33 protein-coding genes and 2 tRNA genes are annotated in these 40,792 nt (G+C 42.8%); 25 read left to right on the top strand and 10 right to left on the bottom strand.

Annotated features, from left to right (window positions below):
* The 18 genes from tssM to IQP38_RS15250 form a co-directional block, all read left to right on the top strand.
* The coding region (gene tssM, locus IQP38_RS26465) for a type VI secretion system membrane subunit TssM (RefSeq protein WP_193844223.1) at positions 1-1,321 on the top strand (1,321 nt) is incomplete at its 5' end.
* A complete protein-coding gene (tagF, locus tag IQP38_RS15330; protein WP_005375944.1) occupies positions 1,303-1,998 on the top strand; it encodes a type VI secretion system-associated protein TagF in 696 nt (231 codons plus the stop codon). The genes tssM and tagF, both read left to right, overlap by 19 nt.
* 9 nt (positions 1,999-2,007) lie before the next feature.
* On the top strand, positions 2,008-2,802 hold the full coding sequence (locus tag IQP38_RS15325; RefSeq protein WP_193837719.1) for a PP2C family protein-serine/threonine phosphatase: 795 nt from the start codon (positions 2,008-2,010) through the stop codon (positions 2,800-2,802).
* Positions 2,795-3,910 carry a type VI secretion system protein TssA gene (gene tssA / locus IQP38_RS15320; RefSeq protein ID WP_193837718.1) on the top strand — a complete coding sequence of 372 codons (1,116 nt, stop codon included), beginning with the start codon at positions 2,795-2,797 and terminating at the stop codon, positions 3,908-3,910. The genes IQP38_RS15325 and tssA overlap by 8 nt, the downstream gene beginning before the upstream one ends.
* A gap of 15 nt (positions 3,911-3,925) precedes the next feature.
* On the top strand, positions 3,926-4,456 hold the full coding sequence (gene tssB, locus IQP38_RS15315) for a type VI secretion system contractile sheath small subunit (protein ID WP_005375949.1): 531 nt from the start codon (positions 3,926-3,928) through the stop codon (positions 4,454-4,456).
* The gene (tssC, locus tag IQP38_RS15310; protein WP_085569005.1) at positions 4,456-5,949 is read left to right on the top strand and encodes a type VI secretion system contractile sheath large subunit; all 1,494 of its coding nucleotides are present in this window, start codon (positions 4,456-4,458) and stop codon (positions 5,947-5,949) included. Before tssB ends, tssC (IQP38_RS15310) begins: the two co-directional genes overlap by 1 nt.
* Positions 5,950-6,001: 52 nt before the next feature.
* Entirely contained in the window at positions 6,002-7,513 is a 1,512-nt protein-coding gene (gene tssC / locus IQP38_RS15305) for a type VI secretion system contractile sheath large subunit (protein WP_053303680.1), read from the top strand.
* Positions 7,514-7,523: 10 nt separating this feature from the next.
* Positions 7,524-8,318 carry a type VI secretion system accessory protein TagJ gene (locus IQP38_RS15300; protein WP_005375952.1) on the top strand — a complete coding sequence of 265 codons (795 nt, stop codon included), beginning with the start codon at positions 7,524-7,526 and terminating at the stop codon, positions 8,316-8,318.
* Between the two features lie 7 nt (positions 8,319-8,325).
* Entirely contained in the window at positions 8,326-8,790 is a 465-nt protein-coding gene (gene tssE / locus IQP38_RS15295) for a type VI secretion system baseplate subunit TssE (protein ID WP_017635621.1), read from the top strand.
* The gene (gene tssF / locus IQP38_RS15290; protein ID WP_193837717.1) at positions 8,787-10,610 is read left to right on the top strand and encodes a type VI secretion system baseplate subunit TssF; all 1,824 of its coding nucleotides are present in this window, start codon (positions 8,787-8,789) and stop codon (positions 10,608-10,610) included. Before tssE ends, tssF begins: the two co-directional genes overlap by 4 nt.
* The gene (tssG, locus tag IQP38_RS15285) at positions 10,607-11,572 is read left to right on the top strand and encodes a type VI secretion system baseplate subunit TssG (RefSeq protein WP_193837716.1); all 966 of its coding nucleotides are present in this window, start codon (positions 10,607-10,609) and stop codon (positions 11,570-11,572) included. The genes tssF and tssG overlap by 4 nt, the downstream gene beginning before the upstream one ends.
* Positions 11,573-11,582: 10 nt before the next feature.
* The gene (gene tssH / locus IQP38_RS15280) at positions 11,583-14,150 is read left to right on the top strand and encodes a type VI secretion system ATPase TssH (RefSeq protein ID WP_193837715.1); all 2,568 of its coding nucleotides are present in this window, start codon (positions 11,583-11,585) and stop codon (positions 14,148-14,150) included.
* A 208-nt stretch (positions 14,151-14,358) separates the two neighbouring features.
* Complete coding sequence (locus IQP38_RS15275; RefSeq protein ID WP_005375967.1) at positions 14,359-14,838, top strand: Hcp family type VI secretion system effector; 480 nt, start codon at positions 14,359-14,361, stop codon at positions 14,836-14,838.
* A 49-nt stretch (positions 14,839-14,887) separates the two neighbouring features.
* Entirely contained in the window at positions 14,888-16,723 is a 1,836-nt protein-coding gene (gene tssI, locus IQP38_RS15270) for a type VI secretion system tip protein TssI/VgrG (protein ID WP_053303677.1), read from the top strand.
* An 11-nt stretch (positions 16,724-16,734) separates the two neighbouring features.
* Positions 16,735-17,025, top strand: coding sequence for a PAAR domain-containing protein (locus IQP38_RS15265; RefSeq protein WP_017633637.1), 291 nt, complete (start codon positions 16,735-16,737; stop codon positions 17,023-17,025).
* The gene (locus IQP38_RS15260) at positions 17,026-17,865 is read left to right on the top strand and encodes an NAD/NADP transhydrogenase subunit beta (RefSeq protein ID WP_193837714.1); all 840 of its coding nucleotides are present in this window, start codon (positions 17,026-17,028) and stop codon (positions 17,863-17,865) included.
* A gap of 361 nt (positions 17,866-18,226) precedes the next feature.
* Entirely contained in the window at positions 18,227-19,360 is a 1,134-nt protein-coding gene (locus IQP38_RS15255; RefSeq protein WP_193837713.1) for an exonuclease SbcCD subunit D, read from the top strand.
* 9 nt (positions 19,361-19,369) lie between these two features.
* Complete coding sequence (locus tag IQP38_RS15250; RefSeq protein WP_193837712.1) at positions 19,370-22,426, top strand: AAA family ATPase; 3,057 nt, start codon at positions 19,370-19,372, stop codon at positions 22,424-22,426.
* A gap of 58 nt (positions 22,427-22,484) precedes the next feature.
* Here the strand turns inward: IQP38_RS15250 and IQP38_RS15245 are convergent, their stop codons facing one another.
* Complete coding sequence (locus tag IQP38_RS15245; protein WP_193837711.1) at positions 22,485-22,865, bottom strand: cystatin domain-containing protein; 381 nt, start codon at positions 22,863-22,865, stop codon at positions 22,485-22,487.
* A gap of 307 nt (positions 22,866-23,172) precedes the next feature.
* On the opposite strand from IQP38_RS15245, the gene IQP38_RS15240 reads away from it, so the two are divergent.
* Entirely contained in the window at positions 23,173-23,706 is a 534-nt protein-coding gene (locus IQP38_RS15240; RefSeq protein ID WP_193837710.1) for a lipocalin family protein, read from the top strand.
* 207 nt (positions 23,707-23,913) lie between these two features.
* Here IQP38_RS15240 and IQP38_RS15235 read toward each other — a convergent pair whose 3' ends face one another.
* From IQP38_RS15235 to IQP38_RS15215, 5 genes are all read right to left on the bottom strand, one after another.
* Entirely contained in the window at positions 23,914-24,909 is a 996-nt protein-coding gene (locus tag IQP38_RS15235) for a succinylglutamate desuccinylase/aspartoacylase family protein (protein ID WP_053307725.1), read from the bottom strand.
* Positions 24,910-25,019: 110 nt separating this feature from the next.
* Positions 25,020-26,552 (bottom strand): putative basic amino acid antiporter YfcC, encoded by a 1,533-nt coding sequence (yfcC, locus tag IQP38_RS15230; RefSeq protein WP_193837709.1) that lies wholly within the window; start codon positions 26,550-26,552, stop codon positions 25,020-25,022.
* A 212-nt stretch (positions 26,553-26,764) separates the two neighbouring features.
* The gene (locus IQP38_RS15225; protein WP_193837708.1) at positions 26,765-27,085 is read right to left on the bottom strand and encodes a c-type cytochrome; all 321 of its coding nucleotides are present in this window, start codon (positions 27,083-27,085) and stop codon (positions 26,765-26,767) included.
* 78 nt (positions 27,086-27,163) lie between these two features.
* A complete protein-coding gene (gene ltaE / locus IQP38_RS15220; protein WP_042520986.1) occupies positions 27,164-28,168 on the bottom strand; it encodes a low-specificity L-threonine aldolase in 1,005 nt (334 codons plus the stop codon).
* Between the two features lie 22 nt (positions 28,169-28,190).
* The gene (locus tag IQP38_RS15215) at positions 28,191-28,706 is read right to left on the bottom strand and encodes an NUDIX hydrolase (RefSeq protein WP_017820203.1); all 516 of its coding nucleotides are present in this window, start codon (positions 28,704-28,706) and stop codon (positions 28,191-28,193) included.
* 269 nt (positions 28,707-28,975) lie between these two features.
* Here IQP38_RS15215 and IQP38_RS15210 point away from each other — a divergent pair, with 269 nt between their 5' ends.
* The 6 genes from IQP38_RS15210 (at position 28,976) to dld (ending at position 35,724) form a co-directional block, all read left to right on the top strand.
* A complete protein-coding gene (locus IQP38_RS15210) occupies positions 28,976-30,637 on the top strand; it encodes an ATPase RavA domain-containing protein (protein ID WP_065275339.1) in 1,662 nt (553 codons plus the stop codon).
* Positions 30,638-30,646: 9 nt separating this feature from the next.
* Positions 30,647-32,101 (top strand): ATPase RavA stimulator ViaA, encoded by a 1,455-nt coding sequence (gene viaA / locus IQP38_RS15205; RefSeq protein ID WP_017820201.1) that lies wholly within the window; start codon positions 30,647-30,649, stop codon positions 32,099-32,101.
* Positions 32,102-32,307: 206 nt separating this feature from the next.
* Positions 32,308-32,381, top strand: a tRNA-Cys gene (locus IQP38_RS15200).
* Between the two features lie 36 nt (positions 32,382-32,417).
* Positions 32,418-32,493 (top strand) — tRNA-Gly (locus IQP38_RS15195).
* A 239-nt stretch (positions 32,494-32,732) separates the two neighbouring features.
* Positions 32,733-33,635 (top strand): LysR family transcriptional regulator, encoded by a 903-nt coding sequence (locus tag IQP38_RS15190; protein WP_017633645.1) that lies wholly within the window; start codon positions 32,733-32,735, stop codon positions 33,633-33,635.
* A 382-nt stretch (positions 33,636-34,017) separates the two neighbouring features.
* Complete coding sequence (gene dld / locus IQP38_RS15185) at positions 34,018-35,724, top strand: D-lactate dehydrogenase (RefSeq protein ID WP_005375984.1); 1,707 nt, start codon at positions 34,018-34,020, stop codon at positions 35,722-35,724.
* A 140-nt stretch (positions 35,725-35,864) separates the two neighbouring features.
* Here the strand turns inward: dld and IQP38_RS15180 are convergent, their stop codons facing one another.
* From IQP38_RS15180 to IQP38_RS15165, 4 genes are all read right to left on the bottom strand, one after another.
* On the bottom strand, positions 35,865-36,173 hold the full coding sequence (locus IQP38_RS15180) for an AzlD family protein (RefSeq protein ID WP_017633646.1): 309 nt from the start codon (positions 36,171-36,173) through the stop codon (positions 35,865-35,867).
* Complete coding sequence (locus IQP38_RS15175) at positions 36,170-36,901, bottom strand: AzlC family ABC transporter permease (protein ID WP_005375986.1); 732 nt, start codon at positions 36,899-36,901, stop codon at positions 36,170-36,172. The genes IQP38_RS15180 and IQP38_RS15175 overlap by 4 nt, the downstream gene beginning before the upstream one ends.
* A 311-nt stretch (positions 36,902-37,212) precedes the next feature.
* Complete coding sequence (alr, locus tag IQP38_RS15170; RefSeq protein WP_017633647.1) at positions 37,213-38,442, bottom strand: alanine racemase; 1,230 nt, start codon at positions 38,440-38,442, stop codon at positions 37,213-37,215.
* Positions 38,443-38,643: 201 nt separating this feature from the next.
* Complete coding sequence (locus IQP38_RS15165) at positions 38,644-40,275, bottom strand: methyl-accepting chemotaxis protein (RefSeq protein WP_017633648.1); 1,632 nt, start codon at positions 40,273-40,275, stop codon at positions 38,644-38,646.
* Between the last annotated feature and the right edge of the window lie 517 nt (positions 40,276-40,792).

Raw genomic sequence — 40,792 nt, 5'->3', positions numbered from 1 at the left:
TCTTAAGGCTCATGAAATTGATCAAGATAGTGCCATCCAAGGCGTTCAGTCTCGATACTATCAAGATTATGTTAATGAATGGAAAACGTTGATCGAAGATATTCAATTGAAGCAGGCTCCGAGCCTAGAACTTGCGACAGAGCAAGCGAGGGTTTTATCTGGAGTTGAAAGACCAATCGAATCTTTGTTGAGAGCAATCCAAAAAGAGGTTGCTCTATCAAAAGTATCATTGTCAGAAAATCAAAAAGCCGCTTCTGAAGTTGCTGGTAAAGTTGCCAAAGTTAAGTTTTCAAATACGGCAGATAGACTAGACATGTATTTACCTGAAGAAAACGGCTTCAATGTTGCTCTGCCAGGTAAAGAAGTCGAATCGCATTTTTCAGAGATCTTACGCCTTGGTGAGCAAGACTTTGATGATATTCAACAAGCAATGGTTAACTTGCGTTCGTATTTAAGTGACTTATCAAGCTCTGGTAACAATCAGAAAATTGCCTACAAAAGTATTTTAGATGGAACCGTTACACAAGATGTCGCAGCTTCCTTCGCTCGTGCTAAAGAACTTTTGCCGAGACCATTTAATCAATGGCTAGGTGAGCTTTCTCAAGAGTCGGTTAAGTTTGCGGAGAGCGGTTCGAAGGATCATCTAAATCAACTTTGGGTAACACAGGTGGTCCGCCCTTATCAGCGGACTATTGCTGGCAGATATCCATTCGAGCCCAACGCGAGCAGAGAAGTTAGATTGAAAGACTTTAAGCGATTCTTTGGTTATGGAGGTACGCTTGACGCATTCTTCCAAGAATACCTCGAACCGTTTGTGGATACTTCGAAAAGTCGTTGGCGATTAGAAAAGGAAATTGGAGTTCGTCCAGAAACACTAATGGTCTTTCAAAGAGCGCAACGTATCAGGCAGTCTTTCTTTGAATCTGATAATTCATTACGCGTAGAGTTTGGGATGAAGCCTGTTTATCTAGACCAGCACATTACTCGATTTGTCTTAGAGTTGGGTGGACAAGATTTGGTTTATAAGCATGGACCAGCAAGAGCTAAATCGTTGAGTTGGCCTGCCGGTCAAGATCAGACTCGAATTGTGTTCACACCACCTGAATCTAAACGCGAAATTGCGCATACCTATGAAGGTGAGTGGGGCATATTCAAGCTTTTGGATCAATCACTTAAAGCAAGGCCAGAATCGCGTAAAGACAATATAGTTATGATTGATTTAAAGGGAAATAAGGTGCAGCTAGAGCTTATTCCTTCTAGTGCCATTAATCCGTTTTGGTCAAATGAAATGGAGAGGTTCAGATGTCCACGAACCTTATAACATCAGGCTGGGGCTATATCGGTAAAATGCCTGCAAAAGGGGACTTTGTGAAAGATGGTTTATCACAAGATTTCTCGGAGCGTTGGCATGATTGGCAACAGGCGGTTATTGCAGTCAGCAGGGAACAACTGGGTGAAAGCTGGAATGAGCACTTTTTAACGGCTCCTGTGTGGCACTTTGCTTTGGATATTAGCTATTTAGAAGACTCAACCTACATTGGTAGCATGATTCCTAGTGTTGATGCATGCGGTAGATACTTTTTCTTTACTATAGCTCGTGCCGTAAAAGGTGAAGCTGCGCAATATTGGGGTGACAGAGCTTGGACCGAGGACAGTGCCGCTCTTGCTCTTTCAGTACTTGAGGACGACTTTGTCTTTGATGTTTGGCATAAGAGTACTCAAGAAAAAAATGACCTCGTTGCGAATGTAACAAGTGAAGTGAAGCCTCTAGAGTTTCTTTATCAAAGCCAAATATCTACAGTTTTTCATGATCACGGCAATACTGATCAAAACACGCTTTTGAATTACCTCATTAAAGAAAAATTGAGTAAACCATGTTTTTGGTGGACTGAAGGTTCAACGAAGGTTGAACCATGCATGTTCATTACTAGTGGATTTCCTTCAATTGGTCAGTTTTCAGCCATGCTTGATGGCGGCTGGAAAAAGTGGAATTGGTAGGATAGAAGAATGAATTGGAACTATTTTACCTTTGCTAAATCGCACGCAGGAAAAGTACGCCCTTATAACGAGGATGCTCTGTTGGATATGACAGAACAGCATATTTGGGTGGTTGCCGATGGAATGGGTGGACACAGTGCTGGCGATATAGCAAGCCAGATGCTAGTGGATAGAGTCGCGCGCCACATGCAGGATGTCTCCAATACTAATATCGATGATATCCGAAGAGTGGTTCAAGAAGCGAACTTAGAAATTTACCAATACGCACAAAATCACTTAGACGGTAAAACGATGGGAACAACACTTGTTTTGTTGTTTATTCAGGATGGGTATTACCACTGTCTTTGGGTGGGTGATAGCCGAATTTACCAGCTTAGAAATGGTAATTTTGTCCAAAAAACACGTGATCATAGTCAAGTCATGGACTTAGTGGATCAGGGCTTATTGGCATTTGAAGATGCCGAATCGCACCCTCTTGCAAATGTTATTACCAGAGCTGTTGGGGTCGACGAAAGTGTCACTATTGATCAAGTTTCAGGGCAGTTGGCTGACGGCGATCAGTTTCTACTCTGTAGCGATGGACTCTCTAAGGAACTTACGAGTGATGAAATTCATCGGACATTGTATGCAGACTCAGTCAACCAAGCTGGATTAGCGCTCATGCATTCGGCTTTGGTTCGGGGCGCAAGTGATAACGTAACTTGTGCTTTGATCAAAGTTCGCCAAGCGCAAACGGAGTGCGAAACAGTAACTAGAGAAGACGCGACGATACCTGTCTTTCTAAGAGGGAGAGCTTATGAGTAATGAAATGTTTGATTGGTATGAACAAGCGTTGGCTCCTATATCTCAAGAAAATCCTACAGGTATTGATCCTAGAGAGGATGTATCACCACAGTCTGCTTACTATCGGTTGAAAGATCAGCGTATGGCCGCCCGCAACGCTGAACGTAATGCTCTTATAGAAGAAGAAAGTATCTATACCCACAGTAATTTATGGCGAGTATTTATTGAAGATGTCCCAGAAATACTCACGAATCAGTCTAAAGATTTGGAATTTGTTGCCTGGCTTATAGAAGCCCTAACTCGATTGTATGGTTTTCGTGGTATGGGCGTTGGCTACAAACTCGCAACCAGTTTAATTGAGAACTTTTGGGATGATCTGTACCCAATGCCTGATGAAGATGGTATTGAGACAAGAATATCGGCGATTATTGGCCTCAATGGTATCGATAGTGAAGGAACACTTATTTTTCCAATTGCTTGTATACCATTGACTGACTTAGGCGTGGAGCAAGCTTATGCCTATTGGGAATATCAGCAAGCTATCGAGCTTGAGCGTTTAGACGAAGATAAGCGCCGAAATCGAGTCGAGCTTGGGGCTGTTGAGCTATCTGAAATTGCAACTACGGTTAAGTCGACTTCTGATACGTTTTATCGAGAATTAATCACGGATTTGGAGTTCGCTACGGAATCATTTAATGAATTCAGTCAGCGATTAGATGAAGCGGTCGGTGATGTGACTCCTAGCTCTTATATATCAAAAAGACTTGAATCAATACACTCGGCATTAAAGCACCTTCTTGGAGATCGTTTTAATCAACCACAAGCAGTGATTGAAGAGCTAGAGGATCTTGATAAATCTTCTTCTGAACAACCGTTAAGTGCACAAAGTTGTGATGCATTATTAGCGACAAACATGAAATCACGAGAGCAGGCAATTAGACAATTGCAGCAAGTAGCTGATTTCTTCCGAGAGAGTGAACCTCACTCACCAGTTTCTTACTCCATCGAACAGATCATTCGTTGGTGTGGGATGCCTCTGCCGGAGTTACTGGCGGAACTTATCTCCGACGGGGATGCAAAGAAAAGCTACTTCCGTTTGGTTGGCATAGCAGAACAAAATGAAAATTAATAAAGGGAGAATGGTATGACGAGTATCCACTCGAAACTATCACGAGTACGGAAGCCTCGTGTCCACATTACCTATGATGTTGAAACTGAAGGTACAACTCTTAAGAAAGAACTGCCTTTTGTTGTAGGTGTAATGGGTGACTTCGCTGGTCAAAACACAGAAGCGTTGAAGCCATTAAAAGACCGCCGTTTTATTCAGATCGATCGAGATAACTTTGACGATGTACTCAAAAAAATGAATCCATCGGTGAAGTTTAAAGTTGCGAATAAGCTTGCGAATGACGATTCACAGTTTGAGGTCGATTTAAACTTTAAATCAATGCAAGACTTTGAGCCTGCTGCGATCGTAAATCAAGTTGATCCACTACGCCAATTGATGGAAACGCGTAATAAACTGCGTGATTTGATGACAAAAGTTGACCGCTCAGAAGAGCTTGAAAATATCCTAGAGGATGTTTTGAACAATACAGACAATCTGGCAAGACTTGCAGGCGAGTTAGATCTTGGCAAGAAAGCGAAGTCAGACAGTACTGAAGGAGCGGAATAATGACGACTGAAGCTGAAAAACAGTTGGATCTAACTGTTAATGAACAGACAACTTCATTCTTAGATCAAGCTATTGGTGCGACTAAGCAGACCGAAGCTTCTCGTGCTGAGGAGCTGATTAAAACGCTCGCTGAAGAAGCAATGAAAGGGACAGTTACTTGGAACAAAAACCTAACAGTAACTTTTCGTGAAGCGATTAATTTGCTCGATAGGCAGATTTCTGATCAGTTGTCTGAAGTAATGCATCACCCAGAATTACAGAAACTCGAAGGTTCTTGGCGCGGCTTAAATTATCTAGTGATGAATTCAGAGACCAGCTCTACTCTGAAAGTTCGCATGATGAGCATGACCAAGAAAGAGCTACATAAAGACTTGAGCAAAGCTGTTGAGTTTGATCAAAGCCAGATCTTTAAAAAGGTTTACGAGTCTGAGTTTGGTAGTGCTGGTGGTGAACCGTATGGTGCATTGATTGGAGACTATGAGTTTACCAACCACCCAGAAGATATTGAGTCGTTACGCCTAATGTCAAATGTAGCGGCTTCTGGCTTCTCTCCATTCTTGTCCGCAGCTTCACCAGCACTATTCGGCTTTGATGAGTGGACTGAGTTGTCAAAACCACGCGACCTAGATAAGGTATTTGAATCACTAGAATACGCCCAATGGCGTTCGTTCCGCGAGAGTGCCGATTCGCGCTTCGTTAGTCTGACGATGCCAAAAGTCCTTGCTCGTTTGCCATACGGACAAGCTACCGCTCCAGTCGAAGAGTTTGGGTTTGAAGAGTTCGAAGTAGATCCTGTTTCAGGTATTGCTGTTAACGCTGAACATAACGACTACTGTTGGATGAACTCTTCGTATGTTCTTGGTGTTAAGTTAACCGACGCATTTTCAAAATATGGATTTTGTACTGCCATCCGTGGTGCAGAAGGCGGCGGTCGAGTGGATAACTTGCCAACGCATTTCTTCATGAGTGATGATGGCGACCCTGATATGAAGTGCCCAACAGAGATTGGTATTACCGACAGACGTGAGGCGGAGCTTGGTAAGCTTGGTTTCTTACCGCTTTGTCACTACAAAAACACCAACTATGCAGTGTTCTTTGGTGCGCAAACCTGTCAAAAACCAGCGAACCATGAATCCCCTGAAGCAACGGCCAATGCGGCCATTTCTGCCCGCCTACCTTATATGATGGCAACATCTCGTTTTGCGCATTATTTGAAAGTAATGGCTCGAGATAAAATTGGTAGCTTTATGGAAGCAGAAGACGTTGAGTCTTGGCTGAACCGCTGGATCCTAGGTTACGTCAATGCTTCTGAAGGCGGTGGTCAAGAGATCAGAGCGAAATACCCTCTAGCAGACGCTCGTGTTCAGGTTAAGGAAATTCCTGGCGCACCTGGTTCTTACAATGCCGTAGCATGGCTGAAGCCTTGGTTACAAATGGAAGAACTGACCACATCTTTGCGACTTGTGGCAAAGATCCCTCAGTCAGGTGGATAAGAAATGAATTGGCTGGTCGAAAGGCCAGCCATGACCAATCTTTATGTTCTAGATGGAATTAGCAGTGTCACTTAACTTTCGCGACCCTAGCAAGCTAAAACATGAGTTCAGTACCGGAGGCTATGCTGAACTTGATAGCCCGTGGTTGACTCGATTCAATGAATCTTCTGATCTTGTAGCGTCAGCGCGAATTTGGCTAGAAGGTACACGTTCAAGAGATTTGGACAGCTTTCGTCATAGTGTGATGAACACAATTAACCGCATTGATGAGCTATTAGAATCTCAACTAAATGAAATATTACATCATCCTGAGTTTCAACAGCTCGAAAGGGGGTGGGTTGGAGTTAGGTATTTATGTGAACAGGTTGATTCTCGTTCATCGGACTCTGTAAAAGTTAAGGTTTTAACGGCGACATGGAATGAAATCAGTAAAGATGCTTTAAAAGCCATCGAGTTTGACCAATCAGCACTATTTAAGTTGCTCTATCAAAATGAATATGGCATGGCAGGGGGAGAACCCTTTGGTGTGGTGGTTGGAGATTATCAGCTTCGCTGTGATCCTAGTAAAAATTATTTTGATAGAGATCTGTCTGTGTTGAGTAAGATCTCTCAGTCTGCAGCTGCAGCATTCAGCCCATTTATCATGTCTGCATCGCCAGAGATGTTTGGTGTTGATAGTTTCGCTCAACTCTCTGCGATAAGAGATATAGCAGCCCAATTTGAACAGGAAGATTATGCAAAGTGGCGTAGTTTGAGAGATAACGATGACGCTAAATTTATTGGTTTGACTGCACCTAACGTCTTGTTCCGTCAGCCATACAAAAGTGATGGCTCGCGGAATGATAAATTCAATTTTCAAGAACACATCTACGACTCCAACCGAGATTTGCTATGGGGGAGTAGTGCGTACTGTTTTGCTGCTGTATCAATTAGAGCATTTCAGGAACATGGTTGGTTCACGCATATGCGAGGGATTAAACAAGGCGATTACAGTCAGGGTATTATCGTCGCTCCTACAAGGAGCACGATGCGTGTTAATGGCAAGAATGATCGTGAAAGATGTCCGTTAAACTTGAAAATCACTGAGAGAAAAGAACAAGAATTGTCTGAGTGCGGTTTTATTTCTATTTCTCCAATACCTGAGACTGATATGGTAGGGATGACCTCGAATGTATCTCTCTACAAGCCCAAACAATACGCAGAAAAGCATATTTCAACGAATGCAAAACTGACATCGATGTTGCAATACACATTGTGTGTATCGCGAGTCGCACATTATCTCAAGGTTATGGGGCGTGACAAAATTGGTGGGTATCAAGACGCAGAAAGCCTAGAGCGTGACTTTCAACGCTGGTTACACCAGTACACTACCGCATCAGATGAAGCGTCTGATGAGCTTCGAGCTAAATACCCCCTAAATGAAGCGAAAATTACAGTTCGAGAGAAAAGAGAAACTCCTGGACATTATTACTCAGTTATCCATTTGCGACCGCATTTTCAACTCGATCAAATGGTATCTAGCATTAAATTAATTACCGAATTATCACCAGAGCACATGGTGTAAGGAAATAACAATGACTCAATGGAAAAATGCTTTGTCCCAAGGCCTATTGCAACACGCTCTAGAGCAATTAACTGATGAAATTAAAGCAACACCTAAAGATGCGAGCTTGAGAAGTTCCTTCATTGAGCTTCTTTGCATTGATGGGGACTTCGAGCGTGCGGACGCTCAGCTCATGCAATCGATTAAATTGTTTCCTGAGTATCTGCCTGGTGCAAGTCAGCTACGACATTTAGTGAAAGCAGCTCAAGCTAGAAAGGATTTTATCAATGGTGCGGCTAGTGCCAAAGTAATAGGTGATGAGGAATTAACTAAAGAGCTTGTTCGATTTAATCTTGCTCTCGGAAATCAAGAGTACGAAGAAGCGTCACGTCTATCGCATCGCATTGAAGAGCATCGTACTATTAAAGGGTTTAACGTAAACGGCACAAACTACGAAGATGCTAGAGATATTGATGATCGTTTAGGTGGTTACATTGAACTGTTTTCTACAGCAGGTAACTATTTTCTTGTACCCATATCGAGCATCCATACGCTAGAAGTTAAAGCACCTACTTCTTTGTTAGAGAGTATTTGGCGACCTGTCGAGTTTGATATCGATGGACTTGGTGAAGGCGAAGGCCATATGCCGTTGACATATGTTGACTCAGAGACCGATGCGCAAAAGTTAGGTCGAGAAACGGATTGGAAGCAGATTGGTGAGCAAGAATCTTTTGTTGGCTTGGGTCAAAAATGTTGGTTAGTCGGTGATTCGGCGCTTCCAATCTGTGATTTGACTACATTATTAGAACAGAAACAAATAGCGTAGAAATATCATGTCGTTAACCGTTTCTCTGCTCGACAAATTGATAGATAGTGATCCTCTCACTCGAGATGAGAAAGACTTCCCTGCAAGCCAGCAACAGATGTTGAGCAGCTTACTTAGAGATCTAGAGTCGATGCTGAATAGTCGTATTGGATGGAAAAACATTCCTGATGATCTTTTAGAGGTTCGTTATTCAATATTGAATTATGGGCTGCCAGATTTTTCCTCAATGCCCTATAGCAGCCAAGAAGGGCAGAATCAGCTTTGCGACATCGTTCATGATGCAATTAAAGAGTTTGAGCCGAGGTTAAGGAACCCTCATGTCCAGATTTCAGACGAGAAAAACGCTATTGATAGGGTATTGAGGTTACAGATAAATGCCACTTGCTTAATTGATAACAGTATTCATGAAGTGCGATTCAATTCTGAAGTAGAGCCGGTAAATTTAGGTATGAAACTGAGTAGAGCAAAATGAGTGAAGAGTTTCTCAAGTACTATAATCGCGAGTTAGCTTATTTGCGTCACAAAGGGCAAGAATTTGGGGAGCAGTATCCTAAGATTGCTGCGAGACTTCGTATTAGTGAGGAACAGGTTGACGATCCGCACGTAGAAAGATTGTTAGAAGGCTGCGCATTTCTAACAGCAAGGATTAGACAAAGCTTAGACAATAGTTACCCTCAATTTACAGAGTCTTTGATGGGACAGTTATATCCTGATTTTCACGCCCCAATCCCGTCAATGTCAGTCATTAAAATGAGCTGTTCTAACTCCACTTCCTCTCATTTTGATGTAGAAGAAGGCGAGCGAGTTGTTATCGGTGCTCCTGGATATCATGAGTGCGAGTTTAGAACTTGTTATCCGGTCAGAATGTATCCTGTTGATGTGACCTCTGGCGTTTTTAAAAATGCGCCTTTCAAGCCAGTTGGCTCACGATGGGAAAGCAATGCTCATTCAGTTTTGAAAGTACAGCTCACGGCTCAAGATGAAGAGACTCCTCTTGGTGAAATGGGGGCAGAACGGCTGCGCTTCTATTTAAACGGTCAATCTCAATTGACTTTTAAGCTCTACCAAATGCTGTTTCAAAACCTAATTGGTTTATCTGTTGTTGTGGATGGCAAAGAAGTTCGTCCTTTAACCAAAAGGCATCTTTCTGAAGTGGGATTTTCAGAAGATGAGAAAGTTGTGCCATACAGTAAAAGAAGCTTTTCAGGAGCAAGATTACTTGTTGAGTATTTGCACTTTCCTGAGAAGTTTATGTTCTTTGATATCATCGAACTTGGATTATCAGAGCTAGATCTTAGAGAGCAAGTCGAACTGTATTTTTACTTTGATACCAACGATGACTGGCTTCCAAAGCAAGTGGACGAAGAAAGCTTAATGGTAGGCTGTGTGCCTGTGATCAACTTATTTAAAAGTATTATGGAGCCTAAGCGTATTCTACCAACTGAATACGATTACCACTTGTCTCCACAATACCAAGAAGCTGAAAGTAATGAGGTTGTCTCAATTTCTGACGTAACGTTGAGAAACTGGAACAAAACGTACCACAATTTGCCATGTTATCACTCTGGTGAGCACACGCATTATACGAACACTAGTGAGATTTATTGGTTGATGAGACGTGAGGATAAGAACTGGGCTGGTGGGTATGATGAGCCAGGTAGAGAAACTTACATTTCTTTTGTTGATAAAAAACATCAATTGTTCAGCCCGGATAGCCGGGAAAACTGGTTAATGTACGTGGAAGCTGAGTGCTGTAACCGCAACTTAGCGCAGAAACTTCCATTTGGAGGTGGGCTGCCGCAAGTATCTTTACCGGAGGTAAATGACAATTTCGAATCTGTTCGTTGTTTAGTTTCTTTATCAGAAACTATTCGGCCAGAAATGGATGAAAGCACACGATGGCAGTTAACTAAGCTTTTAACTTTAAACCATTTTACCGAGGAAGATGGTTTAGCAACTTTGAAGCAGACCCTTAATCTCTATGCATTTTCTGGGACAGCAGAAACGAAAGCGGTAATCGATGCTTTAACTAAGTTAGAGTTTGAGCCGACTACAGGAAGAATTAGTCAGAAAGGCAAAGTTGGATTTGCGCACGGTATAAAAATTATTTTGACGGTTTCTGATCAAATTTTACCTAAAGAGCAGATCTTTCTCTTAGGTAGTGTTTTATCTGTTTACTTCTCGCAATATGCTGAAATTAACATTTTTACGCAGTTAGAAATAAGACTTAAGTCCACGGGAAAGTCTTTCCACCTATGGCCCGCATTAACTGGCGATAAGGTGTTGCTATGAGCGCGGAACAATTTTATCGAGAATTAAAGCAACATCCATTGTTTGAAGCGATTCATCTTATTGAACACGAAGTTCTGCAAGCAGAGGCGCAAATAGGAACAGATGCGTTACCGAAGCATGAAAAGCTAAACTTAAAGGTTAATCCATCATTAGGTTTTGAAAATGCTCAGCTTTGTGAACTGAAAAATATAGATGACAGCAAGTTAGAGATTGAGACCAATTTAATAGGCCTAACGGGTGAGCAAGGTGTGCTTCCCCAGCACTATAGTGAATTAGCTTTACATCGCCAAAAAGAAGGCGATACGGCTATGGTGGACTTCTACGATATTTTCAATCATCGCTTATTATCTCTTTATTATCGATGTTGGCAACTGAGTCAGCTGACAGTTCAATCTCGTGCGCATGCGCAGGGCGCGCGTTCGCCGTTAGAAAGCTGTAAATCGGCATTAACTGGGGAAGGGAGTTCACTGTCCCTGCACTATGGTGGTGTGTTTGCTTCACCAGTGAGAAGTAAAGGTGGACTAAAAAGTATTCTTGAATGTTTATCTGGATGCCAAGTAAAAGTTCATGAATTTCAAGGACAATGGTTACACCTTACGAAAGAAGAGCAAACACGCCTTGCATCCCGAACTATGCCTGAAGGGCAGTTTGCTCAACTTGGTTTAGGAGCGTCTTTGGGTTCGAAAGCATGGAACATCAACGCGGGGACAACAATAGAATTTCTGCCAAAAGATAAACAGCTAGTTAGTAAATTGCTTCCTAACCAACCCAATATAGCAATCATTAAGAACGCTGCTTATGAGTTGATTGGAAAACATAAACAACTGAAGTGGCAGCTCACCACCAAACATAGTTTGCTACCACAAGCTTGTTTATCGAAACAGCAGGGGCAGTTAGGTATTGGTTCTGTGCTTAAAAAACACGAACGTACAAAAGATCGAACTATAACAATTACTATTTAAAGGAAATGTAATGGCTTCACTCTCACTTTCAGCGTTGGTCGAAAGATTGTCTCCTCAGGCTAAGGAAACACTTGAACAGGCAGCTGCGATGGCAAGCTCCCGAACTCATCACAGTATTGAAATGTCTCACTGGTTAATGATGATTATCCGCCATCCTGACGATATTTACTCTGAAGTTTTTGACGAATTTGATGTCGATAAAATCAAGGTTGAAACCGATATTCAAAAGGCATTAGAAAAATACAAAACAGGATGCCAGTCGGTGCCTGGGCTATCAGCTCATACGGTGACTGTTATGCAAAATGCCTTGTTGTCTGCAACCATTGAATTCAATCAAGAACAGTTGGGGTGCATCCATCTTTTATTTGCCTACTTGTCTGATGATACGTTAGTCAACATGGCTGGTTCGATTAGTCCTGAACTAAACAAGATAGAACCATCTTGCTTATTGAACTTTAAAGAAAGTAATGCGCCTCAATCAAGATCGAATGACTTAGCGCAGTCAAACGCGAATTCCGCCTTGAATCAATTTACAACAGACCTTACTGAGCAAGCTAGGGAAGGTAAAATAGATCCGGTGATTGGTAGAGATAATGAAATTCGTCTAATGATCGATATTTTATTAAGACGCCGACAAAACAACCCGATTCTTACCGGAGAAGCTGGTGTTGGAAAAACAGCCGTTGTTGAAGGTTTGGCGCAAAAGATCATTGATGGCGATGTACCTCCCGCTCTGCAAAATGTGGCGATTAAGTCTCTGGATTTGGCATTACTGCAAGCCGGCGCAGGCATGAAAGGTGAGTTTGAAAACAGGCTTAAGAACCTTGTGAAGGAAGTAAACGACGCTCCACAGCCTATTATATTGTTCATTGATGAAGCTCATGGCCTAATTGGCGGTGGTGGGCAAGCGGGCCAAGGTGATGCGGCGAATATTCTGAAGCCAGCATTAGCGAGAGGCGAACTCAGAACGATCGCAGCAACTACGTGGGCAGAGTATAAAAAGTATTTTGAAAAAGATGCAGCTTTAACTAGGCGTTTTCAAGTCGTAAAGGTTGATGAGCCAGCCCCTGAGCTCGCGATCGAAATGTTACGAGGCTTACTTGATGTAATGGCACAACACCACGATGTTCATATCACTAACCAAGCTCTCAATGCAGCGGTCCAACTCTCAGCTCGATACATTAATGGTCGTCAACTGCCAGATAAGGCGGTTTCTGTTTTGGATACGGCCTGTTCTCGAGTTGCGTTAAGTCAGTCATCTACACCGGGAGGTCTAGATGCGAAAAGAAACAAACTTAAAGCAAAGCAAGCTGAGTATGAGCATCTTAGCCAAGAGAATCGATTAGGAGCATCTCTTGATGTGCAGCTCCAAGGTGTCCGAAAAGAGATTGATGCGCTATCTAATGACATTATTGAATTAGAGGTACTTTGGGAAAAAGAAAAAGAATGGGTAAGTGAAGCTAAGTCACTTAGAACCCAAATAATCCAGGAGGGTTCTGAAACTGCGAGAGACAAGTTACAAGAGCTTGAAAATAACCTTTCCGCTAACTCACAGCCCTTAGTTTTTTCGCATGTAAATGAAGCGCTAATCGCAGAAGTTATTTCGGATTGGACCGGTATACCGTTGGGTAAACTTCAGGATGATGAAATCCAAGCAGTATTGGGTTTGAAAGAAAGTTTGTGTAAGCGAGTTGTCGGGCAGGATCACGCTTTAGAGCTCATGTCTGAAGTGATAAAAACTGCGAGTGCGCAGCTCACGGATGAGACACGACCAAATGGTGTATTTCTCCTAACCGGACCAAGCGGAGTGGGTAAAACCGAATCGGCTTTGGCGATTGCAGAGAAAGTCTATGGTAGTGAAGAAAATGTCACGACTATCAATATGTCGGAATTTAAGGAAGAGCATAAAGTCTCATTGCTATTAGGTTCTCCTCCTGGTTATGTCGGTTATGGAGAAGGAGGTGTACTGACTGAAGCTGTTAGACGTAAACCTTATAGTGTAATTCTCCTCGATGAAATGGAAAAAGCGCACCCTGGTGTTCAAGATATTTTTTATCAGGTGTTTGATAAAGGCTCAATTAAAGACGGTGAAGGTCGAGATATAGACTTTAAAAACACTATTATTATTATGACCGCGAACACAGGGACCGAAACGACGATGTCTTTGTATTCTGATCCTGATTTATCTCCTGAGCCGTCAGCACTAAAAGATGCTTTACGCGATGATTTGTTGGTCGACTTTAAACCTGCATTTTTAGGGCGTGTGAACGTATTACCTTATTTGCCTCTATCAAGAAAAGTATTGATAGAAATAACAAAATTAAAGTTGGATAAAATTACGACTCGTATTCGTAAGCACTATAACGCTGACCTGTTTTTTGATGAGGAACTAATTAATGATATTGTAGACAATAGCAATGAGTCTGGCAGTGGTGCGCGTGTGGTACAAACAACCATAGAAAATACATTGCTTCCGAAGATTTCTCATGAAATATTGCATGCAATTCTTAATGATAAGACGTTTGATGAAATTATTGTTAAAGGTACAACTAGTGGACTTGATGTCTCAATAGTTTAACATCCTTTACACTCTCAATAATAATTGGGAGTTGGTTCATATTAACTATTATTTTTTATAAAAAACGCTTAAATTAAATCTTATTTAAAGATATAACAGGGCGTATTTAAAATGAAGTTTTTGATACATTAATCACTAATTATCACCAAACGTCAGATAATTAAATTACTACGATATATGTCAATTAATAATGCTATAGGAGATTAGCATGCAGTCTAATACGTATCTTAAATACGCAGATATTAAGGGTGAGGCAACAGCCGAGCAATACAAAGATTTGATTACACTACTATCTGTAGATTGGAGTGTAGGTCGTGAGATCTCATCATACACTGGTACAGCGATGGACCGTGAAGCGAGCGCTACTCGTCTATATGATTTGACTATCACTAAACTTCAAGACCGTTCTTCTCCTGACTTATTTAAAGAAGCGACGATTGGTAAAGGTAAACCAGCGGTTTTCCATATTACTAAGCAGGGTGAGAAGGTTGAAGAGATCATGAAGATCGAACTGACTGATGCGATGATTTCTAACTACTCAGTTTCTATCCAAGACGATCGTCCAGTTGAAACTATCACAATTTCTTACACAGAAATGATGATGACAGTGACTCCTACTGACGATAAGAACAACACTTCTGCTCCATTGGTATACGGCTACAGCGGTGTTAAAGGTCAACAAATGTAATTTTCATGCGGGGGAGTATTCCTCCGCATTTTTTTGAAAGAAGTATTTAATGAAAAGAGCAACTCAAGATAACAATTTCATCCGAATTTCTTCGCCATTCGGTAAAGATGCCATCATACTAAACTCGTTTGAGTATAGAGAAGAGATCTCAGAACTTTTTTCATTGCGTGCTAAAGCTTACTTTAATGATCAACGAAGTGAGTTAAACGAAATTATTGGTAAGGAAGTTACCATTACCCTTGAAAATAATGAGGATGTTTCTTCAAATCCTCGTTATATGCATGGTTATGTTTCTGCTGCAAGATTAGAAGGGAAAAGGGTTTCTAATACACATAAAGGCGAAAATTATAAAAACATAGAATTATTAATAGAGCCTAAATTACGTTTCGCTGAATATCGAAAAAATTGCAGAATATTTCAGCATAAAGATATAAAGGAAATTATCTCTGAAGTACTATCGGAGCATAGTGTTGCCTTTAGTTTTGAGTTAACCAAGTCCTATCCTAAATACACATACAAAGTACAATATGAAGAATCAGATCTTGAATTTGTTCGACGTCTGTTATCGGAGGAGGGGCTATCATTTTGTTTTACACATACTAAGTCTGCCCATACGCTCAGTATTTTTGATGACATCAGTTTTTATAAGCCGGGTACTGAGTTTTTAGTCGATTTTGATACAGGTACGGCGAAATCTAGCCACATTTCTTCTTGGCATGAAACGCAAATTCTGACTACTAAAGCGAGTCAAAAGTCAGGCTATAACATGCTCAAGCCTTCTTCGAATCCTAAAAATACTGCAAAGGGTGAAAGTGATTTTTTTACAGTACCTGGAAGCGAGTATTTTGAATACATGGGTGAAATGGAGAGCAATGATCAATACGCACTAAGAAACACGCATGCAATAGAAGCACTACAGCAAAATGCATATTTGTGTCGTGGCGAGGCTACGTGCAGAACATTCAGTGTGGGCAAGTGCTTCAAGTTTAAAAAGCATGAAGATAAATCTCGAGTCGGCAAAGAATATGTACTGTCTTCTGTTTTTTTGTCTGCTGCTGTTTATAACCAGACTGGTCAAGGTGGGACCGGTGCGCAAGGTGTCAAAGTCTCGTTTAGTTGTGTTGACTCAAAGACAATCCTGCGTCCTTCAGTTAACTACCCGAAACCTCAGATGAAAGGTTTGCAAACCGCAGTAGTTACGGGGAACAAAGATGGTGAAATTTACATAGACAAACATGGCCGTATCAAAGTTCAGTTTCACTGGGACCGTGTTGGTAAATACGATGTAAATAGTTCATGTTGGATTCGTGTTGCGCAAAATATTGCAGGTAACGGATGGGGGTCGGTGTTTCACCCTAGAGTCGGACAAGAGGTCATCGTCGAGTTTGTTAACGGAGACCCTGATCAACCAATCGTTACGGGGTCACTATATAACGGTAGTCAACTCCCTCCTTACGCTTTACCAGAGCAAAGTTCTCAGAGTGGTTATAAATCACGCTCTGTACAAAAAGGTACATCCAGTTTTAATGAGTTGCGCTTCGATGATAAGCCTGGTGAAGAGCACATTTATCTTCATGCTGAAAAACTGTTCCAAATGCTAGTTGAAGACTGTGTTGATATCGCCGTTGAAAACAGTAAAACCGAAAAAGTGACCAATGATGTTAATCAAGAGGTTGGTCAGAACGCGAGCTTGAAAGTAGGTAAAAACTTTTCGAATGAAACGGGTGAAGTACTGTCTTTTAATGCAGGAAAGAGCGTCGAGATCAAAGTAGGTGGTGCTTCTATTCAGATGTCTAGCTCTGGAGAAATCAATATCAAAGGTAATAAAATATCCATTAACGGCTCAGCTATTGCTCTTAAAGCTGGGCAAATTTCATTGAACTAAGGTGATTTAAAGTGGGTAAACCAGCCGCAATTTTGGGCAGCTTTCATCTTTGCCCTAAAAAAACAGGAAAGATACCGCATGTCGGTGGTCCCGTCGTTGTTGGTTCAGCAAACGTAACGATTGGCGGGATACCTGCGGCAAGACAAGGCGACAAGCTTATTTGTATCGGTCCTCCGGATAGTATCTCAGCAGGTTCTTCTAGCGTAACAATCAACGGTAAACCAGCCGCGAGAGTCGGCGATTCAACGTCTCATGGTGGCAAAATTCTATCTGGTATGCCTACGGTTTTAATCGGAGGCTAGATGCCACTCGCATTTCAAACGCATCTTCTATCCTTTAATGGCCGTTCACACACCGTTCGCGAGATAGCTGATGATTCTTTTAGATTGTCCGAGGAAATCCGACCCCCTGACTTTGCTCAATCAATAGATGAGCATATATTAAGCCTCGTGCGCTCTGAGCGCGAGAGTCTTGAGCAAGCTGATATCAAGGAGAATCTCTGTGTTCTTTTACCATCTTCGGTGGACAAAAGTTTGCTTAAAGCATTGATAAGCGAGCTTTCTATTTTCGTTGACCAAACTGTCAATACTGAAATTTACTTTTATCCTTATGGCCAAGCTGCATTTTTGATGGCACTAAATCGGATAAATCGTGAAGTTAATGAAACGCAAGCGACTTGGATACTGGCTATAGAGGTTACGAGTGATGTAGAAGGGCATGTCAAACCTCAAAGCTCTATCATTTTAACCAAGTGTTTTTTTCGACATTCAGGTCTTGTGCCTGATGTTGTTCGAATTGATTTAGATGCCAAACAACAACGCATCGCCGTGGACAAGGTGTTTAAGCAATTAGGAGTAAGTTGTGAACATCCACTCAGTCAATTGTATTTATCCGTTAATAAGGAAGAACCGCAATGGTTAAACTCAATGCAATTCTTGTCTCCGTGGGTGACCGATCAAACTCAGTATCAATTTGTTGATATCAAACTTGGCGGATTGGGTGCATGTGGCGGCGTTTTAAAAGCGTTAGTGATTGATGAGCTTCAAAGAAGCAGCCCCTGCCCAGACTTTCACGTGTTGCAAGCGGACATCGAGTCAGATGGCTATGCGGTAGGAGTAATATACAATTGGCGTAGTGAATAGGTCTGGCTATTGCTTTTCCTTCTAGTAGTAGCTGAGGTTTTAGTGATGCAAATGTTATGGGGGATTGACTCGAAACTGGCCCTTTAATGATGTTTGGACAATGACTAGGCGCAGCTTGCTTTTCAAAATAGCTTTGCTCACCGCGTTTTTACAGTGTTCTTCTCGCTTTCTGATTAAATAGCCAGCCATAGAACACAAACCACATGAAAAGCTGTTCGACTCAAGATATCCTTACCGAAATAAAATAACTTGAGTTTTGGCTTGTTCGAGATCCCACCCGTGACGCATTCCTTTTTATAAACGGTACATGGACTCTGACAGAAGCAAGCCTACTCATAGAATTGGCGGAAAGTGAATTCGAATGAAGTTTATCCACACCTCAGATTGGCATCTTGGTCGACAATTCCACAACGTATCACTACTCGAAGATCAACAAGCAGTACTCGAACAACTGATTAACTATATTGAACGCAACCCCGTCGATGCAGTTGTAGTGGCGGGAGATATCTATGACCGTTCGGTGCCACCAACGGTTGCAATAGAACTGTTAAATCGAGTCGTGAAACGCATTTGTACCGAGTTAGAAACACCAATGATATTGATATCTGGCAACCATGATGGTGCAGAAAGGTTAGGTTTCGGCTCAGAGCAAATGAAAAATGCAGGTCTCCATATTGTTAGCAACTTTGAAGAGATGCTCACTCCCATCATCATAAAAACGGACTCTGCGGACGAGGTCGCGTTTTATGGTATGCCTTATAACGACCCTGAACAGGTCAGGTTTGCCTACAAAGCCTCGGTATCCACTCATGATGAGGCTCATCAATTGCTTGTTGAGCAAATTAAAGAGCGCTTTATCTCTAAGCAAAAGCGCGTGCTCGTGAGTCACTGTTTTGTTGATGGGGCTATCGAGTCAGACTCTGAACGACCATTATCTATTGGTGGTTCTGATCGCGTGAGTCATGAACACTTCTTAGATTTTGACTACGTCGCACTTGGTCATTTGCATCAGCCTCAAAAGAAAGGCGCAGAGAATATCCGTTACTCTGGCTCTCTCATGAAGTATAGCTTTGGTGAACAGAACCAGAGAAAAGGTTTCACGTTAGTTGAACTGGACAAGAAAGGATTTGTTTCTGCAGAGCATATTGATCTTACGGCTCCTCATGAAATGCGCATTGTAGAGGGCGAGCTGGATAAAGTTATTGAGCAAGGCAAAACAGACCCTAAGAATGAAGATTATTTGTTAGTTCGCTTGATGGATAAACATGCGATTTTAAACCCAATGGAAAAACTTCGTTCAGTCTATCCAAACGTTTTACACCTTGAGAAACCTGGCATGTTAATTGGGGTAGAGCAGGAAATGGCGCAAGCAAAGTTGGCGCGAAGCGAAATTGATATGTTCCGAGATTTTTTTATTGAGGCGCAAGATAGCCAGTTGTCTAAAGAGCAAGAGCAAGCTGTTACTGACATTATTAAGCAATTATCACAGCAATAGGGACCAAAGATGAAACCAATTAAACTAACCATGCAAGCCTTTGGTCCGTTTGCAAAAACTGAAATCATTGATTTTGAGAAGCTTGGCAGTAACCCTCTATTTTTGATTAATGGTCCTACAGGTTCCGGTAAAACGTCGATCTTAGATGCCATTTGCTTCGCCCTTTATGGTGAAACCACAGGTAATGAGCGACAAGGTATTCAGATGCGGTGTGACTTATCCGCGCAAGATTTACCAACCGAAGTAGTTCTCGAATTTTCGTTACACGGCAAACAATACCGAGTTGTTCGATCCCCTGAGCAGGAAGCGCCCAAGGCCCGTGGTGAAGGGATGACGATTAAAAAGCACACTGCGGCTCTTTATGAACTCGGTGAGACTGAAACGCTTATCACCAGCAAGACGACTCAGGTTAAAACTGAAGTTAGCAATATTATTGGCTTGAATGAAACTCAATTTCGTCAAGTTATGGTGTTGCCTCAAGGAAAATTCCGAGAACTGTTGCTTGCTAGCTCTAAAGAGCGTGAAGAAATTTTTGGCCAGCTCTTTCAAACTGACATATATAAAAAAATTGAGTACGCGCTCAAAGATAAAGCGAGTGCAATTAGTAAAGCGAAAGGCGAATTTGATAATCAAATTCGAGGTGCTTTACAAGTTGCAGAAGCGAGTTCTGAACAAGAGCTATTACAACAACTGGAACAAGTAACTAAGCAATTAGAGTCTAATAAAAAGAATGAGCAAGCAGCGTTAGATAAGCTCAATACTGCTAAATCTGAATTGCAAAAAGCGGAAACCTTGAATGGAGAGTTTTCGAAACGAGAGCAAGCAGAAAGCGCACTCAAGCTGCATCTAGAACACTCAGATTCGATAAAAGCTCGTCAACAGCAATTAGAAAACGCTAAAAATGCCAATAAGATAGAGTTGCCCTACATCTCATTACAAAATGCAAAAGCTCAAACGCAAGAGCTTAGGCAAAAAATCGTAGCTTTGAAAGAGAGTCTCGAAAAAGCTCATGTCGTTGCGAGAGAACAAGAAAACTTGCAGCAAAGTGCAAAAGAGGCCGCGGCAAAGGTCCCGCAGTTAACGCAACTGCAGTATCAGCTTGAAAGTATGAAAAACAAGTTGGTCGAGAAAGACAATTTGGAAAGTAAAATAACGGCGGGTTATCAACAAAAACAACAATTTGAAGCAACGTTAAAACAGTACATAGAACTAAAAGATAAGTTAACGTTACAGGCCCAGCAGGGACAGAAGGAGCTAGAGAAAGCACGAGTTGATGTTGCGCTTATTGGCAGCATCGATGCGGAAATAAAACAAAAACAACGGCTGCTACAGGATCTACAAAAGCTGCATGATCTTACTTTAGAGCTCTCTAAACTCAATGCGCTAACTGTAGGTAAGCAGCAGTCACTAAACGAAGCCAGTCAGCGCTATATGCAGTATCAACAAGACGCTGATACGATAGAGCTTAAGTGGCACAACGCTCAAGCAGCAGTATTAGCGCAGCGACTAAAAGCAGGTGAAGCATGCCCGGTGTGTGGTAGCGAAACGCATCCTAACCCCACAACGTTTGTTGAAGAAGCCGTTACAAAAGAGCAAGTTCAGGCGGCTAGAGCGAAAGAGCGAGAAGCTCAAACCTTGTTGAACCAACTAAGCAATCAGCTAGAACAACATAACGTTGTCATTAGTCAGTATCAGAATCAGTATAACCAGTTGAAAGAGGAGTTGGGTGAGTATGCTACATCTGAGATCTCGACGGTTCAAAATGATTTGCAAGCGCTTAATGCTCAACTCCTACGTCTACAAGCTATTGATATTGAAAAACTAGAAAGGAACGTTGAACAGCTTAATCAACGCTGCGTCGTGGGTGAAAATAAAATTCATGAGCTGCAGAATAAAATGGCGGCAAATGAATCAACCGTTAAAGCGAACCAAGAACAATTGGCTCAATTACAAGCTTCTATTGACCCAAAATACAGTTCCGCTGACTTGCTTGAACGTGAAATTTTGCTGACAAACGAGCAAATTCTGAGTTTGAACACAGGCTTAGAAAAGGCGCAAAACGCTTTGCAGCAAGCGATATTGGAGAAATCAAATGCGGAAAGTCACTTAGCGACGAACAAGCAGTGGTTATCTGAGTCAGAGCAAAAACTTAGCCAAGCAGAATTAGCGTGGAATGAGGCACTACAGGCGAGTAAATTTGAGGATGAAAGCCATTATCTAAGTAGTCGAGTGGGAGATGATGAACTTCAAGCCTGGCAGCAAGAAATAGACAGCTTCAAACAGGCACAAACCAAGCTTGAGCAAACACTACATGATTTAAATCATGCATTGAAAGATCTTGAAAGGCCTAATTTAGAGTCGTTTAACGACAGGTTAACCACTCTGCAGACGCAATATATTGAAGTAAGGAATCAACTTGATACCACACGCTCAATATTTGAACGCCTTGAAAAGGTTCGTAAAGATATTGCCGTGTTGCATGAGAAAAATAGTAAGTTAGAAGAAGAATACAAAGTCTTTGGTACGTTGTACGACGTTGCTAGTGGTAAAACAGGCAGCAGGGTTAGCCTACATCGCTTTGTTCTTGGTGTACTGTTGGATGATGTGCTGATTCAGGCCTCTCAACGCTTAAGCCTTATGAGTAAAGGGCGCTATATTCTTGCTCGAAAAACAGAGGGCTTCAAAGGCGCTGCGGGTCGCGGCTTAGATTTAATGGTTGAAGATGGCTACACAGGAAAAACGCGTGATGTTGCGACACTTTCCGGCGGTGAATCATTTATGGCAGCGCTTGCTCTGGCACTTGGTTTGTCGGATGTTGTGCAATCCTATAGTGGCGGTATCCGTTTAGACACTTTATTTATTGATGAGGGCTTCGGTAGTTTAGACCCAGAGTCTTTAGATCTTGCTATTCAAACGCTAGTGGACCTGCAACAGACTGGGCGCATGATCGGTGTTATTTCTCACGTTTCTGAGTTGAAAGAACAAATGGCGCAGAGGATTGATGTAGAACCATCAAGACTTGGTTCAACGGTGTCGATTAAATCTCAATGTCGCTTCGCTGTCTAATTCAGTGACTACTGTTAGATCAAAAAGCCCCTAATGTTGGGGCTTTCTGACTAAGTCGCTACTGTTCGCAAAAGTGGCCTTCTTTTGGCGATTGGGTAATCGCATATTCGCCATCGAGGTTGCGATAAACAATCGTGTTCCAAACAGAGCCATCATCCAATTCAAACTCAATAGCATAGTTGACGCCGCTAACGATTTGCGCGTGAACATTCAGTATTTGTTTAAACGACGCTATTGTGTCCATTTTCTTTAAAACAAAGGCCATTGCCTTTTGTGCATCAGGGGTCGCGTAAAACTCATTCCACCCACCTGGCATGTTTCCTTGTGCATTACATACATCTGCCGAGGTCGTTAATTGTGTCGTTTCGCTCGGCTTTTCCTGCTGACAACCTGCAAGTAAAACCAAAAGTGTACAAACTGACACCGTTTTTAATTTCATAACAATAACCTCTGTCTATAACGCAACGTATTATAGGAGGGTGATATGCCTACGAATGTCTATGTTGTGCAAAGTTTCTATATGCATAGGGTTAAATGCTGACAAAATGTACAAGCATGGTCAGCTTGTAAGTCAAAAATAGAGCAATCTTGTTATCGATTTGCTGAGATGACGAGGTTTCGGTGTTCAGCGCGCTATTGATGATGAAGAATTGTGATGTGTACCTATGAGGGCGATGGTGCGGCTTAGTGATCGACTTGTTATCTTCTAGAGTAAAATCAATCACTAATTAAAATTTAGGTGTTGTATGAAATCGATAAAAATATTTTTACTTTTGTCACTTGCAACTTTATTTGGCTGTACCTCGAAGCCGGATGGGGTGGAACCCGTGAATAATTTCGATTTAGAGCCATATCTAGGTAAGTGGTATGAGATTGCACGCCTAGACCATTCATTTGAGCGAGGCTTATCCAACGTTACCGCTGAGTATCAGGTTCGTGAGGATGGTGGGGTTAAGGTGATAAACCGTGGATATTCCGAAGAAGAGCGACAGTGGTCAGCAGCTGAAGGCAAAGCTTATTTTGTTGAAGATAAAACGGTGGGACACTTAAAGGTTTCCTTTTTTGGGCCAATATATTCTTCTTACATTGTGTTTGAGCTAGGTGAAAACTATGACTATGCGTTTGTCTCAGGTTACAACCACGACTACTTGTGGCTATTGTCTAGAACGCCTAACGTTGATGAGAAAGTAGTGGAGCGCTTTAAGTACGTAGCTAATGAGAAAGGTTTCGCTATCGACGAGCTCATTTTTGTTGAACAAGAGAAACAACGGCAGCTTTAAGTTCATCAGCGTGGCTGAAAAAGCGGACAGAGGGGAAGCTTCCTAATTAAGAGCTCAGTTTGTCATTTCGCTTAACAGTAATTTGTTACCGCGTAACTTAATGTGGTCAAAATGGATATAGCCCCATCATTTGTGATTACTCGTGATGGAGCTTATATAAATTTGAGTGAGCGTCGAAAGGTTGATCTATCAACAAACGGTTATGGTTTACTTAATCAAACGAACGATCAGGGAGCCTGGTGCTCGAATAGATTCAACATTGTGGCTAAGTACTGTGCCGCTTGTTGGGGCGGTGTAGCGTTTAATCTCAGCGCCAAAGCTGTCGTATTGAATCGCAAGAAGTTGACCTTGCTCGACAAAGTCCATCAAACTAACATGAGGCAGTACAAAGCCGCCGTGTGTCGCTTTGACACTGATGATTTCGTTTCCTTCCAAGCATGACGTAATAGTGTCCACATCACCTTCAACAATGTTATGCTCTTTCAGCACATTAAAAATGCCTGTTACAGTTCGACTGATAAGTTCTTGCTCGGTATATCGCCCCATACCTACTTCAACAGTAATACTTGGGACACCATGGTTATTCCAGACCGTTTCAAGGACGCCAGCATCTCCAGGATCATTTAAAATCGCATCAGGATTAATGAGGCGAGCCATTTCTAATGATTGCTCGATTCGGAAATCTGCAAACACGTAAAGTGGATAGGCCGCACCACTGGTTTGAGTGTGAAGGTCAATGGCTAAATCAGCATTTGGCTTGAGCAAATCATTCCACAATGCATATAAGTAACGTTGGGCCTCATTGCCGTTTTGGTCACCAGGAAAAAAGCGGTTTAAGTTTGCAGGAGACGCATCAGGGTCTGCGGAATAGAAATCGCGGCTGTGGTTTAGCATACCAGGCATGTTAATGGTTGGAACAATAGTGACAGTACCAGCGACTTCAGTGCCGATGAGCTCTCGAGCAGTTTTCTGCGCTGCTAACACACCATTGTACTCATCACCATGAACCCCTGCGGTAATCATGATCTTCTTGCCAGGTTTTTCACCTTTGAACACTAGCATAGGTAGGTGTTGCCACTGAGAGAGAGCATTCGTTGCGATGCGAAACCAAAACTTATGCTCGCCCGAATTTAGGTCTGCTACATTGAGAGATTGAATCACTTGATGACCTTGAATCACGTCATCGAGAAATTGTGTTGTCATTAAAGTTACCACTCCAAAACCATAAGCTAATCTAAAACCTTAGCGTCGTCATACCATGAATATTAATAAGGCGAGAACATGTCTCGCCTTAATTACCAATTGGCTTCGTTTTACGCAAAACCCATAATATGAGCTGCGATAACGACGATACTTGATAGGGTAAAGAGTAATAGAATAAATCGCCAGCAGAATTTTGCCCAGTCACCCCAGTCGATACGGCAGACACCAAGCGTTGCCATGAGAGATGCCGAAGTAGGGACGATAACGTTAGTAAAGCCATCGCCAAGTTGGAATGACAAAACTGCCACTTGGCGCGTAACTCCTGCAATGTCTGCCAGAGGGGCCAGTAGAGGCATCGTTAGTGCCGCTTGTCCAGAGCCCGAAGTGACGAAGAAGTTGAAGATAGATTGGAATACATACATTAACCATGCCGCAGCCACGTCAGGAAGCCCGCTAATCACGCCGCCAGCACTGTTTAGAATTGAATTCAGTACACTCGCTTCATCAGTTGTACCACCACCAAGGATCAACAATACACCTTTTGCATAACCCACTAATAGGGCAGGTGCAAGCATAATAGCTGCACCTTCTTTAAATGCATCAGCTGCGCAGTTTAGCGTCATACCGTTCAGGCGAAAAATCGTACCGATGATCGCGACAACAAAGCCCATAGTGAAAAATTGAGACGCGATTTCTGGGATGTACCATGCGTTAGCGACTACGCCCCAAACGACCCACACCGTGGTCGCAATAACTGTAAAGATAACGAGTGTGTCACCTAGGTTCCAACGAGAATCTTGATTGCCAAGCTCTTGCTGACGGAAATACTGGTCTGTGCGATGGCTGTAAGAAAGTTTAGGATTTGACTTCACGCGAGCGGCGTAGATCATGGTGAAGGCGATACCGATTAACGTAAAGCCAGCCCATAACCCCATGCGCACTGTCATGCCGGATAAAACAGGTACTCCCGCAATGCCTTGCGCAATAGCGACGGAGAAAGGGTTCATCCAAGAAGTAGCAAAGCCAATTTGAGTCGCAACATAGGTAACCATTACCGTAGTGATACCATCATAACCAAGGCGAACCATAAGCGGCGCGATAATAATCGCAAACGCTACGGCTTCTTCACCCATACCAAATACCGCACCGCCTAGCGAGAACAGCAAAAATAGCACTGGAATGAATAGCGCTTCGTTACCTTTGGTCTTATCGATAAGGCGCAGGATACCGTTATCGATTGTGCCTGTGCGCATTACAACGCCGAAAGCACCGCCGATAACCAACATGAACATAATCACGCCGATTGCGCTGCCCCATTTAGAGCCAGAAACTAGCCCTTCGAAAGGGAAGTTCATCAGACCAATGCCACCACCAGAAGCAAACAGGCCAACCTTGTTGTAAACCAGTTCACCGTTTTCGTCGGTTGCATAAGAGAAAGAAGAAGGATCGATAACTGTGCGAGTTTTTTCTGCACCGTCTACCATGTAGGTCACCTGTTGGCTATCAAAATGACCAGCAGGAATTAAGTAGGTAAGAATCGCAGCAAGAATACCAACAATGAAGATCAAAATGAGGGTATCTGGCATCTGCCACGACTTAGGGGTAGCAACCGAGTCTGCTGGTTGCGCATGTGTGTGAGACATAACTTACTTCACGTCAAATTCAATAAAGCATGAAATATCGATAAAATAGAATAAAAAGTCAATATTAATGCTTATGTTGAACTATAAATTCATCAAATATTTGAAGTGAAGTTAATTTGATTGTTTTGTGGTCGAATGTTGGGTTAATGTTTCAATATGCGTTGAGTTTGGATGATTCACGAGCTTTCATAGTACATCTACAGGTGATCTAATCACTTGATTTCTGTCTGTTCTGCATAAAAAGCAGCGACATCACGAAGGTCTTCATCATTTAACATTTTTAACTGTGCTGCCATCATTTCTGCAAGTGGCCCTTTACGCTCACCGGCTTGATAAGATTTCATTGCATTGTAAAGGTACTGAGCATTTTGACCAGCAAGGCTTGGATAGGTGTTGTTCGTTGCGATGCCTGTAACACCGTGACAATAGACACAGCTAGGTGATTTGATTTTACCTTTATCAGCATCACCAAACGGCCCGGCATGGATAGCGGAAGAGAAAATAAAAGAGATTAGAAGTACAAATCTGAGCATGGAGGTTATCTATTCGCTAAAAATCATGCCGATACAATAAAGCTTCCCCTTAGGGGAAGCTCAATGATCAAAATCAAATTAAAGTAGAGATTTTATACTTGATAAGAAAGTGTCGATGTCTTTCGCTGAAATATCTTTATGAGTTACAAAACGAATTGGATTTCCAGGGGTTATCGTGATGTTTTGTTCCTTTAGTTTCGCAGCGATACTTACTATGTCCACTTGAGGAGCAAGCTTCGCGAACACGATGTTCGTTTGAACAAATTCAGGGTTGACTGAAAAACCAGGCAGTTCTGCTAAACCTTCCGCTAAGGTTTTTGCGTTGATGTGATCTTGTTTTAGCTGTTCCACTTGTTCGGTAAGGGCAAGTTTGCCTGCTGCGGCAAGAATACCCGCTTGACGCATACCACCGCCGACCATCTTTCTTAAGCGACGTGCTTTTGCGATGTAGTCTTTGCTACCAAGCAGTAGCGAGCCAACAGGGGCAGCCAGACCTTTCGACAGACAGATCGTCATTGAATCAAAGTACTGACCGATCTCTTTTACCGGAACATCAAGTGCAACGGCTGCGTTAAAAACGCGAGCGCCATCTAGATGCATCTGCAAGTTATGTTTATTCACGAAGTCACGTGCTTCTGCTAAGTAAGACAGAGGTAGTACTTTACCATTAATTGTGTTTTCTAAGCTGAGAAGCTTAGTGCGAGCAAAGTGACAATCATCTGGTTTAATCGCAGCAGCCAGTTTATCAAATGGTAGCGTGCCATCTGGGTTATTTTCGACTGGTTGAGGTTGAATTGATCCCAAAACCGCCGCGCCACCAGCTTCGTATTTGTAGTTATGTGCTTGTTGCCCACATAGATATTCATCTCCCCGCTCGCAATGCGCCATTAAACCGAGCAGATTGGCTTGAGTGCCTGAAGTGGTAAACAAAGCTGCTTCGAAACCAGCAAGCTGCGCAGCAAATTTTTCAAGCTCATTGACCGTAGGGTCATCACCATAAACATCATCCCCAACGGGGGCCTTAAACATGGCTTCTCGCATGGCTTGGGTGGGCTGTGTAACGGTATCTGATCGAAAATCCATGAATGTCTCCTTGGTCAAAGTCCTAAATATATCCGCAAAGGCGCGCTTTGCTTAAGCAAGCGATCGTTTTGGCATCGGTGATCGTGCCATCGACAATCTTTTCTTCGAGTTGCTTGATTGACAAGGTGACGACCTCAATCACTTCGTCTTCATCGCACTCGTAACGGTTTGTTTTGTTGAGCTTTTCGGCAACAAATAGATACTGTATCTCATCACAAAATCCGGCAAGAGGGGTGACTTGGCCGAGAGACGTGAATTTCTCTGCACTAAACCCAGTTTCTTCCTCTAACTCTCTTTTGGCGCAGCAGAGTGGCTCTTCGTTGCCTTCCCTGGTACCAGCAGGAAGTTCCAATAGCCATTTATTAAGTGAAGGCCGAAATTGGTGGACAAGGACAATTTCACCCTCCGCTGTAATAGGGAGAATCACTGCAGCGCCCGGATGATGGATTGTGGTGTGCGTAATTGCCTGTCCTGTAGGAAGCATAACGTCTTCTTCAATCAGAGAAATTTGCTTCCATTTATGAATTATCTTGCTCATGCAGTTATGAACCCTAGCTGTTACCGCATTTTTGACGTTTTTCGACATTAACCACAAATGGTGGGAAACAAAAGCAAAAAATACTGCAACACGACGAAAGCGTTTGCACTTTAAGTGAGCAATGTCTCATAAATGGAAACTTTGATTGCTTCGTCAAGATGGGGAAAAGCATCTGCTATAAGGGGAATTCGACAAAATACATTTGTAACAAAGTTATAACAAGTGTATAAAAATGTTAACGCAATACCACTTCAGTAGCCGGAGAACGTATGACACAAACCTTATTTGCCTCAAATGCCGAAAAAGCGCTTCTCTCAGAACGCATCAATAAATTGGCGAAAGCGTTAACGGATGGCGTTTATGAGCGTGAACATACGATCAAGCTCTGCCTTCTTGCTGCACTTGCTGGTGAAAGTGTTTTTCTTTTAGGCCCCCCTGGTATTGCAAAAAGCTTAATTGCCAAACGACTCATCCAAGCGTTCGATAACAGCAGTTACTTCGAATACCTGATGACGCGCTTCTCAACCCCTGAAGAGGTGTTTGGGCCACTGAGTATCCAAGAGCTAAAAGACAACGGCCGTTATGTTCGCTTAACTAAAGGGTATTTGCCAACTGCACAAGTCGTATTTTTGGATGAAATCTGGAAGGCGGGGCCTGCAATTCTTAACACATTGCTGACAGTGGTTAATGAGAAAACATTCAAAAATGGCAGCGATATCGAGCGTGTGCCAATGCGCCTGTTGGTATCGGCTTCCAATGAATTACCCGATGAAGATAGTGGATTGGATGCCCTCTACGACCGCATGTTGGTGCGTGTGTTTGTGAATCGAATTCAGAATAAACAAAACTTTAAGTCGATGTTGACTGTGGGCACATCGCAAGAGGCACAAGTACCAGAAGGCCTAGCGATAACTGATGAAGAATATCATCAATGGCAACAACAGCTCGACAAATTGACGCTAACCGACAATGCATTCGAAAAGCTTTTCCAGCTTAAAACGATGTTAGAAAGCAAAGTTGAAGCTCAGTTTGGTGATGTGGCCAATACCGACATGTATGTCTCTGACCGCCGCTGGAAGAAAGCCGTGAAGTTGTTAAAAGCGAGCGCGTTTTTTAATGGTCGCGATGAAATCAATCCGCTTGACCTTCTACTGCTGCAAGATTGTTTATGGAACAGTCCTGAATCGCGAGATGTGGTACGTGGAGTGGTTCAAGAGTTCGCCTTAAAACATGCATTTGATCAACAAGACGCGGAGCAGGAAATCGAGTACTGCCGTGAGTCTTTGGTTGATGTTCAACATGAACTTGAAGATGCCTACCGCATGACGTTAACGTCTGAAGCGGCAACGGGTATTTTGCGCAAAGAAACCATGCGCTTTGATACCTCTAAAGCCAAGATGTACAAAGTTGGCGCAGCCGTTAACTTAGTTAAATTGGTGGTCTTGCAAAGCAACATGTCGGTTTCAGAATCAGAAAAAGGTGATAGCCGCTGGGTTTATGTACCCAAAGATGAGTTAGATCGAGTCATTAAAGAGGGAAGCGGTGATGTGTATGGTTACGTCAATCAAAACACCAACATGTGCCGTTTACGATTTGACGTTGACGCGGCGAATAACCTAGTTATCCGTGATATCGCGAACCGAGGCATTCTGGTTAGCCTAGTGACTCAAGAGGGCTTGGATGTAGAGCTCTACCAAAAGTGGTTAACGCAGAGCGAAAAAGCCGTAAATCAGCTTAGTGAGGCAGAACACCATATGCGTAAGGTGAAAGCGAACTTTCATGATGCGCTTCCGCATAGCTTTGTTGATCCTGAACTACCCCGCCTAATGGAGTCGAGTCTACAACAGGTCAGTCAGAGACTTGAATCAATCCAAGCAGAAAGTGAAAAAGTTATCCAACGCTTTAAAAACTTAAATCAGTTTTTCTCATAAGGAGACGACATGCTAGGTGCAGACGGACTTAACCTCGCGCTGATGGTGGCCGACTCCGGCATCATCGATAGCGCAGTTAATGATTTGATGGCTCGTTCACAAGTCATGATGATGGCAGAAAACAGAGGTGTTAAATCTTCGGTCAAAGGTCACTTGTTAAAGTGGCGAGGCAGTGTTAAAAAACGGATCACCAAGGTATGTGAGACAGAGCGTTTCCAACAAGAGCTGTCTTTATATCAAGAGGTTATTCATTGGGATGAAGAGGCGTTTTTTGAAAACATCGAAGATGTGATTAAAAAGCTGGAATGGCACTCTGCGTTTTACATGCAAGCTCGCCGAATGATGGAAAAGAACAAAGGGATGAATAACCCTATGTTCCCTCATTACTTTTGTGATCAATGGTACCAAAGCCTCACCGATGCTATAAAACAAGCGCAAGTAAGCGAGCTTGAAGCCAATAAAGAAAAGGTGCTGAAAGACCTGTATCAACGTATGGAAACCATGCGTAATATGGATAAAGTCACGGAGTCGGGTGACGCTGAAAGTGTAGGGCGCCTGTGGGATATGGCATCTGCCAAGTTGAGTAAAACAGACTTAACGGTGATGAAACGCCATGCTGAGTTTCTGAAGAAGCACCAAGGCTTGCAAGAAATTGCGGAGCAACTCGGTCGTATGGCGGGGCAAGTAAATGATCCTGAACTAAATCGTGCGCCCACTGAAGAACTTCAATTGGTCGAAGAGAAAAGTGATGAGGCGACGGATGATATTGTCGGTATTCACGAAAGCGATGATCTAAATAAGCTACTTCCCAACGAAACGATGTTTTTGGCGTATCCTGAACTTGAAGTTGTGTTCTATAAACACTTAGTTGATAAACGGCTCATGAACTATCGTACACAAGGCAAATCGCGCACGTTACGTAAAGTTAAAGCTCACCGACCTGACCATAAAGCGGTAGATATCGAAAAAGGCCCCTTCATTGTTTGTGTGGACGCGTCCGGTTCCATGAGTGGCTTTCCTGAGCAATGCGCCAAAGCCATGGCTTATGCTCTGATGCAAATCGCACTAGCGGAGCAACGTGATTGCTATGTCATTATTTTTTCTACGGAACACATTACCTACGAACTAACCAAACAAGATGGTCTGCGCGAGGCGGCGGACTTTCTAACTTATAGCTTCCATGGTGGTACAGACTTAGAGCCAACTTTGATTAAATCTATCGACTTGATGAGCGGTGATAAATATAAAAACGCAGACATGGTAGTCATTTCCGACTTTATCGCGCCAAAACAACAAGACGAGTTACTGGCCAAAGTGGATGCGCTCAAGGCGAAGAAAAACCGTTTTCACGCGATTAGCTTATCGAAATACGGAAATCCTGCATTAATGTCGATGTTTGATCACACTTGGTCTTATCACCCTAATGTTGTGGGAAGATTGCTAAAAAGGGTCAGCAACTATTAAACGCCTTAATGTTTCATGGGACAAAACGAACTGAAAGCTAGATTTATATTGCTTCGTTTTAAGCCAATAAGATCGAACTTTGGTCGAATTGACTTAAAAGAAATCAAACGAACAGAAAATGAAATATTTTTGTTTGACTATCTTCTCTCAATCCGTAAAGTAGCCACCAACGCAACGGGGTAGAGCCCTGAAGCGTAATAAAAAAAGGCGCCTTGGCAGAGTGGCTATGCAGCGGATTGCAAATCCGTGGACCTCGGTTCGACTCCGGGAGGCGCCTCCATTATTCTTTGATAGCGAATGGCTTTCGAGAATAAATGCGACACTAGCTCAGTTGGTAGAGCGCAACCTTGCCAAGGTTGAGGTCACGAGTTCGAACCTCGTGTGTCGCTCCAAATTATTCAGATATGGCCATGGCGGTATCTCGATGCCAAGTGCATCAACTTAAAACCAGCGAAAGCTGGTTTTTTTGTATCTGAAGACTGATAAATTCACACCATCTCTTTTTCATTACCTGTGAGCTTAGCAACCCCATCTCTGTCACGAGTTTCTGATATTAAGTGTGACCCGATGTTTCGCACCTCAGCCAATTTCAGTTTACAATACGGGCTTCCAAAGGATTTGACGAAGACGCATGAGAAATACCGACGATTACATCATTTTTTATCACTTGATCGAGCAAGGTTCATTCAGTGCTGCCGCGAGACATATGTCACTGACCAAATCGGTCGTCAGTAAACGGATTGCCAAGCTTGAACAAGAGCTTGGTGTACAGCTTCTCTACCGAACAACGCGAACGCTAACGTTGACTGAAGCAGGACGAGCGTTTTTTACTCATGCAAAAGCGGTTTATCAAGCGGTGGCAACGGCGGAAGAATCCATTGTGGGTTTAGGTAAAAACTTATCTGGAAACATTAAAATTTCGGTGCCTACTATCTCTGGTGAATTAATTCTTCCTCAAGTGATTAATGAATTTAATCAGAAATACCCAGACATCAATATCGATATGGATCTAGATAATCGTTTCGTCGATATCGTGAATGAACGTTTTGATTTGGCAATTAGAACGGGTGTGTTGCCAGATTCTAGTCTGATTGCAAGAAAGCTGGTGGATGCAAATTGGATCATTTGCGCGTCACCCCAATACCTAGCTAAACATGGCATACCTAAACAACCTCAAGCCTTGGCTAAACACAATTGTTTAGTCTATTCCTACCAAGAAACCGGAGCGCATGAGTGGGCGTTTAAAGATGGAGACGAGGTATATCAAATCACCGTCGACGGTAACCTCTGTACTAACAATTCTTCTGTATTGAGAAATGTGGCGCTGTTAGGGCAGGGAATCATCTATGTGCCGCGTGTATTGGTTTATGAAGACTTAAAGCAAGGCAGTCTGATTCAGTTATTTAAAGACGAAACAGCCAAATGTTTGGGTATTTATGCGGTGTACCCTTACACTCGTCAGCAACCAGAAAAAATTAAGATCTTTATCGATCATCTATACACAAGCTTTCAAAGTCAAAACCATCGATTTTAAGCCAATAACTCAACACCGATCGTTATGTTGGTGTTGAGCTTATGTTTCCATCTTCATTTCTAAGAGTCCTCTTAAATTTAGGAGCTTACGCTTCTCCTCGTTTTCTTCACTAATATTGATAACAAGATACCCCGCACAACTGTTAACAAATGGTTTTGCTATTGTTTCTTTTAAGAAACGGTCTGTTTCTTACGTTAAATTTCTCAAATGTGAAAGATAAGTAACAGAAAAATAAAGAATTATTTTGTTTGTTGTTTATTGATTACGTATTGTTCGTCCGCCTGACATAGACGCAGAGAAATGGACTGCTTATAGTGGCTCAAACGCCATGCCTGCCGCTAAGCGGTGTTGTGAGCGAAGTACAATAACTAGAGATACGGATATGAAACAAAAGCAGCTGATTGAAGAATTTAAAACCATCGTGGGGGAAGAAAATGTTCTAACCGACGAGGTTAAAACGAAATATTACCGCTCGGGGTTTCGTTCGGGTAGTGGTAATGCGCTTGCTATCGTGTTTCCTAACACTCTTCTAGAACAATGGAAGATTATTAAACAGTGTGTTGAAGCAAACTGCATCATTATCATGCAGGCGGCTAAAACAGGTTTAACAGAGGGCTCAGCTCCGAGTGGTAATGATTATGATCGCGATGTGGTTGTGATCAATATTACCAAAATCAAGAAGATTCACTTATTAGATGGTGGTAAGCAGGCGGTTTGCTTGCCTGGTGCAAGTTTGCACTCATTGGAGAAAGAGTTGAAGGCAGTGAACCGAGCACCGCATTCTATCATCGGCTCTTCATCGCTAGGTGCCACTGTGGTCGGTGGTATCGCCAATAACTCAGGCGGTGCGCTAGTTAAGCGTGGTCCTGCTTATACGGAACTGGCGCTCTACGCGCAGGTCGATAAGCAAGGCCAGTTACATTTGGTGAACCACCTTGGTATTGAAGGGTTAGGTGAAACGCCAGAAGAAATTCTAACAAACCTGCAAGAAGGGAACTTTGACCCAGCGAAGATCATTCATGATGAGCGAATGGCATCAGACAAAGAATACGATGAACGTGTTCGAGACGTGACTTCTGACATTCCTTCTCGCTTTAATGCCGATGAACGCCGATTATTTGAAGCCAGTGGCTGCGCTGGTAAGTTGGGGGTTTTTGCCGTTCGGGTTGACAGCTACCCAGTACCCGAAAAAGAGCAGGTTTTTTACCTTGGCACCAATGACCCTGCGAAACTAACGAAGTTGCGAAAAGACTTCTTATCTACGTTTGATAACTTGCCTGAGATGGGAGAATACTTGCATCGAGATATCTTCAACATGGCAGAGAAGTACGGCAAGGATGTGTTCTTATCCATCGACTTGTTAGGCACAGATAAGCTGCCAAAAATGTTCGCACTTAAAGCTAAGGTAGAAAACTTCTTAGAGCGCATCCCGTTTGTCAGTAAATATCTGCCAGACACCATTTTGTACTACGCGAGCAAGTTGTTCCCACAACATTTACCAGAGCGAATGCTGGATTTCCGTGACAAGTATGAGCATCACCTGGTATTGAAAATGAGTGATGGTGGTATTGCTGAAGCACAAAAATACCTCAAAGAAGTTTGGGCTGTTGAAGACGACTGTGATTTCTTCGAGTGTACGCCGGAAGAAGGTAAAAAAGCTTATTTACATCGCTTTGCAGCCGCTGGTGCAGCAATTCGGTACGAGACGATTCATCGAAAAGACGTAGAAGACATCGTTGCACTTGATATCGCATTGCGACGCAATGATGAAGAGTGGCTAGAAACTTTGCCTGAAGAGGTGAGTAAGAACCTTGTTCAAGCGCTCTATTATGGTCACTTTATGTGTTACGTCTTCCATCAAGATTACATTTTCAAAAAAGGGACTGACACGAAGTTGATGAAAAAGCTGATGCTAGAGCACCTCAATAGCCGTGGTGCCAAATACCCAGCAGAACATAATGTGGGTCACTTGTATGAAGCCGAAAACTCGTTGCAGAAGTTTTACCACGAATTAGACCCAACCAATACCTTTAACCCTGGTATTGGTAAAATGGACAAATATAAGCGCAATTGTAACTGCTGTGCGTAATGTGCTGTCTCACTATGATTAATAATCGTTGTTCATCGTTCAAATGATGAGCATAAGATAAGCCCTGATGACACTTGTGACATCAGGGCTTTGTGTTTTGGGTCTTTTATTGATGACTGGTATCGGCGTTGAAACAGCGACTAAAGAGCACGTACCGCGGCGGCGGCGATGATGCCTGCTGCAATTGCTGGTAGAGGCTTTTTCACGATGAACATGACAACAGCAGTAGAAAACAGTGCTGCTCTAGCACCATTATCACCCTCTACTGCTAGCGGAGCTAAAAGGGCAACCAGTACGGAGCCTGACATCGCAGTAATGAAACGTTGAACCCGTTCGCTAATTGGAATGAATGACATAACATACACTCCGCCCCAGCGGGTTATGAGCGTGACTAACGCCATAGCGATGATGATAAGCACTGTGCCACCTATGGTTGTTTCGATGTTCATGCTTTCTTCTCCTTCCAACAAGCACCCAATACTCCGCCAGTAATGGCGCCAACCACTACGTGGCTATTCTCTGGCAAATACCAATACGCCAACATAGAAGAGGCTGCTGCTATGGCCCAAATCGCAAAGATTCTTAAGTCTTTCGGCCCGGCCACCACCATAGACAGCAGGAAGCATCCCATAACCATATCGAGCCCGAGGCCCACCGGATCTTTGATTGCGCTACCAAAATAAATGCCGATCCAGGTGCCCACAATCCAAAAAGACCACATCGCTAAGCCGCCACCAACAAGCAAGCCAAAGCCTGGTTCTTTTCTACCAAATGCATTGAGTGCCATTGCCCAGTTAGCGTCTGATGCTACCAGCATTACACCGTAACGTTTTGTTGGTGGGAGTTGTCGTAACCATGGATAAAGTGTGGCTCCCATCAAGAGGTGACGAGCATTAATCGCAAATACAGTAATAAGTACTGGAATGAAAGGGACTTCCGCTCCCCACATTTCTAACGTGGCAAATTGTGAAGCACCGGCGAAGACCAGTGTGCTCATCAACATAGTGGGAAATACATCTAGTCCAGTCTGTACCGCAGCAACACCGAAAGCGAGGCCAAATATGACCACGAACATAGAGAGGGGTAAAAGTTGGGTGAAGCCGTTCCAGACGTCAAGCCGATTAAATTCGTGCAACTCAGTGGAGGAGCGTTGAAGATGTTGAGTATTTTCTGTCATAGAGATACCTAGCTAGCAGGCAAAGGTGCAGTGCCATACGAGTGTGTTTGTTATTCTTTTGTAAACTTCATGTTTAACATCAATTGGAGGGGCTTTCAAACTCTAAGTGCTATATAAAATTGAGCCATCCAAGCGGCTTTAAGAAACAGAGTGTAGAGAGTCGCGCTTGGTAGTGCTAAAGGAGAATAAAACAACAGAAATAGTAAGCTCTGTTTAATTGATAACATCACGAGCTAGTATAGATTAGTAAATAAGAAAGAAAGCGAGCACGAGGCTCGCTTTTTCGCTCTGTTACGAATAACTGAATAGGTTTATTTTACGTAGACACGAGGGTTCGCGCTTCCCCAAACCGTGTATAGTTCAGGGAAGATGACTTCTGCGTGTTTTTCCATCTCAGCAGCTGAAATCGTTTTGCCTTGTTGGGAGCCAAACAAAACAACTTCAGAACCAGGCTCAACATCTTTGATACCTGTCACATCTACCATTGTGGTGTTCATTGAAGCAACGCCCGCAACTTTTGCACGTTGGCCATTGATCAGAACTTCTGCTGTATTCCCCATTTTTCGTGGATAGCCATCAGAGTAACCAACAGGAATGTTCGCCATTAAGCTTTCTTTGCTTGTTGTGTAGCTGCTGTCGTAACCGACTGTGCTATTTTTTGGCAGGTGGTGAACGGATGCCACGCGTGTTTTGAAAGACACGATAGAAGGGTACTCAGGGTTAGTCGGTAGGTCTCCGTATAAAACGCCACCAGGACGAACCATATCAAGCTGCGCTTCAGGAACATTAAGCGCGGTGTAAGAGTTTGCTACGTGCAGTAAAATGTTGTCGCGTTTTAGATTCGCTTCTTTAATCAGCCATGCAGAACTGTCTTTGAATGAAGCTAACTTTCGGCGCACGTCGTCTGCATTGTAGTTAGGGAAATGAGTCATGATACCAACAATATTAACGCCAGCTTGTTGAGCGATTTCTAGCGCTTCTTTCTTGCCCGCTTCTGTCGTCATATCAACACCATTACGTCCCATACCACCGTCGTTCAGAGCAAGGTGAACTTTGATTTCTTTACCAGCTTTCTCGGCTAGTTTAGACAGTGCTTTAGCTTGCTCTGCTGTGCCTATCAACTCTTCGACATTTAGGTCGATTGCGGCTTCAATCTCGCCAATATCCGCTGAGCGTACACGCATAAGTTGGCCTTTAAAGCCACTGTCGCGAACAGTTTGTGCTTCGGCGTTACTTGCAACGGCAACACAAGGAATTTGTTGTTCGATAATAGTCGGCATCAAGCCTGCGATACCATTGCCGTATGCGTCGGCTTTCATCACGGCACAAATTTTCGTTTTGCCATCCATGTGCGATTTAAACTGCTCAATATTATCGCGGAACTGACCTAAGTTTATTTCTAGCCAAGCGTTAGCACCTTGAACTTGCTCTGCTTTTGCTGCTGTATTGCTAATTTGAAGAGGAGCAGCAGTAGCTTGCATTACAGGAACCGCGATTGCAGCAGCGATAGTCAGTGATAGTAAGGTTTTATTTAAGCGCATAAAGTCTCCGTACGCGTTTTTTGTATTGGTTATGTTATTGAGTACTTGGGGAAAGTACCTGACGAAGTAAAACGCTCCAAGTGGTGCTTTGGAGCGTTTGTTAAGATAGTGATTTAATATATACCTAAATATACCTCAGTGATGACATTCAATTTAAGCAAATCGGGATTGATTTGATATCTACTAAGGTATCCACTGAGTTTAACTTAGTTTAAAGCGGCTCATTACATCTTTAAGAGAAATGGATAGCTGGCTTAGTTCGCGGCACGCCTGTGCGGTTTGCTCCGAACCTTGCGAGACCTCTTGAGATGCCAAATGTATGTTTTCAATGCTGCGGTTAAGCTCTTCCGCAACAGAGTCTTGCTGGTTACAAGCCGTGGCGATTTGGGTACCCATGTCTGAGATGTCCGAAATCGAATGCTCAATGTCGCTCATCAGCTGTTTTGATTGAATGCCTTGTTCTGCACATTCTGAGATACTGGTTCTAGAAAGTTCAGTGGCTGATTTTGCGTCTTTTGCAAGTGATTGTAGCTGCTCAATGATCGAAGTGATTTCACTCGTTGAATCTTGCGTACGGCCGGCAAGAGTTCGAACTTCGTCTGCAACGACGGCAAAGCCACGACCAGACTCACCAGCACGCGCCGCTTCAATGGCTGCATTAAGTGCAAGTAGGTTGGTTTGATCGGCGATGTCGCGGATAACATCCACGATCACGTTAATTTTATTCGATTGCTGTTCAAGCTCTGCTACGGTATCGCCTGCAGCGCCAATTACGTTTGAAACTTCTTGAATCGCGTCAACCATACCTTGGGTTTCACGAACACCGTGTTGTGTGCGGCGGTTTGCTTCGTTAGCTTGGTTCGCTGAGTCTTCAGTGTTACGAGCAACATCGGCTACGGCCGCTTTCATTTCTGTCATTGCTGTTGCGATGTGCGTAATTTGCAGCTGTTGATCTTTCATACCAGACGCAGAAATATCGGAGATTTGATTCATCTCTTCGACAGCGCTGCTTAACTGAGTAACTGCAGCAATCACGTTATCGATAACTTGGCGTAAGTCATCTTGCATCTTAGTGGTCGCGTCTGCCAGTTCACCAAGCTCATCATTGCCGATTGCTTTACGGTCAATGTCACTTGATAGATCACCTGTTGCGATGGCATTTGCTTGCTCAACAACAAGTTTAAGTGGGCCACAAATTAGGCGAGTCAGCACGTATGTCATGCCTACCATGATCAGTAGAATAATCACGTTACTTGCTATTGAAGAATTACTCAATCCATTTACAGAGGACAGGATATGAGTTTTGTTGCTGTCCATAGCTTCTTTAAGGAGACGGATTAGTTCGCCTAACTCTGAGTCAACCGCTTCGAAAGCAGACAAGGAGTTCGCCAAAATAGGGTGGGCCTTGGTTTTGTCGTTAGCTAGCATCGCTTCATTGTACTGGTCCATAGTAACCAAGTACTTTTTCCATTGACGCATAAGACGCTGGTAAGTTTGCTGCTCTTCGCCAGGCCAGATAGTTTCACCGTAAGCGTTGAGCTCTCTAGTGATCTTTTCGCGTTCTCTAATATTGTTAGAAATTTTAGTTTTGACTTGGTCTGCGTCTTCATAAGTGTACGCAGCAAATTGAGCTCGGCGCCAGCGAGACAAGTGATCTCGAATCGAATCGACCCTTTCCATTGCAGGAAGCGTATCATCGGTATAGTTTAAAAGCTCAGATTTGATGCTTTTGAGCTCTGTAGATAAAAACACACCAAATGCAATGTTGACGATGGCAATGAGTAAAAACGATAGCGATATCTTTTTCGCTATAGAAAGATTCTTGATAGACATTAGTGATATACCTTGTTTTTCTTATGTTGTGTCGCCAAAGTAAACCACATCCTTATATGTGATATATGTCCATTAAATTACTGCAACTCGTGTAACGTACCATTATTTATTGATATTTTCGATAATGAATTGAGCTTTGTTTGAAAATAAAAAAAGTCAATGATTTTATAAAGGTACGACCACATTCGATATAAAGTTATCGGTAACAAAATATGATGTTCTGTACGCAGTCGTGCCAAGAGTAGGGAATCAAATTGTTACAGATGTTACAGCGGTGAAAAGATCAGCGTTCATAGCTGATAGTCGCGTGTTTACCTCGAAGCAGTTTCGGGCACTAGTATGCGTATGACTTTATAGCTAATGAAAGGGAACGGGTGCTTATTGGTCTAATTGAATGCCAAATATACTAGGCAGATCGCTTTTTAAGCACTTAAATCAAAAAGATAAAATTTATTGTTGACCAGATAAATTAATCCGTTAAAGTACGCCTCGTTCTCACGGCAAAGGTCGCTGAGAC

The organism is Vibrio sp. OPT41 (assembly GCF_015163595.1).
Taxonomy (GTDB): domain Bacteria; phylum Pseudomonadota; class Gammaproteobacteria; order Enterobacterales; family Vibrionaceae; genus Vibrio; species Vibrio alginolyticus.
The sequence above is the reverse complement of the archived record's forward strand: the minus strand, read 5'-3'. Positions and strand labels throughout refer to the sequence as shown.

Bases quoted from the DNA above. Each gene is read 5' to 3' on its own strand.
- tssE (WP_017635621.1), top strand. From the start codon at position 8,326: ATGTCGTTAACCGTTTCTCTGCTCGACAAATTGATAGATAGTGATCCT.
- tssF (WP_193837717.1), top strand. From the start codon at position 8,787: ATGAGTGAAGAGTTTCTCAAGTACTATAATCGCGAGTTAGCTTATTTG.
- tssB (WP_005375949.1), top strand. From the start codon at position 3,926: ATGACGAGTATCCACTCGAAACTATCACGAGTACGGAAGCCTCGTGTC.
- tssC (WP_085569005.1), top strand. From the start codon at position 4,456: ATGACGACTGAAGCTGAAAAACAGTTGGATCTAACTGTTAATGAACAG.
- tagF (WP_005375944.1), top strand. From the start codon at position 1,303: ATGTCCACGAACCTTATAACATCAGGCTGGGGCTATATCGGTAAAATG.
- IQP38_RS15275 (WP_005375967.1), top strand. From the start codon at position 14,359: ATGCAGTCTAATACGTATCTTAAATACGCAGATATTAAGGGTGAGGCA.
- IQP38_RS15255 (WP_193837713.1), top strand. From the start codon at position 18,227: ATGAAGTTTATCCACACCTCAGATTGGCATCTTGGTCGACAATTCCAC.
- IQP38_RS15235 (WP_053307725.1), bottom strand. From the start codon at position 24,909: ATGACAACACAATTTCTCGATGACGTGATTCAAGGTCATCAAGTGATT.
- yfcC (WP_193837709.1), bottom strand. From the start codon at position 26,552: ATGTCTCACACACATGCGCAACCAGCAGACTCGGTTGCTACCCCTAAG.
- tssC (WP_053303680.1), top strand. From the start codon at position 6,002: ATGGAATTAGCAGTGTCACTTAACTTTCGCGACCCTAGCAAGCTAAAA.
- tssI (WP_053303677.1), top strand. From the start codon at position 14,888: ATGAAAAGAGCAACTCAAGATAACAATTTCATCCGAATTTCTTCGCCA.
- alr (WP_017633647.1), bottom strand. From the start codon at position 38,442: ATGCGCTTAAATAAAACCTTACTATCACTGACTATCGCTGCTGCAATC.
- tssA (WP_193837718.1), top strand. From the start codon at position 2,795: ATGAGTAATGAAATGTTTGATTGGTATGAACAAGCGTTGGCTCCTATA.
- IQP38_RS15260 (WP_193837714.1), top strand. From the start codon at position 17,026: ATGCCACTCGCATTTCAAACGCATCTTCTATCCTTTAATGGCCGTTCA.
- ltaE (WP_042520986.1), bottom strand. From the start codon at position 28,168: ATGGATTTTCGATCAGATACCGTTACACAGCCCACCCAAGCCATGCGA.
- IQP38_RS15210 (WP_065275339.1), top strand. From the start codon at position 28,976: ATGACACAAACCTTATTTGCCTCAAATGCCGAAAAAGCGCTTCTCTCA.
- IQP38_RS15180 (WP_017633646.1), bottom strand. From the start codon at position 36,173: ATGAACATCGAAACAACCATAGGTGGCACAGTGCTTATCATCATCGCT.
- IQP38_RS15215 (WP_017820203.1), bottom strand. From the start codon at position 28,706: ATGAGCAAGATAATTCATAAATGGAAGCAAATTTCTCTGATTGAAGAA.
- IQP38_RS15225 (WP_193837708.1), bottom strand. From the start codon at position 27,085: ATGCTCAGATTTGTACTTCTAATCTCTTTTATTTTCTCTTCCGCTATC.
- IQP38_RS15325 (WP_193837719.1), top strand. From the start codon at position 2,008: ATGAATTGGAACTATTTTACCTTTGCTAAATCGCACGCAGGAAAAGTA.
- tssG (WP_193837716.1), top strand. From the start codon at position 10,607: ATGAGCGCGGAACAATTTTATCGAGAATTAAAGCAACATCCATTGTTT.
- viaA (WP_017820201.1), top strand. From the start codon at position 30,647: ATGCTAGGTGCAGACGGACTTAACCTCGCGCTGATGGTGGCCGACTCC.
- IQP38_RS15165 (WP_017633648.1), bottom strand. From the start codon at position 40,275: ATGTCTATCAAGAATCTTTCTATAGCGAAAAAGATATCGCTATCGTTT.
- IQP38_RS15240 (WP_193837710.1), top strand. From the start codon at position 23,173: ATGAAATCGATAAAAATATTTTTACTTTTGTCACTTGCAACTTTATTT.
- dld (WP_005375984.1), top strand. From the start codon at position 34,018: ATGAAACAAAAGCAGCTGATTGAAGAATTTAAAACCATCGTGGGGGAA.
- IQP38_RS15250 (WP_193837712.1), top strand. From the start codon at position 19,370: ATGAAACCAATTAAACTAACCATGCAAGCCTTTGGTCCGTTTGCAAAA.
- tssH (WP_193837715.1), top strand. From the start codon at position 11,583: ATGGCTTCACTCTCACTTTCAGCGTTGGTCGAAAGATTGTCTCCTCAG.
- IQP38_RS15190 (WP_017633645.1), top strand. From the start codon at position 32,733: ATGAGAAATACCGACGATTACATCATTTTTTATCACTTGATCGAGCAA.
- IQP38_RS15175 (WP_005375986.1), bottom strand. From the start codon at position 36,901: ATGACAGAAAATACTCAACATCTTCAACGCTCCTCCACTGAGTTGCAC.
- IQP38_RS15300 (WP_005375952.1), top strand. From the start codon at position 7,524: ATGACTCAATGGAAAAATGCTTTGTCCCAAGGCCTATTGCAACACGCT.
- IQP38_RS15245 (WP_193837711.1), bottom strand. From the start codon at position 22,865: ATGAAATTAAAAACGGTGTCAGTTTGTACACTTTTGGTTTTACTTGCA.